Source organism: Rothia nasisuis, from assembly GCF_928381405.1.
GTDB classification, from domain to species: Bacteria; Actinomycetota; Actinomycetes; order Actinomycetales; family Micrococcaceae; genus Rothia; species Rothia nasisuis.
The window spans coordinates 1-57,671 of sequence record NZ_CAKMSB010000007.1 but is presented as its reverse complement, the minus strand read 5'-3'; the positions used below and the strand labels follow the sequence as shown (position 1 = coordinate 57,671).

The window sequence follows — 57,671 nt, the reverse complement described above, 5'->3', positions numbered from 1 at the left end:
CTCCATGCTGGCCCTGCCTCTTGGCGACTATTCCACACGCTCGCAGGCTGATGCCGACCTAGCCGTCAACGTGCCAGAGACGGGCACCCGGGCCTTCCTGTTACAGAACCTGAGTCTGTCAAAGACGGGGAACAGCTGGGAACCCAACCTGGCTATGCTACGGGCCCACCTGCCCGAAATTATGGGCTGGCCCGGTGCAGAGGGGAGCTTTGACGAACCTGTGCTCTGGGTGGCAGGTGGCAAATCACCCTACATTACCGAGGCCGATATCGAGCCTATGCGACGGCTCTTCCCACGTATGCGCCGTGTGGTGATGAAGGGCGCTGGCCATTGGGTTCATGCAGAGAAGCCGGACGAGACGGTGTATCTGCTCAGGGGGTTTTTGAGCGCTGACTAGTTCGCCTTGCCTGCTCGGTCATCTAGGGAGAAGCCACATGAACCTCGGTGTGAACCCGGCTGGTTCATGAGCCTGCCAGGTGAAACCACCGGTGAGGCTCAGTTAGGGTCTGTACCTGAGAGCGCCCCGGTGTGGAGGTCGATTCTGGGGAGAACAGGACGACCGGGCAAGAGACACGTAGGATGGAAGATATGACCGACTTTGTTTTGCCTCGCCACGATGCCCGCACCTTGATTATCATGCGTCACGCTGAGGCTGACTGGGGCCTAGACGATTTCAACCGCCCCTTGACCCGCCGCGGGCACGAGCAGGCGCAACGAGCTGGCAGCTGGCTTCTGCAGCAGGGCTTTGTGCCAGAAATGGTGGTGTGTTCATCGGCGCTACGCACCAGGCAGACCACTACCTGGGTCTCAGAGGCACTGGGTGAAAAAGCTCCCACTGCCAGCCTCGATGAACGACTGTACAACGCCCCTTCTTCGCAACTGTTGACCACCATCAACCGCACCCCGGCGAGTGTGCAGTCCTTCATGGTTGTCGCGCATCTGCCCGGTGTGCAGGACGCCGCCCTGCGACTCGCCAGCCCTACTTCAGATTATGAGGCACTCATGGACGCCTCATATGGTTACGCTCCTTCATCACTGGCCGTCTTCGAGGTGCCCGAAGACTGGGAGAGGCTGGTGGAAGGCGAGGCGCGCCTCACCCATTTCGCAACCTTCTAGGAACCATTCTCGTCAGAGACCTACGTCCTTAGCTTTTCTGTCCCCACTTTTTCTGGCTACGGGGGAGCGGCCCTGGTGACGTCGGCAGCTGGCAAAAAGACATCCCCTGAACATGAAAAGCCCCATGGAAACTGGCTTCTGCTCGGTTCCACGGGGCTTTCGGTGCTGGCGGAGACGGGGGGATTTGAACCCCCGGTCGAGTTTAACCCCGACCCTTCATTAGCAGTGAAGTCCATTCGGCCGCTCTGGCACGTCTCCATCGCTGGTGGAGCTGGCTCGTCAACCTGGCCTAGCAACACAGCTCCACTAATACTAGCGGCAAATAAAGCGCTGGTCAAAAGACGATGACGGCAGCTGGGGTAGATGACCGGTCCCTGACACACGGGTGCTTAACATTCAGAGGTGAGGGGAGTATATTTCTCACCATCACTTAATGTATAAGGAAGCTTATGGTTTCGTACATCTCTGATCGTTGGGATCAGATTGCTTTTGCTAGCTGGCAGCACTTCTCCCTGGTGGTGCAGTGCCTACTCTTAGCAACCATTCTCGCAGTCGCTCTAGCTGCCCTTTGCTACCATAGGCCCGCTCTGGCCGGTATGGCGAACGGCGTTTCAGCGGCCGGTCTCACGATTCCTTCCTTCGCGCTCATCGGTTTAATGATTGCTCCCTTTGGTTTTGGGGTGGCCCCCGCGATGATTGTGGTGACGTTTTACTGTCTGCTACCGATTCTTCGTAACGCCCTGGTGGGGCTGTCGAATGTTGACCCATCACTGGTAGAAGCGGCGAGAGGCATCGGTATGTCTCGAGTAGCGACCTTCTTCAAAGTGGAGCTACCGCTGGCGTGGCCGGTGATTTTAGCGGGAATGCGCGTATCGGCTCAAATGACCATGGGCGTTGCGGCAGTGAGCGCTTATGTACTGGGCCCCGGTTTGGGCGGGTTTATTTTCTCCGGTCTCTCCCGCCTTGGTGGGGCGAACTCTTTTGAAGCAGTAGTCACGGGCGTGGTTGCTGTCATTGTTATTGCTCTTATTCTTGACGGCCTGTTGGTTCTTCTGGGCCGTCTGACGACTTCGCGAGGTATCCGTGTCTCCTCACACTAAAGACTCTTCACCATCGAATATCACCGGTGCGACCATTCTTCTGGAGAATGTCACCAAAACCTATGGCGGTAAAAAGCCCGCAGTAGACCAGCTCACGCTTGAGATTCCTGCGGGGCAGACCGTCATGTTCGTTGGCCCCTCCGGCTGCGGTAAAACGACCACCCTCAAGATGATTAACCGGCTGATTGAGCCTACCTCTGGGCGCATCGTCATTAACGGTGAAGATGTGACTTCGATGAACAGTGACAAGCTCCGCCGTGGGATCGGCTACGTGATTCAGGCAGGCGGCCTCCTGCCGCACCTGACGGTGGGAGCAAATATTGGGCTGGTACCTAAGATGCTGAAGTGGGATAAGCAGCGCATCGCTGAGCGTACTGACGAGCTCCTCGACCTGGTATCGCTTGACCCCACAATTTACCGTGATCGCTACCCCAAAGAGCTCTCGGGTGGTCAGCAACAGCGAGTGGGCGTGGCACGAGCCCTGGCGGCAGACCCCTCTATTTTGCTGATGGATGAGCCTTTTGGCGCAGTTGACCCCATCACCCGCCAGCGTCTGCAAGAAGAGCTGTTGCACATTCAAAGTGAGTTGCATAAGACGATTGTGTTCGTTACTCACGATTTTGACGAGGCCGTTAAGCTGGGCGACTGGATTGTCATTTTCAATGTAGGCGGTCATATAGAGCAGTACGGTACACCGGAGCAGATACTGGCCCGCCCCGCGAGCAAGTTTGTAGAGGACTTTATCGGCTCGGGGGCCGGGCTCAAGCAGCTAGGCCTGGCGCGTGTGCGTGATACCACGATGAGCCGTGTCCCTGCTTTCCGTGAGGGGGACGATGCCAAGGACGCCGCGCTGCGGGTCAGTGAGGACGGGCACAGGTATGCGGTGGTGGTGGACGCCAACGACCGCCCCCTTGATTTAGTGAGTGTGCAGGCTCTTCAGAAGATGAGCACCGTGACCACTCGGCCTCACCAGATTCTCCACACTGTTGGCGAGTCTTCAACGCTTGACGATGCCCTCGATACCATGCTTGTGGCGGGATCTTCGGTCGCAGTGGTGACCGGACCGCGCGGCCGCTACCGGGGTCTACTGCACGCACAGACCATCATTTCGTCCATCGATGAGGCGTCTTCCTCCGATGTGGCTGAAGTGGATCTGCCGGTAGGGCACAATACGGGGCAAATCCCCATTGCCACGCGCACCGAAGACGGAATTGTGACCTACCGGGTGGCAGAGGGCGGATCCTCATCGGGAGATTCCGCCGTTCCCAGTGCAGAAGCTCTCGAGTCAGAAGCTTCTGCGGTAGGGCGTGAACAGGCATGAGTGAGATGACGAAAGCGGCGCCGAGCTCCCGAACACGTGAGGGAACAGCCCCCGAAACAGCCTCTCTGACCGCAGCGAGCGGGTGGCGTAGCCTGGCGATACAGCCTCTCTGTCTGCTCCTGGTCGTGGGTGCCATGGTGGTGTGGCTGATGACTGCTGAGCTCACAGAAACCGAGAAAATAACCCTTGAGCCGGCTAACCTGATGGTTCTCGCCGGCCAGCACCTGTACCTCACGTTTGTGTCAGCTTTTTTCGTGCTGATTACCGCTATTCCTTTAGGTATCTTGCTGACCCGTAGGCCTTTTCACCGGTTTACGGGTGCGGTCATGGGCCTAGCGAATATAGGGCAGGCGGCCCCTATCGTGGGTTTAATCGTTCTTTTCGCCTTCTGGTTGGGGTTCGGGCCACGCGCGGCTCTGGTGACCCTGGTGATTTACGGGTTTCTGCCGGTACTCAAAAACACCATGGTGGGTCTAGAAGCGGTGGACTCTCGGCTTATCGAGGCTGCTCGGGGCATGGGTATGAGCGCCTGGGCTGTGCTCTGGAAGGTGGAGCTACCGCTTGCGGTGCCTATCTTGCTCGCTGGTGTGCGCACCGCCCTGGTGCTCCTCGTAGGTTCAGCCACCCTGGCAACTTTCATCAACGGTGGTGGGCTTGGCCTGCTGATTACTACGGGCGTGAACCTGGCCTTGGACCGGGTGCTAATTTTCGGTGCGGTATTGGTCGCGGTGTTCGCGCTAGCGGTTGACTGGGTAGCGCGTGTGGTGGAGTTCTATGCAACTCCGAAAGGTCTGTAAGCATCATGAAAAAATTAGTGAATCCTCTAGTGTTGATGGCGGTGGCCCTACTGCTGTTGACGGGGTGCGGTTTGAGACCGTCAACCTCTGCGGTGCAACCGGCTGAACCGGGGCTGATTCAACCCATCGAAGGAGCAGAAGGCCACCGGCTGACTATTGGCTCGAAGAACTTCACAGAGCAGATTATCTTGGGCAAGATGGCGGTGCTGACCGCCGAGGCGGCAGGGTTTGACGCTGTGGATATGACGAATATTCCCGGTTCGCAGCCGGCACGCAAGGTGCTGGTTTCTGGTGAAGTTGATATGGAGTGGGAGTACACCGGCACTGCCTGGCTGACCTACCTGGGGCAAGAGGAAAGTATCGCTGACTCTGAGCGTATGTGGCAGTCTGTGGCTGAAGCTGACCGAGCCAACGGGCTCGTGTGGGGCCAGCCTAGCCCGCTGAACAATACCTACGGTATGGCGGTGCGAAGGGAGTTTGCTGAGGCGCACAATCTCACAACCATCTCAGATATCGCCTCCCTGCCGGTGGAAGACAGAACCTTGTGTATCGAGGCGGAGTTCAACTCCCGCTCCGACGGGCTGAACGGTATGCTCGAAAAATACGAGCTCCCCCGCGGCAGCGGTGTTCCTGAGCAGAATGTGCAGATTATGGATACCGGCGCAATCTATGCTGCGACCGATAACGGCACCTGCAACTTCGGTGAAATTTTTACCACTGACGGCCGTATCAATTCCCTTGACCTGGTGGTGCTTGAAGACGATCGTCAGTATTTTCCCGCCTATAACGGTGCTCCTGTTTTTTACGCTCAGACTTTGGAACAATTTCCTGAGCTTGAGGACCGTTTTAACCTGGTAGCGCAGCGCCTGAACGATGATGTGATGAGAGATCTTAACTATCGTGTGGACGTTCAGGGTGAAGACCCCGGCGCGGTGGCTCGCGACTGGATGCTTCAAGAAGGCCTCATCACTGAATAAGGCTTCCACCGCCGTAGGTGGAGGGCCGTGAGCACTCCACCTACGAGAATGTCAGATGGTTTTTAGGGTGGGCAAGCGTAAATAAGGTGGCGCATTCCCCATGATATCTGAGGTCGGGCACGAAAAAACTCGTCTGCGTGAGCAGACGAGTTTTGTTCTTGCGGATGGTGTGGGATTTGAACCCACGAGACGGGGTTGCCGCCTACTGGTTTTCAAGACCAGCTCCTTCGGCCGCTCGGACAACCATCCAAACATGTGCAAGGCACTTCTAACCATGGTACATAAAGCGGTTAATAAAACAAAATGGTGGCCCCTGTGCCCTTGCTCTCGTTAGGCTGGGCTGTAGGTGCTGTGCAAGGACGCCGGTGCCTGCCTCTGCCCGCTGGCAGGGGGAGAGTGAGTTAGGAGCTAGAGGATGCGCGCAATTCTTGAAGAGAAGCACGGCGGCCCGGAGGTTTTGGTGGTGACGGAGCAGCCCGCCCCTGTGCCGGGCCCGGGTCAGGTTCTTCTCACAACGGCGGCGGCAGGTATCAACCGCGCGGACGTTTCTCAACGGCAGGGTAACTACCCGCCGCCTCCGGGCGCTAGTGCCATTTATGGGCTGGAGGCCTCTGGGGTTGTTGAAGCCCTGGGGGAGGGGGTGGACGATGCCTTCTTGAACCAGGAGCGGGTAGCCCTGCTGGCCGGCGGAGGTTACGCCGAGTACGTGGCGGTTGACGTGGCCCATACCCTCCCTGTGCCTGAGGGGGTGAGTCTTGAGGACGCCGCCGGTCTGATTGAGGTGGCCGCAACCGTCTACTCCAACCTTGTGCTCACTCTGGGCATGGGCGTCACCCCGGAGGAAAACGACGGGAAAACCCTGCTGGTACACGGCGGTACCGGTGGCATCGGTACGCACGCTATTGAGCTGGCGCGTGCCTTGGGAGTGCAGGTTTTTGCCACCGCGGGCTCTTATGAGAAGTGCGACTATGTGCGTGAGCTGGGTGCTGAAGCCATCAATTACCGTACTCAGAACTTCCGCGAAGCCGTGCGCGAAGCCACGGGCGGCCGTGGGGTCGACTATCTTCTGGATGTGGTTGGCGGAGCCTATCTCGAAGACAACATTAAGACCCTGGCCCTTGAGGGCTCGATGGCTGTAATCGGGGTGCAGGGCGGCCCCAAGGGGCAACTGAATTTAGGGTATATGCTGCCGCGCCGACTGAGCGTCCATGCCACAAGCTTACGCACTCGCTCCGCCGCTGATAAGGCCCGTATTGTGGACGCTGTGGGGCAGCTGGTGTGGCCCCTCTATGAGAGCGGGGAGCTGACTGTTCACACCAGCGCAGTCTACCCGCTGGAGCAGGCAGCATCTGCGCATACCCACCTAGAAGCCGGTGAGCACCGGGGTAAAATCCTGCTTGCCGTCTCAGCGTGAGGGCCCGCCCCTTGCAGTCGCTCTGACAGAAACCGTACGTCACAAGAGCAAGTGTATGTGACACGCGCTGCCACCAAGAGTAGAGTGTGAGAGCACGCACACCGCTTTCCGCGGTGGCCCACACACATCACACTGGAGTCTCACCATGACTGAACGAAGCTCCTCTACCGTGGAGCAAGACCGCCCGCAGCCCTACGTCGACCCGGGCGTACTCGAGGCCGAACACCGTACCTGGAAGCCCAAGACCATCGCCATGTGGGTAGCCATTGCCCTGCTGGGCGCAGTCTCCTGGGCCATGTTGGCTATCTTCCGCGGTGAAACCGTCAACGCTATCTGGTTCGTCTTCGCGGCCGTCTCTAGCTACCTGATCGCCTACCGCTTCTACGCCCGCTTTGTTGAGGCCAAGCTGGCCCAGCCCGACGACCGCCGGGCTACCCCGGCTGAGTACGACGCCGACGGCAAGGACTACGCCGCCACCGACCGCCGCGTGCTCTACGGCCACCACTTCGCCGCCATTGCCGGCGCTGGCCCCCTGGTTGGCCCCGTCCTAGCAGCCCAGATGGGCTTTCTGCCCGGCACCATCTGGATTATCGTGGGCGTCATCTTTGCCGGTGCCGTACAGGACTACCTGGTGCTCTTCTTCTCTATGCGTCGAGGCGGACGTTCCCTGGGCCAGATGGCCAAGGAGGAGCTGGGAACCGTGGGCGGTTATGCCGCCATTCTGGCAACCCTGGCTATCATGATCATCATCACCGCCATCCTGGCCCTGGTCGTGGTCAATGCCCTGGGCGAATCTCCCTGGGGCGTCTTCTCCGTCGGCATGACCATCCCCATCGCCCTCTTCATGGGTATCTACCTGCGCTACCTGCGCCCCGGCAAGGTGGGTGAAGTGTCACTGATTGGTTTTGTGCTACTCATGGCAGCCATCGTGGGCGGTGGCTACGTTGCCAGCACTGAGTGGGGCATGCAGTACCTGCTCCTGGACCGCGTCACCCTGGCCTGGTGCGTCATCATCTACGGCTTTATCGCCGCTGTACTGCCCGTCTGGCTACTGCTGGCGCCCCGCGACTACCTTTCCACATTCATGAAGGTGGGTACCATCGTCCTGCTCGCCGTCGGCATCATCGTGGTACGCCCCGAAATCACCGTACCTGCTGTTAGCGAATTTGCGGGCCGCTCCGACGGCCCCGTCTGGTCCGGCTCCCTCTTCCCCTTCCTCTTCGTCACCATCGCCTGCGGTGCCCTCTCTGGCTTTCACGCCCTCATCGCTTCGGGCACCACCCCCAAGATGGTCGAGAAGGAACGCCAGACCCGCTTTATCGGCTACGGCGGCATGCTCATGGAATCCTTCGTGGCTATCATGGCCCTGGTCGCAGCTGTCACCATTGACCGCGGCATCTACTTCGCCATGAACTCCGCCGCTGGCGCAACCGGCGGTACCGTCGAATCCGCAGCCGTCTTCGTCAATTCCCTGGGCCTGACCGGCGTAAATGTGACCCCCGAACTGCTCCAGGGAACTGCGGACGCCGTGGGTGAACACTCCATCGTTTCCCGCACCGGTGGCGCCCCCACCCTGGCCGTAGGTATGGCTCTCATTCTCAACCAGATGCTGCCCTGGTTCGAACTCACCAGCTTCTGGTACCACTTCGCTATCATGTTCGAGGCCCTCTTTATTCTGACCGCCGTAGACGCAGGCACCCGCGTTGCCCGTTTCATGCTCTCAGATACCCTGGGCAACTTCTTCCCCAAGTTCCGAGACCACAACTGGCGTTTAGGCGCCTGGCTGACCACCGCCGTCATGGTGGCGGGCTGGGGCTCTATCCTGATTCTGGGGGTTACCGACCCGCTGGGAGGCATCAATACTTTCTACCCGCTCTTCGGTATCGCCAACCAGCTCCTGGCTGCTGTTGCGCTGGCTGTCTGCCTAGCTATCGCCGCCAATAAGGGCCGCTTCAAGTACCTTTGGATCATCGCCCTGCCCCTGGCCTTCGACCTAGTGGTGACCGTTGTCGGTTCCTGGCAGAAAATCTTCTCGTCTAACCCCGCTGTGGGCTACTGGGCCAACCACTTCAGGTATAAAGAAGCCCTTGCTGCCGGTGAGACCTCCCTAGGGGCGGCTAAGGACGTTGCCGCCATGGAAGCGGTTGTACGCAACACCTTCGTGCAGGGTTCGCTTTCTATTCTCTTCGTGGTGCTGACCCTGGTGGTCGTTATGACCGCCCTCCTTGAGGTCATCAAGGCTAAGAACGGGCACGCGAAGGAAAGCAAGGAAAACCCCTACGTTGAGTCAAAGCTTTACGCTCCGGCCGGTATGATTGCCACCCCGGCCGAACGAGAGCTCGAAGCCCAGTGGCAGGAGTTCTACCGCAGGCACCCCGACCAGATTAGCGGCTCTGCCGGGAACAGCGGCCACTAGGAGGAGCCTGTGCAAGCAATCCGTGATTTCTTGGCCCGCGCCCGCTGGTTCGCCAGCGGGGTGCTGGGAGCAGATAAATACCAGAAATACCTGGCCCACCACCGTGCCAGCGGCTGCACCCATGCCCCCATGAGCGAGCGCGAGTTTTGGAAGGACTACACCGACGGGCTCGATGCGAACCCCGGCGCTAGGTGCTGCTAGGAGCAGGGAGAGAGGCTGAGCGCGAGTGGCAGACTTGCCGTAGCGCTTAAACGAAGTCTTGATAAAGCGAGGTGCGGGGGCACATCGAAGCCGACTGGCTGGGGCTGGCCTGAATCGCCTGTGGGCGAAGTGAACCGGCGAGAAGGCTAGCTGGCGAAGTGCGCCCCCGCACCTCACTCTTTCCGTCACCTTGCAGCAAATGTTAGGGTAACCTAAGTATCAGTGAGAGACGAAAGGAGCACCCCGTGGGCATCAAAGACTTCCTGCAAGGCCGCAGAGACGACGCCGAACTCGGTAAGGGCCTCTGGCGCCGTGCCCACGACCGCTTCGTCCGCGGGCTTGACCGCTTCCACCAAATCCTCGAACGCGTCCCCGCCGGACCCACCCTCGAAGAACTCGTCCCACTAGCCAATGACCTGGCCGACCTACTCCCGCGCGTCCGTGCCATTGCCACCGAAGCTCAAAAACTGGCACCCAGCGAAAGTACCGACATCCCCGCCTCACCCACCGGCGCCTACTCCAACCTGCACCGCTCCCTCTCTAAAGCAGGCAACGCCCTGGCGCTGTGTGCTGAAGCGCTTGCCATGACCCGCTGTGCAGGTGACTGTGCCGCTACCTGTGCCCGCACCGAAACCATCGCACGGCGTGTGACTACCGTACAAGCACACATCGCGGAGGCTGAGGCCCATCTCAAGGCCGCTAGAGAAGAGACCCAGAACGTGGCGCTCTAACGCAACCCGCATCTGTTCACCCGACTCGCTGTCGCCAATATCGCGTCAAAAAATCCCTGTGCATGACGGGGGCAAGGCGGTAAAGTGGTGGGGTACCCGTTCGCACTCTTTTTAGGGCACGTTCACCTGCTATACACACTCACATCGGGGGAGAATCACCAATGAATCGCTATGCCCACATTGACGCGATGCGCGCCTTTGCGGTGCTACTGGTGGTTTTTTCCCACGCTGGGCTGGACTTTGTACCCGGCGGCTCGGGCGTTACCATCTTCTTCGCGATTTCCGGTTTCATCATCACCTACCTGCTCCTGCGGGAACGCGACAAAACCGGTGGTTTTGATGTAGCCGGTTTCTACATTCGCCGTCTGCTCAAAATCGGGCCGCCGTTGCTCCTAGCAATTGTGGTCCCCACGCTCATCTATCGGGTTGCGGGCGGCGAAGTCGACACCTTAGATTTTCTAGGTCAGATTTTCTTCTTCTTCAACCTGCGTTACCTGGACTCACAGATTACGGTGCTTCCGGGCACGCACGTGATGTGGTCACTGTCGATTGAGGAACAGTTTTATCTGGTTTTCGCTCTCATCTGGCTGGTCATGGTTCGCTGGCGCTCCTGCCACCGAGCCCTCACAGTGCTGGGCGTGGCCGTCATTCTCTACTCGTCTATTACCCGCTTCGTACTCCACGATGCTGGGGCGAGCATCGACCGCATCTATTTTGGTACCGATACCCGTATGGAAGCCATCGCTATCGGTATGCTGACAGCTCTCTGGTACCACACCTACGCTCAGGACGAGATGCTGGTGGGCCGCCAGGTTTCAGGCAGGCACTACCGCTCCGGAGCGAGGCTCAACAATGGGCGTACCATCCCGGTGTTCGGGCGGAATGTGGTGCTGATTGCGGCGGTCGGCGTGTACCTGTTCACTCTCGTTCTGCGTGATGAGACCTTCCGCGACACCCTGCGCTATTCGTTGCAGGCCTGGTCTGCATCGGCCCTCATGCTCTGGGGGTTGGCTGCCGCCCGCCAGCCGCTGGGAGCCTACGTACACCGGGTCTTAGCCTGGCAGCCCCTACAGCTGATTGGCCTGTCAAGCTACAGCATCTACCTGGTGCACGATGTGCTCTTCAAAGCTATAGAACCCTACCTACACGGCTGGACGACCCTGGCTCAGGTAGCCCTGCTAGCCCCGCTGGGCGTGGGCGTGGGTGTACTCATGTACCTGAGTGTAGAGGTGCCCGTGATGCGCTTCAAAGACCGTCATTTCGGTGCCAAATGGAAGAAGCATGCAGCCAAAAAAGCCCCCGGGCACAGGGCCACCAGGGCTCCTAGGGGCACTAGGGCCACTAGGAGTTAGAGTAGCCTTTCAGCGCGGGCGGCAGCAATGGCGGCAGTACGGTTATCTACACCCAGCTTGGCGTAAATATGCACCAGATGCGTCTTCACGGTCGCCTGCGAAATGAAGAGCTTCTCGGCCAGTTCCTTATTGGTGGCACCGGTGGCCAGCAACTTTAACAGTTCCATCTCGCGCGCCGACAGGCTGACCGCCGGCCGCTGCATACGTTCCATCAGCGCAGCTGTAATCTCGGGGGCAAGGGTCCGCTGCCCCCGCGCAGTCGCCAACACCGCAGCCTGCACCTGTTCGGGCGGTGCGTCCTTGAGCAGATAACCCAAAGCACCGGCCTCGATCGCCGCAACAATGTCGCTTTGGGTATCAAAAGTGGTCAAAATCAGTACCGGTGGGCCGCCCGCCTCCCTCAGCTGCCGGGTCGCCTCAACCCCACCCACCGGCCGCATCTGAATATCCATCACCACCACATCCAGAGGCTCGGCGCGCGCAGCAAAGTCAGCTGCCAAGGCAACTGCTTCGGAGCCGTCCGAGGCCTCAGCAACCACCTGAACCCCCTCAAATGAAGCGAACATAGCTCGCAGGCCCGCGAGTACTACGGGGTGGTCATCAACGAGCAGGGCACGAACAGTCATTCAGATACCTCTCTTGGTAAGCGGGCCGTGACCACGGTGCCGTCAGGGCCAGACTCAAACTCTAGACTACCGCCCACCTCGCCCACTCGCGCGGCTAGGGAGGGCAGCCCAAAACCGGTTCCGCCCCCGGCCAGCAGGGGATCGGGCACTGCACCCGGTGCGGCCAGTGGGTGCATGATAAAGCCACGCCCGTTATCGAACACATCGAGAGTGACCTCGTCAGGCCAGAGCGTCAGGGTCAGCGCAGCCCGGGCTGCTCCGGAGTGAGCGGCCACATTCGCGAGCGCCCCCTGGGCTACCCGTAGCAGAGTGGCGGCAATAGGCTCTGGCAGGGCGTTGGCCTCGGCCTCACTGCCCTCAAGAATGAATGAGCAGGCCAGATTGGCTCCGGCTGCCTGTGAGGCCCTCTCGGTAGAGCCCGCGAGCGCACCCAGCGCACCTACCAGGGAGGTAGCTAGGGCGGGGGAGGAGAGGTCCCTGATGAAGCGGCGGGCCTCAGCTAGATTGGTAGCCGCCGACTCCTGGATGACTCGCACCTGTTCGGCTGCGGTGCCCGTTTTGCCCGCCCGCAAGGAGTCCGACGCTGCGCGAGAAACCAGCACAATGGACGAAAGCCCCTGGGCCAGCGTGTCGTGAATTTCTCGGGCTAGGCGCTCGCGTTCGGCAATTTTACCGGCTGAGTACTGCTGTTGCGCCAGTTCAGCCTGAACTGCCCGTAGTTGTTCGGCCAGGTGGAACTGGTTGGTGGCGTCCTCGCGAAGCGCCCGGTAGGTAAAGGAGATAACGGTGGCCAGGAGTGCCCCCAGGGTAGGGCCGATGATGAAACCGGGGGCCAGGCCCTGAGCACGCAGGTGCTCCATGCCAAAGCCTGCCGGGCCTAGCAGTGGCAGGGCAATTGCCGCGGCACACAGCACCCCGGTGATCAGAACGCCAGCGACCGGCTGGAGCAGGTGCAGGTAGAGGAACATGATGGGGAAAACGACCCAGGTGAAGGCGGAGTCTAGGCACATGAGCCCCAGCCACAGGGCGGTGATGGTAGCTAACCACAGGTGTGCAGGGGTAAAGGGGGTAGCCCGCTGGTAGGTGGCCTCCGTGCCCGGGCGGTAGAAGAGGCGGCCGAAGCTGTGGGGGAGCCCTCGGCGGTTCTCGTAGACAGTGCCCCACAGGTACACAGCGCCCAGGGTAATCACCAGCACCCCGATGACGGTGTGCTTCATCTGGTAGGCACTATCGATGAGAGCTAGCACCGCACCGAAGCCCAGTAAGAAGGCGAACATGACGTGGAGGCTTACCCGCAGGGTCTTGAGCACCAGTAGCGTCTGGCGCGAGGTTGCGGCCGGTGGCTTCACAGTCATCATAAAAACTCACTTTACCGGTTGAAGCCAAGGAGGCCAGGGGTGCCTGTGCCAGGCCGCCGCTTACAATGCGCGGGAGGGGCCTCATATCAACCACATGGTTGAGTGCAGGTTCAACCCTTACCCCGATGTGCGCCCCCGCGGTGGCAGCTTGAATGGATATATCCGTTCGTTCAAGAGAAAAGGCTTTCACGATGTTTGTTGGGTGGCGTGACATCCTCTTTGCTAAGGGCCGCTTTACCCTCATGGGGGTGACTGTTGCCCTGATAACCCTGCTCTTGGTGATGTTGACCGGCCTGACCGGTGGGCTGGGCAGCCAGAACACCGAGGCCCTGGAGAAGATGGGGGCTGACCGGTTCGTGTTTTTTCCGGCTAGCTCTGGAGGGCAGGCCTCCTTTGCGGATTCGGCCGTGACCGCCGCCCATGCTAACGAGTGGTCAGCCACCGGTGCGACCGCCGTCCCTATTGGTTTTACAACCGGCAAGATCGAGGGGGAGGGCGCCTCAAACCTGACCCTGATTGCAGCCCCTGCTGGTAGCGACCTGCTACAACGAACCGCCGCGCTTGTGCAGGGGGCCGCCCCCGCCGACGGGCAGGTTGCCCTGCCTGAAGCTGTTGCCAAGGAGCTCGGTGCTGAGATTGGCGACACCGTCACCTTCTCAGGTGCTGACCTGACCGTTTCGGGGGTCACCGCTGATACCTTCTATTCCCACACCAACTCAGGGTGGACGACGACCGCCACCTGGCAGGCTATCACCCACCAGCGTGAGGTAGAGGGCGCGGCCGCCGCCGTCGGCACCGTCTTGGCTGTTACCGGCGGCTCAGATTACGCCGCTACCGCTGATGCGACCGGCGCTCAGGCTCTCACTACCCGCGAGGCCTTTGCGGCCCTCCCTGCCTATAGGTCTGAGAACGGCTCACTGGTCACCATGCAGGGCTTCCTCTACGGTATTTCAGCTCTGGTGATTGTCTCCTTCTTGACCGTCTGGACCATCCAGCGCACCCGTGACATCGCCGTGATGCGTGCCCTGGGTGCCTCCCACCGTTTTTTGACCCTGGACGCTCTGGCTCAGGCAGCCGTAATTCTGGCAGCGGGTGCGGGGCTGGGTGCCCTGGTGGGTGCAGGCCTGGGTGCCCTTGCGGTGAACGCTGTGCCCTTTCAGCTGAGCGCTCTTACCGTTGCTGGCCCCGCCGCCGGCATCTGGGCACTGGGTATGGCAGGGGCCCTGATTGCCCTGCGCCGTGTTGCCAGGGTTGACCCCATGATTGCTCTGGGCGGCAACTAGCCCGCGCCTGTTTTCAGTGCGCTGCCCCCGTAACTCTTCAGTAAGGAGCCTCAAGCCGTGATCGACCTACTCACCTGCCCCCTGGCCGAATCAGGAACGCCAGGCACAAACGTCCTAGAACTGCGTAACATCACCCTGGACTACCCCGACGGCGTTGATGCAGGCGGAAACCCAGTGACCATGCGCGCCCTGGATTCTGTGAACTTAACTCTGGGCCGTAGTGAGTTTGTGGCTCTGACCGGGGCCTCGGGTTCTGGCAAGTCTTCCCTGCTCTCTGTGGCCGCGGGCCTGATTGCTCCCAGCGCAGGTGAGCGCCTCATCAACGGCACTGACACCACCAACTACAGGGAGAGCCAGCTGGCAGCCCTGCGCCGCACCACGGTGGGTATCATCTTCCAGCAGCCCAACCTGATTGCGTCCCTGACAGCAGCCGAGCAGCTGGAACTGGTGGCCCGCATTGCGGGTGCACGCGGGGAGGCGCTGAACGCAGCCCGTCGCCGCGGCGACGATCTGCTTGATCTCGTGGGGCTGGGGGCGGCATCCGGGCGTCGCATGCATCAGCTTTCTGGCGGTCAGCGCCAGCGCGTCAACGTTGCCCGCGCTCTCATGGGTAGCCCCTCCCTGTTGCTGGCCGATGAGCCCACCAGCGCCCTTGATACCGAACGCTCCGCCGCTATCATTGAGCTACTGGCCCAGGTTACCGCTGAGTTCAATACCGCCACCCTGATGATTACCCACGATGAGAGGCACGCCGAGGCCGCTCCGCGAACCCTCTACATGGTGGACGGGCGGCTGGTTGGCACCCTGAGGCAGGGGTAGACTGGTAGAGGCCCAACACACCTGAATAAGGATGCCCCGTGATCAACTTTCACCGCAATGAACGCGCTGCCTCACTGCCCGCCCGTCTCTCTCGGTCCTGGCTGCTGGTCTCGGCGGCTTCTAGCGAAGAAACTATCGCCGCAGCCCTCGAATCAGAGGCAGATTCGATCATTATCGATATTGAGGACGGCACCCCCGAAGAACAGAAGGACGCAGCCCGCGAGCGCATTGTTGAGATGCTCAACGGCGGCGCCTCAGCCTGGGTTCGTATCAACGGTATCGAGACCGAGCACTGGGCTAAAGACCTTGAGGCGCTCAACCAGGCTGGCGGTCTTAAGGGGGTCATGCTGGCTATGACTGAGCACCCCGATCACGTGACTCGCACCGCCATGATGCTCCCGGCAGGTACCCCTGTCATCGCCCTCATTGAGACGGCGCTCGGCATGGTCAACGTGGTGCGTATCGCTAAGGCTCCCGGTACCTTCCGCCTGGCCTTCGGTGTGGGCGATTACCGCCGTGACACCGGTGTTTCTGATGACCGTATTGCCCTGGCTTTCGCCCGCTCCCAGCTGGTGCTGGCCTCGCGGGTGGGCGGCCTAGCTGGACCTATTGACGGCCCGTCGGTGGGTAAATACGGTGGAGATTTGCTCCAGGACTGCGCTATCACTACCAGCCACGGTATGACCGGCAAGCTCACTCTCGACCCTGCCCAGGCTGAAACCATTAACGTGGGCCTGGCTCCCTCTGCTGATGAAATTAAGTGGGCTCGGGAGCTGTTGCAGAAGTCAGAGGGTGACGATGTTCCCCAGGATGGCTCCTACCTGCCCCGTCTGGCCCGCGCCCGTAAGGTTTCGTCCCTGGCCAAGACCTACGGGCTGTGGCGTAGCTAGTTGTCTGGGGCAGAACCGGCTAGGACGGTGAGGTAGAAGGTGCCTGCCTGCTAGGGGTGCCTTGAGCACCTCGGCTTGGGTACACCGTGTGCACACGGTTTCAATGGAGCCCCCAGTCGGATTTGAACCGACGACCTTTTCTTTACGAGGGAAATGCTCTACCCCTGAGCTATGGAGGCCTGCTCGAACCCCGTGAGGGAGCCGAACGAAAGAAAACTCTACCAGAAACGCTAGGGCTACGACCAGTGGTTGAGACCAGTGGCTGGGCGGCAGTACCCAAGGGCTCTGCGCCCTCGGCCAAAAGGACGGTACTCACCGCCCTAGACCGTGTGCCCTGTGCCACTAGAATAGACCGCATGACCACTTCATCACAGCGCTCCGGGCTCCACCCCCGCCCGGTGTTCAGTCAGCTCCCCGCCTACGCCGCCGGTAAACCCCCGACACCAATCCCGGGGCTGACCCAATATAAGCTCTCCTCCAACGAGAACCCCTGCGGGCCGGTGCCCGCTGTTGCCCGAATTCTGGACGAGTTCAACACCGTACACCGCTACCCCGACCCGCTCTCCACCGCTCTGCGCGAAGCCCTGGGTGAACACCTGGGGGTTGACCCGGCAGACATCGTCACCGGTGCCGGTAGCCTGGGTGCACTCACCCAGCTCCTTGCCACCTTCGCGGGCACTCACGCGGACGGCGTGCAAGACGAGGTTATCTACGCCTGGCGCTCCTTCGAGGCCTACCCCATCTGCGTCGGCCTGGCAGGCGCTAAAAGCGTGCAGATTCCCAACCGCCCCGACGGCTCCCACGACCTAGAGGCCATGGCCGCCGCCGTCACCGACCGCACCCGCATAATCCTCATCTGCACCCCCAACAACCCAACCGGGCCCGCCGTCACCGAAAGGCAGGTGCGGGACTTCCTCGCCAAAGTACCGCAGGACGTCCTAGTCATCATTGACGAGGCCTACTTTGAGTTCTGCGCGGCCTCCACCGCAGTTGACGGGGTCGAACCGCCCGTCAACGGCCTGCACATTTACCCCGACTATCCCAACGTGGCTCTTCTGCGTACCTTCTCCAAGGCACAGGGGCTGGCCGGTCTACGCGTGGGCTATTCGGTCACGCACCCGGGCGTCACCGCCCACCTGCGTGTCGGCGCTACCCCCTTCGCCGTCAGCGCCCTGGCAGAGCAGGCGGCTATCGCCTCTATCCAGCACAGCGATGAGGTTATGAATCGCGTCCGCCACCTGGTCTCAGAGCGCGAGCGCGTGGTCGCGGGCCTGACCGACCTGGGCTACTGGGTGCCCGAGACCCGTGCTAACTTTGTCTGGCTGCCCCTGGGGGAACATTCCACCGCCCTGGCGCAGCTGGCCGAAGCCAACGCACTCTCTGTGCGCGCCTTCCCCGGTGAGGGCGTGCGCGTGAGTATCGGCGAAGACGAAGCCAACACCCGTTTCTTGGCGCTCGCCGAGAGGTTTGAGTACAGGACGCAGCAACCCTAGGCAGACGCACGTAACGGATGTAGAGGCCCCTGCTCCTGTCTGCCCGTTACTTGCCTACCCGCTACCTGCCCTATGCGCCAGCCCGGAGGCTCAGTGACGAGTCTTCGGGCGAACAACCCGGGCTCGCATCGAACCTGTGCCCGAGGAGTTGGAGTGGGGGCCTTTGGGGGAGAGACCCCGGTGTATTTGCAATTTATCCCACAAAATTCTAAAAATGCCCCTGCCTGCCCACTGCACAGGCGTAGGGTTAAGCAGAGGTACAGAAACAGCTAGACCGGAGATTCACATGTCGCAAACACACAGCCCCGATAGCAACCGGGGCGTGCCGGAGCGTATTCAGCTCATGAACGAAAAGGGGGAACTGACCCCGCACGCCGATTTCTCCACCTTCGCCAACGAGCTCACCGGCGAAGACCTCAAAGACATGTACCGCACCATGGCTGTAACGCGCCGTTTCGACGATGAAATGACGGCCCTGCAACGCCAGGGCCAACTGGCGCTCTGGGTTCCTTCAAGGGGGCAGGAGGCTGCGCAGGTAGCGTCCGCTCGCGCTCTGGCACCGAATGACTACATCTTCCCCTCCTACCGTGATCACGGCGTGCTATTACAGCGTGGGGTGCAGGCGGCGGAAATAACCCCGCTTTTTCGTGGCTCGGGCACTCTAGGGTGGGATGCCAAGAAGCACAACGTGCATTCCTATACTCTGGTCTTAGCGGCCCAAGTAATCCACGCAACAGGCTACGCCATGGGTCTGAATCTCGATGCTGAGATTGAGGCTGAAACCGGGCAGGCAACCGAGCCGACAAAGGACGCCGATAGGCCAGCCGTGGTTACCTACTTCGGTGACGGTTCCACCACCGAGGGCGACGTGCACGAGTCCATGGTGTTTGCGGCCAGCTACAACGCACCCGTGCTCTTCTTCGTGCAGAACAACCACTGGGCTATTTCGGTTCCCTTCAGCGTGCAGTCCCGTGTGCCAGTGGCAACTCGCGCTGCCGGATACGGTTTTGAGGGGCTACGCGTGGATGGCAACGACGTGCTCGCTGTCTACGCCGCTACCCGCTATGCCATGACCAGAATCCGGGCGGGGGAGGGGCCCGTGCTGATTGAGGCCGAAACCTACCGCCTAGGCCCGCACACTACCGCCGATGACCCCACCAAGTACCGGCCTCAAGACCACAGCGATATCTATCATCCGCTGGATCCCATGATTCGCCTCGAAGCCTATCTGCGTGACTCCGGTGTAGCAAATGAGGCCTTCTTCGAGTCTGTTACCGCAGAGGCCAAAGCCACCGCGCAAACGGTGCGCGACGCCGTCCTTGCCGGTGAACCCGAAGATTTTGAAACCTACCTTGACCGCGCCTACGCGGCCCCCCACCAGCAGGTAGAAGATGACCGTGCCTTCTACCGCACCTACACTGACGGCTTTGAGGAGGAGTAACTAACCCATGACTACCGAAACTCTGACTCTGGCCAAGGCGATTACCCGCGCCCTGCACGATGAGATGGCTAGCGACCGCACAGTACTGGCCCTGGGCGAAGACATCGGTAAGCTCGGCGGTGTCTACCGCGTTACCGAGGGCCTGCAGAAGACTTTTGGCCCCACCCGCGTCATGGATACTCCGCTGGGTGAGGCCGGTATCATCGGCACCTCTATTGGCCTGGCTCTGCGCGGCTACCGGCCCGTGCCCGAAATCCAGTTCGACGGTTTTGTGTTCCCCGGCTTTAACCAGATCACCAGCCAGCTAGCCAAGATGCACAGCCGAACCCAGGGCCAGTACCGGGTGCCGGTGACGGTGCGCATTCCCTACGGCGGCATGATCGGGTCGGTCGAACACCACTCCGAATCACCCGAGGCCCTTTTCACTCATACCCCCGGCCTGCGCGTGGTCAGCCCCTCCAACCCGCACGACGCCTACTGGATGCTACGGGCGGCCATTGCCCACCCTGACCCCGTCATCTACTTTGAGCCTAAGCGCCGCTACTGGATGAAGGGCGAGGTCAACTTTGACGAGACTGACTTCGACCCCTTCACAGCCCAGCTGGTACGCGAGGGCGATGATTTGACCATCGCTACCTATGGCCCCCTCGTCCCTGTGGCCCTGGCCGCCGCCCAAGCAGCTGAAGAAGACGGCAATTCTGTTGAGGTCATTGACCTGCGCTCTCTTTCGCCCCTTGACCTGCCGACCGTTGAAGCGTCAATTCAGAAAACCGGCCGCCTGGTGGTTGCTCATGAGGCGCCCACCTTCGGCGGCATAGGATCAGATGTTGCGGCGGCCATCACCGAACGGTGCTTCTACCACCTTGAGGCCCCCGTGGTGCGCGTGGGCGGCTATCACATGCCCTACCCGGTCTCTGGCGTGGAAGAGGACTATGTGCCCGGTATTGACCGCCTGCTAGAAGCTATCGACCGTTCCTTGGCTTACTAAAACCCGTGAAAGGCAGCAAGATGTCACAGATTTTTAACCTGCCCGACGTGGGCGAAGGCCTCACTGAGGCCGAAATTCTCAGCTGGAAGGTGGCCGAAGGGGCCACGGTTGAGGTCAATGATGTGCTCGTTGAAATAGAGACCGCCAAGTCAGTGGTTGAGCTACCTTCGCCCTTTGAGGGCACGGTTGAAAAGCTTCTGGTGGGCGAGGGGGAGACCGTTGAGGTGGGCACACCTATCATCGCTATCGCAACCGCTGGTGAGAGCGCAGAGCAGGAGGCCCCGGCCGCCGCTGACGGGCAGAAGGGCAGCTCGGGTGCTGGCCAGCATACCCGTGAGGGGAGTACGGCGCTCGTCGGTTCGGGCCCTAAGGCTGACCCCGTGAAGCGCAGGCCCCGCAAGCGGAGCCAGGGCGGGGCGTCCGCGCCCGGTACTCCACCTCTACCGGCTAACCATGCAGCCGCTAGCCCTGACGGGTCTGCCAGCCCTGCCCCGGCACAGGGCACAGCGGCGGTCGACCCCCGCAAGGCCCTCATCACGGGTTTGTTGCCAGCCCGGGCAGGCAAACTTCTGGGGGGCGGGGCTAGCGCTCTGCGCCGCCTGGGCTCCCAGGATCTACCTGCCGCAGCTGGCGCTAGCGGTGAGGTGCCTCGCCGCCAGGCCCTAGCTAAGCCTCCGGTGCGTAAGGCCGCCCAAGAGATGGGTATTGATTTGGCGCAGGTGACACCTACCGGTGATCAGGGGCAGGTTACCAAACGCGACCTGCTCAAGTATGCAGCACACCTCTCCCTCAGTGAACGGGCTGAAGTTACTGATACCGCTGACCCCACCAGTTTTTGGATTCCAGCCGGGGCCGGTGGCGACCGCATTGAACGTATCAAGGTCAAGGGTGTGCGTAAGGCGACCGCTAAGGCTATGGTCGAATCGGCTTTTAAAGCCCCGCACGTTTCTATCTTTGTAGACGTGGACGCCACTCGCACCATGGAGTTCGTCAAGCGGCTTAAGAAGTCACCTCAGTTCGAGGGCATTAAGGTGACTCCGCTTCTGATTCTGGCTAAGGCCGTTATCTGGGCCACTGCTCGCACACCGCAGGTCAACGCTACCTGGACCGACTCGGAGATTCAGCTTAAGCACTTTATGAATCTGGGTATCGCCGCAGCTACCCCACGGGGGCTCATGGTTCCTAACATCAAGGAGGCCCAGACCATGAATCTGCGTGAGCTGGCTGTTGCCCTCAACGAGCTGAGCGCCCGTGCCCGCGAGGGTAAAACCCAGCCGACTGAGATGCAGCAGGGAACTCTGACTATCACCAACATCGGGTCCCTGGGGATTGACACGGGTACGCCCATCATCAACCCTGGCGAAGCGGCCATTATTGCGTTTGGCACCATCAAGCAGAAGCCCTGGGTGGTTGACGGTGAGGTTATTCCCCGCTGGGTCACAACCCTGGGCGGCTCCTTTGACCACCGTGTGCTGGACGGGGACCTCTCGGCTAAGTTCCTGGCAGACGTGGCTTCTATTCTTGAGGAGCCAGCCCTGCTCCTGGATATGTAGTTCGGTCTGGCAGACAGTGAGGCTTATTCAAAAGTGCCTTCACCTCGGCTTCCCAGGCTCGCGCTCGATGGAGCCCAGCGGCTTCGCTGTGAGCCTGGGGAACCCCTTATGAATAAGCTTCAGTAAAAGCCCCAATCGGCAATACTCGAAGCGTAAGTAACCGGCCCCTTAAAATAAGCGAGCGTGCGTCAAATCGCCGAGCGTGCACCCACCTGCCGCACGCTCGGCGATTTGACGCACGCTCACCGAGAAAGCAGTCATAGGAATGCCCCGTTTGGCTTACTCCCACACCCCTCATCCGCTCACGGCTGACACATACGCAATGACAGAACACAAATGCCCCGGTTCAATTGAGCCGGGGCTTACGTGGAGCGGTTGACGAGATGTGAACTCGCGACATCCACCTTGGCAAGGTGATGAACAATGATTTTCGCGTAGCGAATCAGAAATCGTGGGTGGTGACGCGCCCGGGGTGGGACACACTTTTCTGCCTATAACCTAAGCCTCACAATCCCTGACCCATGGCTCTAGTCCGCCCTGGCAACACTGAGGCCATACGAGACTGAGGCCCGGCCACTCACAGAGTGGCCGGGCCTCAGCGTGTAACCTTACTGGTTGACCTGGGCTCAAAAAACGATGAATCAGAACCCGTGGTGTCAGTGCGAACGAAAGTGAGGCCCCCACCCGTTAAGGTGGGAGCCTCACAACGCCAAGGTGCGGAACCTGGAGCAAAATTTCCGAATTGTCTCCCCCAAGAAATCCGAATCACTAGGCTATGGGCCAAGCGGGTTCAAGTTCCGTAGGTTACCTTATGCACTTGAAAGACTTCTTTTGTTCTTCTGGGTCAGTCCCCCAACGTCACCAGAAAGCCAAGTCCCCCGACTCAGCCTTCAAGAAGCTCTCAAGCTATTTAAAATAGTAGTTAGATTCCCTCGCTTTGTATGTCCTCATATGGGGCCACGCTTGGGTTAACGTCCTCGCAGGTGCCCCGAGGTCTTCCCCTTAAACCGCCTACAAACACAGGCTAGGAAAAACGAACTACCCCTGCTAGAAGGGCTATATCCGCTCCACAGCACCGGTCTGTGAGATCTCAATGGCACTGGGTTCCGCGTCCTCAGAATTACCGTCATGAACCAGCATCACAGCGGTCAGATCGTCAGCGGGGAAGGCTCGCACAGTGATGGTGCCGCCCGAAGCCTTATCGAACAAATCCACGGCGCATTGGGTGAGTGTAACCGCTACACGGGCAGGTAAGGCTGAGCCGCGCTCGTCCAAAATATCGACCTTAACACCGCGCTGGCGGGCCCGCCAGGCCGCATCCAGTATCTCTCTGTTCACTATGTAGCGGCCACGGATCGTATCGCGTAGCTGGGCCTCAGTGAAGCGGAACTCGTCCATCTCGCTACGGGTCACCGGTGACTCGTTGTAAGCGATGCGGTAGAGCATGTCCTCGGTGAGGGTGCGTACCTCTTGTACACGCTGAGTGGCAATAGCCCCCATACCTGTCTCTTCAGCGCTACCAGCGTCCGCGATAATACGCATACCGCGCGCCTGCCGGGTTTTCGCCACAGCCTGCTCGATCTGTTTCGGCACCACCATGCTCACAATCATGACAAGGAAGGGTACCGCGAACTCTGTTGATAGCACCAAACGGGTGTCGAAGTAGTTAGTGTGCCAGCTCAGCACCAACACGGTAAAACCGGCAAAAAAGAGCCAGGCAAAAACGGTATGGCGGCGCAACATCAGACCGGCCGCGAGCAAGGTGTAGGCCATGAGCGGCCAAGACAGGTTCGAGAAAACAACGGAATGACTGATAGCGCTCAGGGTGGTCTCTACCGAGTTGAGGGCCAATACCAGGATAATCGGCATCATGACGTCAGGCAGAGCCAGACGTTTAGTGGGCAGGTAGACCGGCAGGGCCGCCAGCGCGTAAAAGGTGAGCACAATCGCCCAGTGCGGTGCACGGGGGGTGGTGTAGTGGCTGTACCAGAAAATGAAAGACCCCGTAATCAGTAGGGTGACGGTGGTCAGAATCAGGGTGAGCAGCCGGGAACGGTAGTACTTAACCAGCATTAGGTTCCTCGTGGGGCCACTGAACCACGACCGTGGTTCCCCTCTCTGGCATCGAAGTGATGGTTACCATGCCCCCGGCCTCCTTCATGGAGCGAATCATAGAGACGCGCACACCCAAGCGCCGGCGGTCGATGTCGCTGACAGAGAAGCCCTGGCCGCGGTCTGAGATGGTACAGAAAATATAGGGGCGCACCTCGTCGGAGCGAGTAGACCTAAAGGGCCTACGCATCTCGGTGCGAATCGAGATTTGTGTGGTGCGGGTGCCCGAGTGACGGGCCGAGTTAGAAACGGCCTCTGTGACGGCGTGGGTGAAGGCCCTCGCCGCAGTGTAGGGGAGGGTGGAGTCAGGGCTGGCCTGCGGGTACTTATCGATGGAATCAGAGACAAAGCGGAGGCGCTGATTCCAGGGCTCTATGCCCTCGGCAACCTGCTCTGTGAGTGCCTGAAAGGTGATGGGGCGCTGGGGCTGGATCTTGAGTCCCTCTTCTTCGAGGACGCTGATTGCGCGGCGGGCCAGTAAACGGGTGCGTTGGGGGAGCTCTCCTGGGTTGCGACTGGCATCGAGCAGAGCAGCCATGACATTGTCATGGACAAGTTTGTCGAACTCCTGGAGCTCCTTTGCATAGTCCTGGGAACGGCTGAGTAAGAGCTGGGCTGAGAGGGTCTCATAGTAGGTTTTATCTGACTCACGTACAGCGTTGAGGGCGAAGCGGGCAAGACCCGCCAGCAGGGCGCAACAGAAGGCCAGATAGGCTACGCGAAAAAGGAGCTCCGTGGGGTTAAGATCCACACCGGTGATTAAGTGGGCAGACACAGAGCTGGCAGTCAGTAAGGCCGGAAAAATAAAAAAGTGCAGAATGCTATCGCGTGGGGACTCTTCAAAAACCGGCACGAGCATAGCGTAGATGCCAAAGAGCCAGGACCAAGGTATGGCAGAGTGCTGGGCACCTGCGCTGAAGGGCCAGAGGATGTAGGAGCCGTAGGCAATGACCAGCATAAAGCTGACCACCTTGGATGAGACCTCTTTGCGCACCCCGTTAAACATCAGTAGGGCGGCATGGGCCACCAGCAGGGGAACGAGGGTCAGGTACCAGCCGGAATCACCGCCAGGAGTCTCTGAAATGTTGGCTAACGCCTGAAAGAGCAGGCCTACTGCAAGGAGAGCGTAGATAATCTCAAGGTTGCAGTAGAGCCCAAATGAGCTGGGGCCCATGAGCCGCTGCTGCCCAGTAGTGAGGGCAAGCGACTTGAAAGAGAAGGAGCGGATGCGGTCGGCGCGGGAGGGTTGGAGCGCATTGGCAAGGTCTCGTGAGGCGCCGCCGAAGGTGGTAGACAGAGTGTGAATCCTTTGGGGCGGTGGGGGAAGTACTAGATGTTGCGGTCTGCGGTGGAGGTATCTTCCATAGAGTCAACCAGGCCGTCTTCGATAGCGCGGATGCGTAAATCAATTTTGGTGGGAGCCGGGCGCCCAACACGGGCATACTTTTCACGGATACGGTCAATATTGGTTTTCACCGCTGACTGCTTGATGCCCATACGGCGCGCCACCTGTACCTGGGCGAAGCCAGAGGCGTAGAGGCGCAAGGTCTCCTGCTCACGGGGTGAGAGGTTGGCGCGCGAGAACTCGTGGTCACCGTCAATTGCTGCGGCTAGTTCTTTAGTGACCACAGCTTTACCTTCTGCGATGTTCTTAGCTTCAGCCAGGGCATGTTCGAGGGGCTCTGACTTGCGCACCAGGCCCAGAGCGCCTGCCCTCAGGGCTTCACGAATCAGCGCCGGGTTCTCGCCGACGCTGAAAATCAGCACCTTAATGCCTGCCCGCTGCAGAATATCGACGTTTTCTGAAGGGCGAGACTTGTCTTGCAGTGAGAGGTCAAGGAGTACAACGTCGCAATCACGCTTGAGCTTGCCTAGGTCAGCAGATGACGGGTCTGTCAGGCTACGGCCGAGCGCCACAAGCAAATCTGCTGCGGTGGGTGCCGCTGCGACCAGTTCGATTTCGCTGGCTCCGGCTGCGACTGCGCGCATGCCTTCGCGTACAACTTCGTGGTCATCAACGATTCCTACACGTACTACGGTCATAATCTTTAACTTACCTCGTGTGCCGGTGCCACCGCTGTGGGTGGCTACTGAGCTGGTTGCTCCACCTGATGTTTGCGTGCGGAGCAGATTACATTTTTTCTTATGAAAATATTTTACAGGCAAAGAGGGCGGTTCGTGGGCTGCAACGGAGTTTTACCGGGCCCGCACTAGAGCGCCCGGCGGTCAGCGTCCGGCACCAGCGTATGAAATGGGCCCCAGACGTTTGTGGTAACGGGTGCCTGCACTGGCACCTAGGAGGGCGCCGAGCAGGGCGAGGACGCCCGTAGCTAAGGTGGTGAGGGTGCCGAAAACCGGGTCGGGGCCGACCAGGGGCTGCAGGGCGAAACCGGGTCTGAGCGGAACGTCCGCCGATGAGGTGGCCCAGGTAAGCAGGGTTGCCAGAAGTGCGCCAAAGGCACTCACCGCAACCACTCCTAAAGCCTGTTTGCCGGGTGCCAGAGCGGTCATGCGTGTGGCGGTGTAGCCTGCCAGAGCATAGCCCAGCAGAAGAGCCAGGGCGGTGGTGATAGTCCAGGGCAGGGCTGCCAGCTGGGTTGATGTAGCCGTTACAGCTAGTACAGCTTCGGTGGGGCCCGGGTAGACGGCCGCTCCCATCGAGGTCAAGATGAAGCGGGTGGTTGCCAGCGTCCCGGCAATCACAGCGGCTGCCACCAGCGCACCGCTCAAAGCCGGCAGGAACTGTACCCGTGCCTGGCTTGCGCGCACGTTGAGAGGGGGGTCAGGGAACAATGCTGCCGGGTTTATCTGTGCGGGCGCTGCCTGCGGGGCAGGAGGAACTGCTGGCAGGGGAGCAGCCGGGGTTGTTGGCCCTGCTGAACCGGGGAACCCGGACGGAGCCTGCCCGTAGCGCGTGGCCGAAAGGTCAGCGCCGCTGTGTGTAGCCACCCGTGATTGCTGGGTAGCCGGATCGGCAGCTGACCACTGCTCTGCGCGCGGATTGAGTACACGAGTGGGATCGGAGTCTTCAAAGACGGCGTCCCAGTCCTCAAAATCCTGGTGGTCTGAACGGTTCTGACCGTTACGGCCAGGGTTAGAGTCGGTCATCGATTCCCCTCAACTCAAGCTTCATAGAACTACAAGCCTAACCCAGACCCGCGCCCTACCCCAGCCCCAGAGCCTGGGCACTGTACTGGTGGGCGGAATCAGTGGGGCGCTCGTCCGCGCTGACGTACTTGATGACGCGAGCCGGGTTGCCCACCGCAACCGCGTTGGCGGGGATGCTCCCAGTGACTACAGCACCGGCTCCAATCACGGCGTTCTCGCCCACCGTCACGCCGGGGCAGAGAATAGCGCCGCCGCCAATCCACACGTTATCGCCCACAGTAATAGGGAGACCGCCTTCCCACAGGTCAGCGCGGTCCACCGGGTTCAACGGGTGCGTGGGCGTGAGGAACTGGACGTGAGGGCCAACCAATACCCCGTCGCCAAAGCGGATGGGGGCAACGTCCAAAAAAACGCACCCAAAATTGAAGAAGCAGCCTGCCCCAATGTGGGTATTGACCCCGTAATCGAAATCAACCGACGGGCGAATCACAGAGCCCTCACCCAGGGAGCCCACCATGCGCGCCAGCACCTGGGAAAAGCGCGGGTCACGGGCCCGATACAGACGCGTGTATTCCTCAACGAGAGCGACCACCCGGTAGTGGGTATCAGCGCACTCGGCATCTGGCCTGTAAGCGTAGCCTGCCGTCATCTGATCAAACACGCTCTTGCCAGCGCGTAGCTGCTCCCAGCTGGTCATAGCTACATACCCCCGTAAAGAAGCTGCATGAGACCGATGACGCCTAAACCAAACCCAATCACAATCAGGCCAGCAATAATCAGGCGCTTATTGATTTCGCGCATGAGGGCGCGGAATTCCTCGGGAGTAATATCGTTATTTCTACGTCGAGCCATACCTATCAGTATGTCAGCAACGAGCCCGCTGTGGCACAATCATGTGTATGTCTTCAGCTGAAAATTCACAGATTTCCGCGGACTTCCCGCTGGCCCACCGCCCCTGGACCAAGAACTACAGGCCTGAGAGCGCGGTCGATCTTGACCTTCCAGAGACATCGCTGTCTCACCTCATGGCAGAAGCCGTGCGTACAGCCCCGCATAAGGTTGCCCTCGAATTTTTTGGCGCCACCACCACCTACGGTGAGCTGGGCGACCAGATTCTGCGCGTTGCCGAGGGCCTCCGCAAGGCGGGTATTCAGCACGGCGACCGTGTAGCCATTGTGCTCCCCAACTGCCCCCAGCACATCGTTGCCTTCTACGCCATTTTGCGCCTGGGGGGCATTGTGGTGGAGCACAACCCGCTCTACACTTCAGCTGAACTGCGTCACATGTTCGAAGATCACCGGGCTAAGGCTGCCATCGTGTGGGACAAGATTGCAGATAATGTGACCTCCCTGCCCGCCGATATTCGCCCTAAAGATATTTATGCGGTCAACATGATTGAGGAAATGCCCTTGATGATGCGCGCGGCCCTCAAACTGCCCATCGGCCGTCTCAAGGCTTCCCGTGAAAAGCTCGAAGGCACCGCCCGAGGCACAACCCCCTGGCGTTCCTTTATGAAAAATGAGCCCCTGGCCGCCAACCACCACCGCCCTACCGCCCACGATTTGGCTCTGCTCCAGTACACCTCGGGCACCACTGGCCTTCCCAAGGGCGTCATGCTCACTCACCGCAACCTCGAATCCAACGGCCGTATGGGCGAAGAGTGGATTAAGCCCGGTGATGACGAAGTCATCTATGCCGTGCTGCCCCTCTTTCACGCCTACGGCATGACCCTGGGGCAGACCATTTCAGCTGTCTGCAAGGCCCGCCTGGTGCTCTTCCCCACGGTCGATATGGACCTGATTTTCAGAGCCCTGAAGAAAACCACCCCTACCCTGATTCCTGCGGTCCCCCCGGTCTACCGCCGCATTCTTGCTGAAGCGAAACAGCGCGGGGTCTCGCTACGGGGCATCCGCTATGCCGTCTCTGGCGCTATGCACCTCCCCGTTGAACTCGTTGCGGAATGGGAAGAAGCTACCGGCGGCATGCTGGTTGAAGGCTACGGCCTCTCTGAATGCTCGCCGCTGGTCTCCTGTAACCCGCTTAACACCACCCGCCGTGCGGGAGCCATTGGCGTCCCTTTCCCCTCCACCGACATCCGCATCGTTGACCCCGAGACACTCGAAGACGTACCCAACGGGGACGAGGGCGAGCTCCTGGTGCGTGGGCCCCAGGTCATGCGCGGCTACTGGAAACGTAGCGAAGACACATGCAAAACCCTGCTTGAGGGCAGCTGGCTCCGTACCGGCGACATCGTGCGCCTCGACGCAGACTACTTCATCGAAATCGTCGACCGTATCAAAGAAGTCATTATTACAGGCGGGTTCAACGTTTCACCCACAGAAGTTGAGAACGTGCTCAAGCAGCACGACTCTGTTGATGACTGCGCTGTGGTTGGTTTGCCGGATGGCTCCGGTGGCGAGAAAGTCACCGCCGCCATTATTCCCGCAGCCGGGCATGCCATCGACCCCAGCGAGCTCAAACAGCACTGCTACGAACGTCTGACCCGCTACAAGGTGCCCAAGAATTACTATGAGGTTGACGAGCTACCCCGCTCCATGCTGGGTAAGACCCTGCGCCGCAAGGTGCGCGAAAATCTAGAAGCCAAGTACAGCTAGGCTTCGTCACAAGGGTTGGTGAAGCAGGCTCACCGTGAAGCCGCTGGGCTTCATCGAGTGTGAGCCTGCGGAGCCTTGTGAATAGGTCTCAGCCCTTAAAGGGTTAGTCTCGTAGTACGCCCTGGAGGGAGCCATCTGGCCCCAGCAGGGCGTAGCTGTGTGCGGGTTCTGCTAGGCCAAGGGCAGTGGCGGGGACGCTGGTAGCAGCCCGGGCCGCCTCTGCGAGGGGCACCCCGAATGCAACAGCCTGCTTAAGGGCCCGTGCCAGAGTGAGCGTGCTCCCGGCAATTGTCTCGGTGCCCTTGATTCGGGCAACAGAGTTCTGCACCTCTACCGCTAGGGAACCCAGCCGGTAGGGGCCGTCCGCACACCCAGCTGCCGCCATAGCGTCAGTTACCAGGGCTACCCGCCTGGGGGCCAGTGCGAAGGCAGCCCGTACCATGGGGCCGTGTACGTGCACCCCGTCGCAAATGAGCTCGAGGGTTACGTGTGGGCTATCAGCGGCGGCGGCTACCGGGCCGGGCTGGCGGTGGTGCAGGGGGCGCATGGCGTTGAAAGCGTGAGTCAAGAGTGAAGCGCCCTCGTCAAAGGCAGCCTTGGCCTGCTCGTAGGTGGCGTCCGTATGCCCTACCGCTACTGTGATACCCAGCTCTACGCAACGCTGTAGGGTGGCAAGACCAGGGTCGGTCTCAGGGGCGAGAGTAATCTGGAGAAGCCTGCCTTCGGAGGCCTCCCAAAGGAGCTCAACAGCGTCTGGGGTGGGGGGTTTCAGGGTCTCGAGGGCGTGAGCCCCCTTATGGGCCGGGGATATAAAGGGCCCCTCAGCGTGAAAACCTACAAGAGTGGCCTGCCCCGGCTCCTGCTGGTCCAGCAGGGGGAGCAGGCTGGTCATCGTGGCCTGCATCTGCCCGAGGGGGTTAGATACCAGAGAGGCCACCAGGGCAGAGGTGCCGGCCTGCCCGTGCACTCGCAGGGCGGTAGCTACATCGGGGGCGTCCTCAAAAGCGGTACCGCCCCCACCGTGGCAGTGGATGTCGGTCAGCCCCGGGGCCAGCACCCAGCCGCTGGCATCGCGTACCTGCGCGGACGAGAACTGCGGGCCGCTGACGTGCTCCTTCCAACTCTCGCCCTCACCCATAGCCAGCAGACGCTCGCCCGCCGTCAGAACCCAGATGGTGGGGTGAGCATGTGGGGTGAGATGGGTGAGGGAATGAAAAAGAATGGTGTGCGACATAGGGTCCCTTATCAATACGTCATATTGTTGTGCTGGCGGGTATTTAAACATATATTTTTTGTACTATATTCTTATGGAAATAATTATATGTGATTCAAAGGATCAAGCGGGAGCTTATGCTGCTTCGCTTATTGCTATGGTGACCGAGCGAAACAATCAGCGGGGTCTTTCAACCGTGTGGGGTGTGGCTACCGGCTCATCGCCTGAGAGCACCTATGAGCACCTTGCGGCCCGTGTGCAGGCTGGGCTCAATGTGGGTGCTGTGAGTGCCTTTGCTCTCGATGAGTACGTGGGCCTTGACCCTGCCCACCCCGAGTCTTACCACAGTGTTATCAATGACCAGGTGGTGCAGAAGGTGGGACTGAGTGCTGAGCGGGTGCATGTGCTCAACGGTATGGCCGAAGACATCCCCGCCGAATGTGCCGCCTACGAGGCAGATATGAAGGCTGAAGGTGGGGTTGACGTGCAAATACTCGGTATAGGTGCCAATGGGCATATAGGCTTTAATGAGCCCGGCTCATCTTTAGCTTCGCGCACCCGTATTAAGACACTGGCCCCTAAGACGGTAGCGGATAACGCTCGTTTCTTTGACGGCGATACCTCGAAGGTGCCGGTCCACTGCCTGACCCAGGGTATCGGCACCATCATGGAGGCCCGCAAGATTGTGCTGGTTGCCGACGGCGAGAAGAAGGCAGCGGCTATAGCCGGTATGGCTGAGGGGCCGGTGACCGCCTCCTGCCCCGGTTCCATCTTGCAGATGCACCCCGATGTCACGGTGGTTATCGATGAGGCGGCTGCCTCCCAGCTTAAAAATGCAGAATATTACCGTTTTGCCCAAAGCAATATTCCCTTCTTTCAGAAGCCAGAAAATATTGGGGCATGAAAATATATAAAACTGGGGTGGGGGTATATTTATAACTCCCACCCCAGTTTTATCTTTGGTTATTTTTAGTATCTGGGTGGGGCAGGGCCGCTATGAACCTTTGAGGCTTATTCATAAGGGTAGAGGTGCCCCGGGCTCACGCTCGGTGGCTGGCGAGCTTGCCAGCCAGAAGCGAACCGGGCGAGAGGGGCGGCAGCGAGTGCGAGCCTGCGAAGCCTTTCTGTTATTGAGTCATTGCCTCTTTAAACCAGCCCGTAATAGAAATGGGGTGGGTGATGGCGGTACCAACGACGACGGCGTGGGCTCCGGCGTCGAGGGCGGCCCGGGCCTGGGTGGGGGTGTGCACACGTCCTTCTGCAATGAGGGGGCGGCCAAGGTTACGGGCGGCGATAGCTTCGAGAAGTTCGAGGTCGGGGCCGTCGGTTCTGGGGCGGGTGCCGGTGTAACCGGCCAGGGTGGTTCCGATGAAGTCGGCTCCGGCATCGGCAGCTGCAAGAGCTGATTCAAGAGAGTCGCAGTCGGCCATGACCAGGGCATTGCTAGAGGCGTGAATTCCCTCAATGACCTGGGCAAGAGTGAGCCCGTCGGGGCGGTTGCGCAGGGTACCGTCGAGGGCGACGATGTGGGCTCCTGCCTGGGCAACGGCGAGGGCGTGGTGCAGGGTAGGGGTGATGAAGATGCCGTCGTGGCCGTCCTTCCAAAGCCCGATGACGGGTACCTCCACGGCGGTGCGGGTGAACTGGATGTCTGCCAGGCCTTGCACACGTACGGCGGCGGCTCCGCCCAGGACGGCGGAGGCGGCGACCTGGCCGGTGGTGCGGGGGTCGCGCATGGGTTCGCCGGGGTAGGCCTGGGCTGAAACAATGAGCTGGCCTGCGAGAAGTTCGGTGAGCTGGTCGGGAGTGAACACGGTGTTTTCCTAGCGGGTGGCGAAGTCGGGAATGAGGGTGGCGGCCCCGAGCAGGGGAGCATCGGAGCCGAGGGCTGCGCGGACGATGGTGGTTTCGGCGGCCTGGCCCAGGGCTGAGCTGAGGTAGGCTGCTGCCATGTCGTCCCACCAGCGCTTGCCGAGGTTGACTACGCCGCCGGAGACCACAATCAGGTGGGGGTCGAGGATGGTGGCCAGGTCACCCAGGGCGATACCGGCGGCGCGGGCTCCGAGGGCGATGGAGTCGCAGGCGATGGGGTCACCTGTCTCGGCCAGATGCTCGAGATCAAAGAGGTTGGCTGCGGGGCTTTCGCCGCCGAGGCGGTGGTAGCTGGCGACGATGCCGGTGCCGGAGGCAACGGCTTCTACATGGCCCGCTCCGCCGCAGGTGCAGGTGATGCCGACGGCCCAGGGGGAGGAGAAATGGCCGACGTGCCCGGCCAGGGAATGGGCCCCTCGCATCTGGGTGCCACCGCTGATGTAGGAGCCGCCAACGCCGGTGCCGAAGGCGACCATGAGGCTGGTTTCGGCGGTGGAGGTGGCACCCTGCCAGGCTTCGCCCAGGGCGTGGGCATGGACGTCGTTGACGGCGTAAGCCGGTAGGCCGGTGCGGTCGGTGACGATGGCTGCCAGCGGGGTGCCACTCCAGTCGCGGATGAGGTTGGCCGCGGTAATGACCTGCCCTTCTTTACCAATGACACCCGCTGATCCGATGCCGATGCCGACCGGCTGGTAGCCCCGGCTGCGGGCCAGGTCGGCTAGGTCGGCGAGGGCGGACGCGGTGTGCTCGGCGAGTGTGGTTCCTCCGGCCTGGGCCTGGGTTGGGATTTTGTCGCGGTGCAGGACGTCGCCGGTGGAGGAGACGATACCGAGGGCTGTTTTGGTGCCGCCGAGATCTGCGGTGAGTGCTACGGGCTGGTGGGTCATGAAAGCGTCCCTTTCTCAGGCGGAGGGGCTAGATGAGCCCGACTGATTGGACGATAGCGCGGATGCGCTGGGTTTCGGTGTCGCCGAGGGTTTCCATGGGCTGGGACATGGTGTTGGAGTCGAGAACTCCCATGACCTGCAGGGCGGTTTTGAAGGCGCCCAGGCCTGCTGCGCCGCCGGAGACGCTGGGGGTTTCGACAAAGACGATGTCGAAGAGCTTGGCCAGGCGATCCTGTTCGGTGCGGGCTGCTTCCCAGTCGCCTGCGCGGGCTGCCTCGTAGAGGCGCTTGTAGCCTGCGGGATCAACGTTGCCGAGACCGGGGACCAGGCCTGCAGCGCCTGAGAGCATGGCCCCGTCGCAGACAACTTCGTGGCCGGTGAAGGCGGCGAAGCCTTTGAGGTCGCGGGTGGCAAGGGTGAGCTGGCGGAAGGAGACGTCGTCGCCGGATGAGTCCTTAACACCGGCAATGACGCCCTCGCGGGCTAGCTTGGTGAGCAGGGGCAGGGGGAGCTTCTGCTTGGTGCGTACCGGCACGTCGTAGGCGAAGACGGGGACGTCGACGGCATCGGCGATGGCGCGGAAGTGGCGTTCTTCTTCGAAGGCATTGTCGATGGCGTAGAACTGGCTGGTGACCACGATGGCGTCACCGCCGATGGCCAGCAGGCGCTTGGCTTCGTCGATGACGCGGGCGGTGGTCATGTCGTTGACACCGACAAGCAGGGGGACCCGCCCCTGGATTGTTTCGATGCAGGTGCTCAGCACGGTTTCGCGTTCTTGGTTGGTCAGGTAGAGCACCTCGGATGAGGAGCCCAGGGCGAAGATGCCGTCTACTCCGCCGTCGATGAGGTGGTCGAGCAGGCGGCGCAGGGAGGGGATATCGAGGGCACCGTCCGCGGTGCGGGGGGTGAGCAGGGGCGGGATAATGCCGGAGAAAGCGGGAGCGGTCATGGGGTGTTCTCCTTGGTGGGATTGGGGCGGCGCGGTACTCGGCGGTGAGCTGCGCCGCCCGGGCGGTTACTTTAGACGTGGAGCAGGGTGGGTGCTGCTCCCAGCAGAGTTCGGGTGTAGTCCTGGCTGGGAGTGTCGAAGACCTGTTCGGCGCTGCCTTCTTCAACGATCTTTCCCCTATTCATCACGCAGATACGGTCGGAGACGTAGCGGACGGTTTGAATGTCGTGGGAGATGAAGACCATGCCGAGGAAGAGCTCTTCCTTAAGGTCTGAGAGCAGGTTGAGCACCTGGGCTCGCACTGACACATCGAGGGCGCTGGTGGGCTCGTCGGCCACAATCACCTTGGGTTCTAGGGCCAGGGCGCGGGCAATAGCGACGCGCTGGCGCTGGCCGCCAGAGATCTGGGAGGGCAGGGCGTCGGCTGCTGAGGCGGGCAGGCCCACCAGGTGCAGGAGCTCACGGACGCGCCGGTCGCGCCCGGCCTTATCGCCGATGCCGTGCACATCCAGAGGGTCCTTGAGGATGTCTTGCACGGTCATACGCGGGTTGAGGGCGGTGGAGGGGTCCTGGAAGACGATGGAGACGTCCGAACCGAATTCCTTACGCAGGGCCGCATTGCGCTTGAGGGCGCTCTTGCCCTTGAAGAGCACGTCGCCCCCGGTGGGCTTTTGCAGCCCGACGATGATGGAGGCCAGAGTGGACTTGCCGCAGCCCGATTCGCCGACCAGGCCGATGGTTTCACCGCGGCGGACGGCCAGGTTTACCCCGTCCACAGCTTTGACGATGTTGGGTTTGAAGATACCGCCGGTGCGGGCCCGGTAGTGGACCTGTACGTCTTTGAGCTCGATGATGGGTTCGCTGACGCGGTGGACGGCGGCGCGGCCGGTGGTGTTGAGCAGGTTTTCTGCTGCGGGGGTCACAGGCTGGGTGTTCATGCTGTCTCCTGTGAGGTAGTGGCGGGGGCCAGGTGGGAGGCCCAGTGGTGGTCGGTATCGCCGGTGACAGGGGTGAAGACCAGCTTCTGCTCGGGGTCAGCGCCTGGGCGCTGGGAGCGGGGGGCGAAGCGGTCGCCGGTGGCGAAGTCGGAGGGGGAGGGCACGGTGCCGGGAATCTGGTAGAGACGCTCGGAGCCGGATTCGATGGAGAGCACGGAGCCGAGCAGGCCCCGGGTGTACTCGTGCATGGGGTTGCTCAGTAGCTGGCTGGTGGCACCTGCTTCTACGATCTGACCGGCGTACATGACCGAGATACGGTGGGCCACCTGGGCTACCAGGGCCAGGTCGTGCGATACGAAGATCATGGCGAAGCCCAGCTGCTCGCGTAGCTCGTTGAGGAGCTTGATGACCTCGGCCTGCACGGTGACGTCAAGGGCTGTGGTGGGCTCATCGGCAATGACCAGCTTGGGGGAGCGGGAGAGAGCCATAGCGATGAGGACGCGCTGACGCTGACCGCCGGAGAGCTCGTGGGGGTAGGAGGCCAGGGTGCGCTCGGGGTCGAGCTTGACCAGGCGCAGGAGCTCTTCGGGGCTCTTGCGGCCGCCGCGGCGGGTCAGCTGCTTCATCTGGTCCTTGATGAGCATGGAGGGGTTCAGGGAGCTCAGGGCGTCCTGGTAGACCATGGAAATCACGGAGCCACGCAGCTTCTGGAATTCGGCTTCGGAGGCCCCGACCAGTTCCTGGCCTTCAAAGAGCACGGAGCCGGTGATCTTGGCCTTCCTGTCGAGCAGGCCGATAATGGCCAGGGAGGTAATGGACTTACCCGAACCTGACTCACCCACCAGGCCCATGGTCTGGCCCTCGGTGACGGTGAAGGAGACGCGATCTACTACCGGGGTATCGCCGAAGCGTTCGGGGAAGTAGATGGAGAGGTCCTTGACTTCCAGGATGACGCGGGCGGATGCGTCTGCCTGTAGGCGGTCGGTGCGGCGGGCTTCTGCGCTCTTGAGTTCGGCCAGGACTCCTGCCAGGTTGGCGGCAACCACAGCGTCCCTCTCGGCTGCCGGGCGGGAGCCAGCGTGCCTGACGGGCTCACCCCAGGGGGCGGCGCCCTGCCCCTCTTCCTCGGGGGAGGTAGCTGCGATGGACTTGTCGTCGGCGGTGGAGGGTGCTGCGGTGAGGGCACCGGCGGTGGTGCCAGCAACCACGGAGGTGTCGTCAATCTTGACCTTGCGGCGTAGCTTGGGGTTGACCATGGCGTCGGTCATGCCCTCAGAGAGCACATTGAGGGCCAGGACGGTCAGCAGGATGATGGCACCTGCGAAGGTGGTGGCCCACCAGCCGCCTGCCAGCACCAGGGCACGGCCGTCGGCAATGACGTTACCCCAGGAAGGATCTGGCGGGCGCACACCGGCTGAGAGAAAGCTCAGGGAGGCTTCGAGAATGATGGCGTCGGCAACCATGACGGTGGCGAAGACCAGCACGGGGGCGATGGTATTGCGCACGACGTGCTTGAGCAGGATGTAGAAGCGGGGGGATCCCATAACTCGCTCGGCACGGACGTAGTCCTCGTCCCAGGCGGCCAGCACCTGGGCGCGGACCACGCGGGCTAGCTGCGGGGTGTAGACCACGGCAATGGTGAAGATGATGGTGCCCACCGAGTTGCCCAGGGAGGCCAGCAGCACAGCGGCCAGGGCGATACCGGGGAAGGCCATGAGCACGTCCATGACGCGCATAATCAGCTCGGAGACGAACTTGGAGCTGGTGGCTGCCAGGGCACCCAGAATACCGCCCATGATGAGAGCCAGGGCGACAGCGCCCAGACCGACCTGTAGGGAGGCGCGGGCACCGTACATCAGACGGGAGAGGATGTCGCGGCCCTGACGGTCGGTGCCGAAGAGGTAGTCGGAGTTGGGGGCACCGATGGGGGCACCGGTGGAGGCCAGCGGGTCGTGGGGTGCCAGCCAGGGGGCGAAGACCGCGACCAGGGCGATAAAGAGGAGGAAGCTGAGGGCGATTTTAGAGCCGGTGGGGAGCGCCCTGAATCGGATGCCGGGCGCTGAGAGGCGTTCTGCTAGTCCGCTACGCATGGTTAGACGCTCCTGATACGGGGGTTGATGAGTAGGTAGAGCAGGTCAACGATGATGTTGACGAGCACGAAGGTGACGGCGATGGTGAGCACGACGCCCTGAACCAGGTTGATGTCGTTACCGGTGATACCGATGAAGATGAGGTTGCCCATGCCGTTGAGGGAGAAGATCATTTCGATGACTACGGCACCGCCGAGCAGGTAGCCGATACGCAGGCCGAGCACAGTGACCGGGGTGATGAGGGCGTTGCGGAGTACGTTCTTGGTGATGACCTCGCGGCGGGGTACGCCGTTGCCGATGGCGGTGCGCACGTAGTCTTTGTCGAGTTCTTCAACCATGGAGGTGCGGACGGTGCGGGTCAGTGAGGCGCTGACCGGAACGGCGAGGGCTACGGCGGGCAGGAACATGTGGGAGAGCCAGGTGCCGAAGCCGCTGCCGGGAGGGGCGGAGCCTCCGGTGGGGAACCAGCCCAGGCCTAGAGCAAAGTACTGGATCATCAGAATACCCAGCCAGAAGGAGGGGGTGGCGATGGAGGCCATGGAGAGCACACGGATGATCTGGTCGGGCCAGCGGTCGCGGTAGAGAGCCGCGATCACGCCCAGTATCAGGGAGGCTACCGCAGCAATCAGTACGCCCAGGAAGGTCAGTTGCAAGGTGGTGGGAAAGGCAACCTTGATTTGGTCGATGACGGGCTGGGCCGGAGGGGTGGTCATGCCCAGGTCGAAGCGGATAAGCCGGGAGAGGAAGGCAAAGTACTGGACGATGAGCGGGTCGTTGAGGCCCCGTGATTCTCGGTAGGCTTCTTTGGCTTCTTCTGAGGCGCCTTCACCCAGGGCGATGGTTGCTGGGTCGCCGGGGGTGAATTGCAGGATGACGAAGACCAAGATGGTGACGCCCAGAATCATGATGGGCAGGGCGATGAGGCGCCTGCCGAGCAGTCTGAGAAAGTTTGACACGGGTCTGGCTCCCTGAAGTTTTAGGACGGGGCCGGGGCGGCTGAGGGGTGAGGGGCTGCCCCGGTGGGGTGAGAGGTCTTGTGTGGGCCCGGCACCTGCTTGTTTGGGTGAGGCAGGTGCCGGGCGGGGTGTGAAAAGGGGGTGCGATGTGTGGAAATAGGTTTACCTTTTCACGGGTTACCGGCTTATCCAGCTGGGGAGGCTGGGCCGGTGAGACCACCTAGGCCTGGGTGGTGCCTACCTTCTGGAAGGACAGGCCGGTGGTGGGAATGGGGGCGAAGTCGGTGAGGGTATCAGCCGACCAGGCGGTGGGCAGTTTGCGGTGGAAGAGGGGGTAGAGGGGAACATTCTCTGCCACGATGTCGAAGATGCCCTTCCAATCGGGGCTGTCTGATGCGACGGCTTCGGCCATAGCATCCTGCAGCTGGGTGTACTCGGCGGTGTCTGACCAGCGGAAGCGCTTCTCGGGCCAGGTGGCACCTCGGTACCACCAGGAGAGCAGCAGGTCGGGGTCGTTGCCGAAGACGGAGGGGTCACCGGGGGCCAGAACGACGTCGAAGTCGCCGGTATCAACGTAGTCAGAGTAGAGGGAGGAACTCTGGGAGTCCTGCAGAGTAACCTCGATGCCGGCGTCCTTGAGGGATTCCTGAACCAGCTGGGAGCACTGCTTGACCCAGTCGTGGTCGGTGGTGCGCAGGGTGATGGAGAGGTTCTCGACGCCGGCGTCCTTGAGCAGTTGCTGGGCCTTGGCCTTGTCGTAGGTGTAGACGGTGGAGGCCTCGGTGTAGTCAGGGTGCTCCTTGTGCAGGAAGGAGGTGGCTGCGGTGGCGTTGCCAAGCAGACCGGTGGAGATGACCTTCTCGATATCGATGGCGTAGAAGAGGGCCTGGCGAACTTCCTTCTTGTCGAAGGGGGCCTTGGCACAGTTGAACATCATGAAGAGCAGGCCGAAGGACTGCACCGACTCGACGGTCACGCCGTTGGTGTTCTCCAGAACGGGAACGCTGTCGTAGGGCACGGACTCGATGGCCTGTACACGCTGGGAGCTCATGGCGGTAACGCGGGCTGAGGACTCCACCAGAATCAGCCACTTCATGCTCTTGGCCAGGGCGGGGCGGGGGCCGTTGTAGTCGTCGAAGCGTTCAAAGGCGATGTGGTCACCCTTGGTCGCAGAGACGAACTTGTAGGGGCCGGAGCCGATAGGGTGGGCACCGAAAGCCTCAATGTCGTCGCTGGCTGAGGCAGGCATGACGTTGACCAGGGCGATACGGTCAGCGAAGAGGGGGAAGGGCTGGTTGAGCTTGAACTCTACAGTGGCATCGTCTACAGCGGTGACGGTGTCGATGAAGTAGAGGAACTGGCTGAAGAGTGATTCTTCTGAGGTGTAGAGCTCGAAGGTGGAGACAACGTCTGCGGCGGTGACCGCTGCACCGTCGTGGAACTTAGCGCCCTCACGCAGAGAAACACGGTAGGTGGTCTCGTCCACAACTTCGGGGTCGCCGGTGGCCAGCGCGTTGTAGCGCTCGCGGGTGGCGGGATCGAGGCCGTAGAGGCCCTCGAAGATGTGCATATTGGCGGCGAAAGGGGCAGCGCCTGATGCCTGCGAGGGGTCGAAGGTGGTGGAGACGTCGTAGGCGATTGCGGCGTTGATGGTGCCGTCCTTGTTGGCATTGGCGCTACCGCCATTCGCAGATGAGCTGGTGCCAGTTGACGAGTTACCGCAGGCTGCGATGGAGGCGGCGAATGCAGTGGCTGCGCTGATGCCGCCGGCAATCTTGAAGAAGCCTCGGCGTGAGGTGTCAAATTCCTTGACGCGGGTGAGCTGTGACATCGATGTCTCACTCCTTTAGGGGCTACGCTCCGGGAAGGAGCGGGAGGTTGTCTAACTAAACTGGAGGTAGGACGTCCTACCTATATCCTGTATAGTAGTGACGGACGTCTAAATTGGTCAAGTAGAAGATGTAAGAATCAGTAGTATGAACCACCACGACTCATTCACCAGCCCCCGGGTAGAGCCGCCCGTACCCGCTTTTCTACACCGGGCGTCCACCCTCAGCGCGGCCCAAAAGCGCCAGCTACAACTACAAAACGACATCATCAACCTCATCTTTCAACGGCAACTGGGCCAAGGAGACCCCCTACCCACCGAGCAGGAGCTTATTGACGAACTAGGAGTCGGCCGTAACTCGGTACGCGAAGCACTCAAAGTTCTTGAAGCCCTTGGCATTGTTGAGGTTCGCCACGGCTTTGGCACCTTTGTGGGCGGTAACGCCCTGACCTCCATGGTGCGGGCCCTCGGCTTTCGCGGGCAACTGGCCCTCTACCACGGCGGTCAGGAAGCCCTAGAGCTTGTTGAGGTGCGAGAAGCTCTTGAGGTTGGTTTGTTACGCTCGGTCATCCCCGTCATGACAGAGGAACAGCTCGCTCGCGTCAAAGAAGCCTATGAGGCCATGGAGGCGAGTGTGAACCAGGGATCCTGGCTGGCAGAGCACGACCAGCGCTTTCACGCCGCCATTTTCGAGCCCCTAGGTAACGAGCTACTTTCCCGCCTGCTCGATGTCTTTTGGCAGGTATATGACGCCATTGCAGGGGTGCTCGATACCGTTGCCCCCCTCGATGAGGGGCAGACCTGCACCCTGCTTGAGGCCCACCGCAAGCTCTATGAAGCAATCAGAGACAGAGACGCGGAGGCCGCCACTCACCTGATGCGCGAACACTTTGTGGGTATTCGGGAGCGACTCACCTCCTGGCAAGCCAACTGGATTGCGGAAAATAAGGGATAAAGCCACTCGTCCTTGTGTGACGTTTTATGACACCGTAACTTTTTGTTGCAGTCATACACGTGACATTTGACCCAAAAAGAATCCGCAGAAGAGCTTAGTGCCACCGCAGTGTTCTAATAGAAGAGGCGCCTAGCCTGGCCGCCCGAAACCACATTCAGCACTCCAGCGCTAGATACGGTGCCGCTGACTCGTGGCCGCACACACTATTGACACCCAACAGAAAGATTCATAGCCGTGAAGAAATTTGTTGCCACTCTGGCTCTCGTACCCCTCGCATTCGGTCTTGCAGCCTGCGGCTCATCCTCCGACTCAGCTTCCACCTCTGGATCAGATAACGAAACCGTCAGAATCGGTGTGGTTAGTACCGACCCCGTCAACGATAAGCTCGTTGAGGTTGCAGCTGCCGAAGGCATCACCATTGAGCTGGTTGAATTCACCGACTACGCCCAGCCCAACCCCGCTCTGAGCTCCGGCGAAATCGACCTCAACTGGTTCCAGCACATCGCCTACCTCTCCAACTACAACGTAGAAGCAAACGACGACCTGCAGATCGTAGGCCCCACCGTTATCTACCCCATGGCGCTGTTCTCCAACAAGCACGACTCCATCTCAGCCCTACCAGACGGCGCTGAAATCGCCATCCCCAACGACACCGTCAACGAGGCCCGCGCCCTGCTTCTGCTCGAAGCTAACGGCCTGGTTTCCTTCACCTCAGATACCGCAAGCCTCACCGTCGATGACATCAACACCGATGCCTCCAAGGTCACGGTGACACCTGTTGACGCCGCCCAGACCGTGCTCGCCCTAGAATCTGTAGACGGCTCAGTCGTCAACAACGACTTCCTCAAGGACGCAGGCCTGAACCCCAAGGACGCCCTGGCGCAGGACGACCCTGCCAACGAGTCAGCCCGCCCCTACGTCAACCTCTTCGTAGCTAAGGCAGACCAGGCAGATAACGAGACCTACAAGAAGATTGTTGAGCTCTTCCACACCGAAGAAGTCCAGGCAGTTGTTCAGGAAGATACCCAGGGCACCGCGGTGGAGGTCACCACCGATGTGGCTGACCTGCGCTCCACCCTGGCTGACCTCGAAGAGCAGAAGCGCAACTCCCAATAACTACAAGAACTCTCACTCTTGAGTTAGCTCACGCAACCCACCCAGCGGCAGCCAACCTGGGGTAGGCTAGACACTTCGGCCCCGCTCGGCGCCGATTCCCAGCCCCACCCGGCTGCCGCTGTGTGTGCATCTGCCCACCCGCGTCCTGCCACAACCCAGCCACTACCCCCAAAGAAGACACCATGACCGAACAGCGAGTACAGCCAGCCCACGCCGGGGCTGAGCCTATGGTCGTGCTGACCAAGGTAACCAAAGAATTCAAGGTCGGCAAAAAAACCGTCACCGCAGTCAGCGGCGTAGACCTCACCGTCACCAAGGGAGAGATTTTCGCTATCATCGGCTACTCCGGTGCAGGCAAATCAACCCTCGTGAGACTCATCAACGGCCTCGAAGCTATCACCAGCGGGTCACTCACCGTTGACGGGTTCGAGATTGCCGACAAACGGGAATCGCAGCTACGCCACGTGCGCACCAACATCGGCATGATTTTTCAGCAATTCAATCTGATGAATTCGCGCACCGTAGCCGGTAACGTTGAGTTCCCCCTCATCGTTGCTGGGTGGGACAAGGCGAAACGGGCGGCCCGCGTCTCTGAACTCCTTGACTTCGTAGGCTTGGCTGACAAGGCCAAGAACTACCCCGATCAGCTCTCCGGAGGGCAGAAGCAGCGCGTGGGTATCGCCCGCGCACTTGCGACCTCCCCCTCCCTGCTACTGGCTGACGAATCCACCAGCGCCCTGGATCCCGAGACCACCGCCGAGGTGCTCGACCTCCTCAAAAAGGTCAACGCAGAGCTGGGCATCACCGTCATTGTGATTACCCACGAGATGGACGTGGTCTCTACCATTGCCGACCGTGTAGCCGTCATGGAAAACGGCCGAGTTGTCGAATCAGGCAACGTCTACGACGTCTTCTCGAACCCACAAACCGAGGTGGCCCGCCGGTTTGTGGGAACCACCGTCAAATCCCTGCCTGTGGGCGACGAGGCCGCCGAACTGAAAAGCCGCCACAAGGGCTACCTCATCAATATTGAAATCACTGAAGGTAACACCGGCATCGGCAAGATTCTGTCTTACCTGGGTTCCCGTAAGGTCTCCTTCAACATTGTCCAGGGCGGCCTTGAAACCCTGCAGGGCAAAAGCTACGGCAACCTGACCCTGGAACTTCTAGGCGATGTGACCAGTCTGGACGCTGTGGTCTCCGAACTCAAGACCGTCACTCGTGTACAGGAGGTGCGCTAGCTCGTGGACGCAACCTTTATCAACAGCAAACTGATTCCGGCCTTGGGAGACACCCTGTACATGGTGTCGATTACCATGCTCATCGCGGGGGCCCTAGGCCTGGTCTTTGGTCTGCTGCTCTACACCACCCGCCAGGGCAACATTCTGGCCAACCGCTTCATCAACATCCTGTTGAACGTTGTGGTGAACGTGGTCCGGCCCATCCCTTTTATCATCCTGCTCGCAGCCCTGGGGCCGCTGACTCAGGCTGTGGTGGGCACTCGTCTGGGCGTTAACGCCGCTATCTTCGCCATGGTTTTTGGCGCGACTTTTGCTATTGCTCGTATCGTTGAGCAGAACATGGTCTCCATTGACCCCGGTGTGATTGAAGCGGCTCGCGCTATGGGCGCTTCCAAGATGCGTATTCTTTTTACCGTCATGATTCCGGAAGCCCTAGGGCCGCTGATTCTGGGCTACACCTTCTTGGTTATAGGCGTGGTTGATATGTCGGCCATGGCTGGCTACATCGGCGGTGGCGGTCTGGGTAAGGTCGCCCTGGTTGATGGCTACCAGCGCTTCAATGAGGTCATCACCTGGTCTGTTGTTGCTGTGATTATCATACTGGTACAGCTGATTCAGCTGGTCGGTAATCTCCTGGCCCGCAAGGTCATGCGCCGATAAGGCGGTACAGGGTGGGCTGGCAGGCACGCTTGCGTCTGCGACCCTCTCATTCCTCGCCTGGGGGCTCGTCATGATTCACGCCAGCCCCGAGCCAGCAGACGCCGCGCATGCCAGCCAGCCTCTCTTTCTGCTAGATACCCCAGTTTTGGTGCAGATACCCCGGGTAAAAACGGGGGTACTTGCACAAAATTAAAGGGCCGGTTCCTTAGGGAACCGGCCCTTTTGCATATTTTATGTTTTATTTCTTGCCGCTGATCCAGGAGGAGTCGTAGAAGTCGCCCGGGTCTTTGTTACCAGACCGCTCTATATCCCTTTCGTAGAGACGCTCAGCGAAGTCGGTGGGGCGCACCAGGCGGTTGTCGTCCTCGTCGTCGTTGTCGCTGAAGCGGGCGAGAAAGAAAATCCCGTAGAGCAGGGCCGCGAAGAGCAGAAAGAAGAAGGCCAGCTCCGCCCACATAATCACATAGTTACGGCGTAAGTCGTGCGGTGCGTCCGCGTAAATGTGCGGAATCACCAGAAAGGACGCCACCCCCAGCAACACCGCAACGAGGGTCAGTGAGTGGGGTAGCCAGAACCAGCGAGAGAGAGGTTTCTTTACCTGAGCGGTAGGTCGTTCGTGCGCGGCCTGGCCTGCCTTGGCAGGTGGTTGCTCAGCTGGGGTAGGAGCCGGGGTTGCACCTGGTGGCAGGAACTCCCGGTAGTAGGCGCGCTCATCCTCGCTCAAATCCTCGAGACGCCGCCCGTAGCGGGAGGGCTTCTTGCTGTTGGGGGTATCTGCCATGACTCATCCTTAGGTGGCCGGGCACTCGCGGTCGGGAAGGTGCCCCACCCAGGCATCCAATTGGGCCAGGAGGGCAGGGTCAGTAAAGGAGTTGAACCGGCCAATTCCTGCGGTGAGCAGGGGAGCGGGTGTGGCAGCGTCCGGCTCGCTCTGGTACACCAGGCAGCGGGTGCCTGCCCCGGTGGCAGCAGCCAGGCCAACCACGGAGTCTTCCACAGTCAGTGCCTGCTCGGGGGTAAAGCCCAGGCGACGCACGGCCTCACGGTAGATGTCGGGGGCCGGCTTGCCGTTGCGCACATCGTGGGAGGAGACCCAGGTGCTCAGGTAGGGGGTGTAGCCAAAGTGGGTCAGTTTCTTGGTGAGAAGAGCGCTACCGGAGTTGGATGCCACCGCCACGGGGATTTTGGCAGAGAGCAACTTGACGACGGCCAGGGCACCCTCGATGGCGGTGACGCCCCGGTCGATAATGTCGAACTCGGCGGTAGCGATGGTGGTGTAGACGCTGTCGCGGAAGGCTTCGGGAGAGCCATCGAAATCAGCGGCTAACGGGGTGAGATCTGCCAGGCGGGTGGCCAGGTCGTCTGCAGAGATACCCACGAGGGAGGCTTCGAGCTCAGGTGTCAGAGGAACACGGTAATGTTTGAACATTTCGGCCTGAATCTCACACCAGAGGGTTTCTGAGTCGAGAAGGACGCCGTCGCAGTCAAAGACGGCGCAGGCCGGGGTAAAGCCGGCGGGAGCTGAGTGGAGGTCAAACATGGTTCCATGCTCTCATACTTTGTGCTCGGTGCTCAGTGAAGTGAGCACCAGGCTTTGAAACTGCGGGCATTATTCACGCTCCCGGGCTTACCCTTGGCCTGGGCTGGCAAGGTCAGGCTGAAGGTTGCACCGCCTGAATGAGGTGTACTGTTCCGTTCGAAACCGCATACCCGCGCCCCTGCGTGAGTTCCACCGGTGACTTCCTTGGGATTTTCGCACCCAGCAGATCCCCGTCCATATCCACATTGGGCTGAAGCAAAACACCGCACTTAGCCTTGCGCAGGTTCTTCGTCCAGTGGCTATAGAGCGTCCGCAGCTCGTCTGCCCTCCCGGCCGCAATGACGCAGAGGCCCGGCGGCGGGCTATCAATGAGACTACCGAGGGATTTATCGCCGTCTGCAAACCCATCGGCGTCGTCAATCAACAGAATGTTTATACCTGTTGCCATGCGGAGTTGAGCCGTCAGGGTGGGTATTTCGTCTTCGCCGACGGCTAGATGATTAATGCCCGCTGATGCCAGCGGTGACCTGCGTGTGCAGATAGCCCAGATTTCTGGAGCTGTTTGCCCAGCAGGTACCGACGCCTGATCAAAGAGAGCCTTGATGGAAAGTAGCAGGGTTGACTTACCGGAACGGGCCGCACCGGCTATCAAGACATGTTCACCCTGATACACCTCTAAGAAAACGGGCCGCAAATCCTGCTCACCGAGGCCTACAGGAATACGCCAGGGCTCGTGCATCAAATCTGCATGCGCCCCCAGCTCAGAGACACTGATTGAAGCGGGAAGCTGGCCAATGACTTCAGCCTTGCTACCAGAGTCAGGCCAGAGCTCTTGCACTTTCAGAACCGCCTCATTGAGGCGGGTATCTGCAGTGGCTATATGCATCTGTAGTAATTCCTCGCTGTTGACGCACCGGCCGGGAATAGGAGCGGGAATATCCTTACCTTTAACCCCCTGGCCCGAATAGTCGTAGTTGTCGGCTAAACGGAAGAGCCACTTCTGCGTGGTCACCTCGTCTATGGCGATAGGCACCGCTTTGATACGGGGGGTTGCCACTGCAAAGTGCATGCCCAGCGAGACTCCCTCTGAATACGCTCGATATAGCATGTTCAGCAGTATCTGGCCGTCGTAGTCGTCAAACTCATCGCGGAGGCTCGCCAGCCCGTCAATCAGAACTATCATGGGCTTTTCAGCTTCTGTGCTAGCGTGGCGACGTTCCAGCTCAGTTTGCAGGAACCTCATGAAACGTACCCGCTGTTCCCTGGCTCGGCCACCGTGACCAACGTAAGCAACAGTGTGGGGTAGCATCTGCAAATCTTTCAGCCCGCCAGAGCCCAAATCAAGTACAAGAATATCGAGTGCGGACGGCGCACAGTCACGTGCCGCAGTGAGCGCAAGAGAGGCCAGAGTGGTGGTCGTGCCACTACCGGGAATACCGATGAGGAGTAGGTTGCCTTGAGAAAGGCTCCACCCGGCCGGTATCTGCCTCTGCAGATGGGGCTGATCAGCAAGGGCAACATTGAGCTGCTGTTCGTGAAAGGAGCCCACGGGTTGCTGCACCTTCCCAAGACCCGTTGTGATGGGCTCTGAGAAACCCTCTAGCGCCACTCTTTCCCCTAGAGCCTCGGGCCATACCTGGCGCGGTTCCTTGATGCCCAGCTCGTCATGGGCGTCGCAAATTGCGTCAATGAGCAAATCCAGATCGTTCTCATCTGAAACGATTTTGGGCCGATCCGTCAGAGGCTTGAGCGGAACACCAAAGATACTCGACTCGCGCAGTTCTAGCTGAGCGGCTCCCTCAAGCGGAGTCTGGCCGGTCACAAGCGCGGTCTGAACAGCGGAGATATCTTCTTGCCCGAGTTTAACATAGGCACGCCCCATCTGGGTGCGCTCAATTGCTGAAGCGTCAGGAACCCCGATAACGTTCGCTGAGTCCTCTTTACTCTGCACTCGCAGAGCCACCCGCAGGTTGGTGTTAGCGAGAATGTCGTCGTTAACCACGCCTGCCGGGCGCTGGGTCGCGAGTATCATGTGCACTCCCAGGGTTCGGCCTACCGCAGCTACGTTAACGAGTGACTGAAGAACATCGGGAAAGTCCTTGGCGAGCATAGCAAACTCATCAATGACCAGCAGGATGCGGGGCATCGGCTCGGGTGGGTTGGTCGCCATATAATCTTTGATGTTATCAACGCCCTCACCGGCTTCAGAGAACAGAACCTGCCGGCGGTGCATCTCGGCGTCGAGCGCGCGTAGCGCACGGTCTGCCAGCTGTTCATCGAGGTTACTGATGGTGCCGATGGTATGGGGCAAACGCTCACAAGCCTTAAAGGCTGCACCACCCTTAAAGTCGATCAGAATGAAATTAAGGTCCTCGGGTGAGTTTCGGGCAGCTAGACCGGCCACGAAGGTGCGCAAAAATTCGCTCTTGCCTGAGCCCGTTGTACCGCCAACAAGGCCATGGGGGCCATCGCGCACGATATCTAGCACTACCTGCCCGTCATCACCAATACCGATAGGTGCAGAGACGCCTGTTTGCTCCCGCCACAGTTTCTGTACTTTGTCAGACGTCGCCGGTGCCAGATCGAACAGTTCTGGGGCACGGACGAGGCGGGGGAGGGCCGCACCCGGGATAACGAGTTCGGGGTCGTCAAAATGGGCAAGCCTCCGCGCAGCTAGCTCAGCCTCTTCAAGGTCAAGGCCCGCAATGACGATATCTTCGGTGAGTGCGCGCTCTTCGGGCTCAAAGAGATCTGCTTCGGCATCGGCACGCACACGCACAATACTGGTACACGAAGCCGGTAGCTGCTCCTCAGAGCTGGCGATGACGATGCCTGAGACAGTCCGGTCTGGTTTCTGGGCACCTAGCCCCAGCCGTTGGCGCGGGGCCTCCCGCCCGTATCCGAGAAGGTCACGGGCGGGTGCGTCACGGCCCTCGGTCAGCACTTCAGAATCGAGAATCAGCACCAGGGCCGGAGTGATGAAATGATCGATGTTCTGCTGTAGTCCCCGCAGCATCTCGGTGCTTGACTGCCGCCCGGCTGCCATCCAGCGTCCGCCCTGCGCGTTACCTGCCTGCCGGGTATGCGGAAGCCAAGAAGCCCAAGCCCAGTCATATTCTTTGCCTTCGTCACAAAAAAAGCTGAGGGTCACGTCTGCAGGGCCAACATGGGTAGCCAGCTGTAGGGCCAGGCTGCGGGCCAGGGCAAGACTTCCCTCTCGTTGGCCGACGATTCCCACCACACCGCCGCTGTTGAGGTTAGCCATCAGCGGTGCACCCTTGAGCTGAAATGAGTTGTAGACTTCTTTGACCTCGTCTTCGAGATCGGGGTGGGCGCGTGAGTCAAGTTCAGGGCGCCAGTCTTTGTTGCCCGTCCCCACACGGGTCAGCAGAAAGTCAGCCGCGTCTGCCCGGCGCTGCCACAACTGGGTGGTGGGCACTGCGCTACGGCGAATGATTGAAGCGTTATCGGGTGTGAGCTCCTGGCGGCGGGCACGCTCGGTATCTGCGGTAGCTTCAAGCGTCTTTTTAAAATCTTCTAGCGCCCCGGCAAAGCGTTCTTCTTCGGCCGCTAACTGTTTCTTGTAGCGGTGCTTCCCTTCAAACCAGGTACCCACCATCACGAGGGGGCTCAGCAGAGCAAAGACAGCGAACCTCATACTACCTAGCATGATGACCATGGCGGTGGCCATCAGAATAGGGGCAATTACAATCGCAATGTTAAAGCGGGAGTTCTCTGTAACGGTCTCGCGCCTGGGTGGGGTGACGCGCTCCGGTAGCTCCGGAAGGGCAGGGCGCGGTGGGCGGTTAAAGGGGGCTGTTCTGGCCGGTGTTAGATTGTGTAGGGCCCCGGGGGCTGGGGCGGAGAACTCGTGTAGCTGGGGCTGGAAGAACAGAGTGACGCCACCGGCCTGTACCTCTGAGGGCTGGGTAAGAGTGACCGGTTCATCGGATTGCACCCTGTTGCCATTAACGTAGGTGCCGTTGGTGGAGCCTTTGTCTTCAATCAAAAGTTCTTCGTCGTCAGTGAGAGAGGCCGTGAAATGCTCCCACGAGGCGCTCTCTGTGGAGAGAGTCAGATCAGCATGATCCGAACGACCAAAGACCATGGGCCGGGTACGGGTCACAGCTTTGATTGTGCCGGTATGAGTTCCCCCGCTGACGCTGACAACCCAGCCTGACAAGGTAGCCGCTTCGACCAGGGGAGCCCTCGAAATACGGGAGCCTTCTAGAAGCGGCGCCTGCTCCAGGGCATCGTGAGGTGAAACGCTCAGCGAGTCGATAAAAAGCTGATCTGACTCGCCTAAAACGGGGCCCCCCACAGCCTCAATAAGTTCACCGAGCGTGGTGTTTCCTCTCCAACTGTCAATTTCCACTGATCGGTGAAGAGAGTCGATGCTGATAAGAACACGCATGTGGGGGGCCTTTGAGGTTGGTGCTATCAGTGTTAGCAGGTAGACGGGGTACTTAGTGGCCTTTGAATAAGCCTCTCCCTAGAATTCTAATCACCGTTGTTGAACCAGATGATGTGTTGGTAGTCAGGTGCAGAAGGGTTACGGATTTCTACATCACCCACTGTGGGAGATAGCATGATGGGCGATGCGGCCACCGCATAGGTCGAGGAAAAATCGAGGTTAGGGCCAGTCACTCCGTCTGACGCAGATAAATCAAGGGTGGCCAGGGACTCCCTGACGTCCTCCGGAGCAGCTGAGCTCGCTCTCTCGGTTGCGCGGACGAGCGCGACCACCGCGTCATGACTTCTAGAATCAGCGGCGTGGGCAACGTCGCTGAACTTTTGGTCACCGAGAGCGTTTGTGGCAGTGGGGGTCTCATTGAGAATCCTGACCATCTGCAGAAAAGCCGACATAGAGCGCCCCTGACCGTCCGCTTGCAGAGCTACAGCGTCGCTGGTATTGAAACCCATGCTGAGGGCGTTAATAACCGTTGAGTCGTTATCCTGCATAAAAGCTTCGCTGAAGGTAGGGCTTGTCGCCTCGTAGCCCAGCACAATTTTCGCCCTGGTGCCCGACTCTTGCAAAGCTTTGACAAGGCGTGCCTGCATGTAGGAAGATGCATTGATGACCACAGTGGCCGAGTCTCCCTGCTCTGCTGTGGCGTCAGTGACTTCGCGGGCAAGCTGGCCTAAATCGGTTGAGGCGTTCACTGTGAGGGTCTCTTCAGCGGGTACAGCCACGCCTGAGAAATCTTCCTGGTCAATCCTCACCACCCGAGTAGAGCTCGCGTTGTGCTGTTCCAGCACTTCGCGCATGGCGTCGTTGAGGGGCCTCAGCGACCAGGCACCGTAGCCACTTTCTTCGTAGGGCATGATAACCGGAATCCCGTGTTCCTGAGCAGCCTGTAAAGCCTGCTGCGTATGCTCTCCGCGTGAAGCAAACACAATTCCAGATACGTTCTGACCTGCCAGAGACTCGACCGCGCGGACGGCACCTTCAGCCGTCCCCCGGTCGTCCTCGGTGACAAGGGTGATATTCGCACCAGAACGATTAAAACGCTCAACAGCGACCTTGGCCCCAGACGCTGCCTGGTTCCATTCCGAGCCTTCAGCGTTCTCGTTGCCTACAGTAACGATAAGACCTATGGAGGTATTACGGGCCGTCTCTGATGCATTGAGTTCAACGGGCACGGTGACCGCTACCGCGTCGTCCTTAACCTGCGAATTGTGTTTAATCAGCGCCGTTGTAACCAGAGCAAGAACGAGCAGGAGCAGAGCGAGGGGAATACCAATGTTGGTGATTTTTTCTTTCACGCTCTTTATTCCTCAGCTCCGATGGTGAAGGTGTAGATAGTTTTGACGGTGGAACCCGAGGGGGCAGAGAGCTTGAAGGCAGGCATGGATGAGAGCTTCTGAAGTGAGGCGCTGTACTGAGCCTGCTTCAAGCGGATGGCACCCATATCTTCTTCCCTCATCACAGCGTATTTTTCTGCGTTCTGAGTGGCGAGAGAAAGCTGATAGTCGGCGTTGCCCGCATTGCCAGCATTATTCTGGAGTGAACCGAGGAGGCCTGAACCGGTGACAGAAGTGTCACCGATATCGAGCATAATCTTCTCAAGTTCGCCGGTGAGAATAGTTGATGCGCTCGTAACATCCTGTGTTGCTGTGTCGTGGCTAGCCTGGATGCGTTCAAGCGCTGACTGCGTGCGTGCGCTCGCCTGCTCGGCCTGACGCTGGGCAGCTTCATTGAGCTGGGCACCCTGCTCCTGAACCAGGGCGTCGGCCCCGTAAGACAGGGTATCGGCTGCACCGGTGAGGTTGCTGACCTGCTGCGCAAAAAGATCGGTGATAGCCTGCTCGCTGGAGGAACGCTGATTACTGATATTGCGTACCTGGGTGTCGAGGATGCTGTTGATTTCATCCGCGTTTTCTGCGGGGAGGGTGTCGATAATCTTTTGGAGGGCCTCGTCCAGGGCAACCTGCTGTGCTTCTAGGGCGTTAAGGCTGGTATTGAGGGATTCAAAGGAGGTGGTGAGCTCCGGCAGGGCCTCTTTAACCGCTTCTACTTCGCCACTTGCGGCCGTCGCTGAAGGAGCTGGGAGACTGGGACGCGGGGAACCCGTGGCAGAAGCGGAGGGAGTAGCCTCCTCAGCTTGTTCTTGTTCCTGGCCCAGAATCTCTCGCATATCGCTTGTCTTAGTCAAAACGTCGCTGTTAGCGGCTTTGAGGTCAGCGATTTTTTGAGCGGTCTCAGAGTCCTGAGAAGCGGTATCGCTTGCGTTCAACACCTCGTTCCAGAGGGCAACCTGATTGTTGAGGCGCTGATCCATAGGAGCTGAATAGCCCTCAGGGGCGGCTACAACGTTTGCTCCGCCACCGATCCGGTTAACTGCTGTGGGTGAGGGGCTTGAAGAGGGAGAGGCGGTGGCTGCGTCAGGGGCTTCAGCCGCTACGGGGCAGGGGGTGTCGGTAAGGTAGCTACGGAGCCTGTCAGCCTCGCTGGCAGAAATTTTACCTGACTGAGGATTGGTGCCGTCTGCTAGGGCACACAGCTGATCAGCGAGTTCTTGATTTTGCTGGAGCATTGACCCGGAGCCGTTCACCTCAGCGATAGCCTTTTTTGCTGTGGCGTGAATGTCGTTGAACAGGCTCTCTAATGCGGCCAGGTTTTCTTGTGAAGACTGAACGTTCTGATCAATATCGTCGAGATTTTGAGCGATAGCTTCAGTGGGTAGGGGCTGAGGCCTTGCGCTTGTAGAGGGGGCGGGAGAGGCAGTCGGCGTTGCCGAAGGTGTTGTCGAGGAGGGTGAGGGCTCAGCTGGATTGGTTGCAGGGAGCGCCTCAACGTGCTTTTGCAGGGTTTCTAGCGCGGCGTTTGCTGCTTCGTAATCGCTTTTAACCTGAGAGAGAGTTCCGGGTGCAAGGTCTTCAAGCTGCTTCTGGGTCTCCTGGGTATACATCACCAGATTGGAATCCAAGATAGCTTTGGAGGCGAAGATAGAGCAGGAGGACGACCCCGCAGTGTCTCCCTGGCAGGTTTCTGCTGTGGGGTTATCGGGGCCAAGCATGGTGTTGATGACGGTGAGAACTTGGTCACGGCAGTCGATATTTGCCTCGCTGTAGGCACTGAAAACGCTGGAAAGCTGAACCATATTGGAGTACACGGTTGAGCCGTTGGCAGGCTGGGCGACGTTGAAGTTACAGGTTTGGGAGTCGATGACGGGGGCAGGCACTTCTTCCCCCTGGCGCCCGAGGAAGTTCTCTAGGGAATCAACTGTTTGCTGCATTTGGGCGATGAGCTCTTCTTGCGACCCCTGGGCGCTTTCGTCAAGGTTGGTACGTAAGTTGGCTAGCTTTTCTTGCAGGTCTTGGAGCTGGCCGGTGAGTTGCCCTGAGCTCTGCTGGAGCTCTTGGATGGTGGAGGACTTGAGCGACTCTGAGGTCGAATTGAGGTTTTGCCGCACGTCTGCGACGGTAGATGCCGCATCTGCCAGCGCCTCATTGGCTTCGGTGACCACGTCAACGGTCTGTTGCATGAGCTGCATCGTGGAATTCTGGTCGTTGCTGAAGGATGAGGTGACAGCCCCTGAAGCGGTGAGGTCGTTGGATAGCCCCGGGTGCACCGCAATAGCAAATTCAGGTACAGCGAGGTCCTCTGCCTTAAGGTTGACTGTAAAGGTGGCGGTGGAGCTGTTCCCGGGCCCTGCCAGGATCTTGCCCCATTGCAGAACGGAGTCACCATCGCTATTGGTGCTGACTATTCCGTTGGTTGAGCCGCCCCCTACGGTTGCTTCAGAAATAATGTTCTGAGGCTTAATGCCGGTCAGTGTTGTGGATGCGGCAACAGAGAGGGGGGCACCGACCAGGACGCTTTTACTCTTCTGGGTGCCTGCGACGTCGTAGGTGAGGGTCTGTGGCTGAACCGTGAGATTTTCTACGGTGATGTCAATACTCACATCTCCGCTGTAGCCTTCGAGATCCCTTAAATCGTTACCTGATGAGGAGTCTGTGGTGTAGCGGGTGGTGACGCGCACTGGGAGCTCGTTGACTGCGTCACGCAGAGAGTAGGTGTTCTCTTCGCTGGATGATGCACCGCTAGCTGAGTCGAAGGAGACCACAGTGGAGCTGATCTTTGATACTTCTGCTGATGACGTGAGGTCGACGCTGACATTTTGTAGGACGTTGGACGCCTCAACCGAGTTTGTGTCTTGAGCGGTGCAGGCAGAGAAAACAAGGGCCGCACTTAGAAAGAGCGCTGATACAGCCTTATGCGGAGCGAAGACTCGCCGACGTGAGGGGGCAACGGTGCGTAGGGGCATAATAATCTCGCCTCAGGTGTAGTATGTGGAACTAAGACTAAATACTAGCTCAGAGTGGGGCTTATTCAAAGGTTCTCACCGTTGCCGCGCGCAGTAATGACGCACCTGCCCTCCTTCTCTGATTAAACCTTTTCACAAGGCCATTCACGGGGCTTTGATGGATCGGGAACCGCGTTCATATCTGCCTCTTTACACCTCTGTCGCGCCTTTTCTGGTGGGGCTGTGAAATAAGTTTTTACCTACGCCTGAGCTACGGTTTGCGCTGTTGTGGAACTCTATAAACCTAAAAACCTCCACTAGAATGTTGGGAGAATTTTCTATTGTGGGCGAGGAGCAAACATGGCTGAAGCTGCGGCGGGAATGCCGTTAGGCGCGTCGTATGTTTTGGTTGACCTAGCGGGGAAGGGCGCCTCAGGTCAGGTCTGGACTTTAGAGCACTCAAAAAAATCTGAGCCTCTAGTCGCCAAGATTCTTCACCCTCATCTGGCGCAAGATTCCGCCATTGTTGAGCATTTTGTTCGTGAGCGTTCTGTGCTGATGGGGTTGCAACATAACCACATTGTGCGAATCCATGACCTGGTGGTTGAAGGCAGCACCCTGGCTCTGGTGATGGACTATTTCGGAGGCGGCTCACTCCGCAATATTTTGAATCAGCAGGGCACCTTGCAACCGTCACTGGCTTTGAGATTGACAGCGGTCATTCTCGAAACCCTTGCCTACGCACACGGGCAAAACGTTATTCACCGAGATATTAAGCCAGATAATATTCTTTTTACTGAGAAAACATCTGCACCCGATGAGGCAATGCTCAGGGTGACCGATTTTGGTATTTCTTCTATCATTACTGCCGATCATGCCAGGACCACGGGCATTGTTGGAACACCTCACTACCTGCCGCCTGAGCTGGTAAAAAACGGTACGAGCGGCCCGGCAGGAGATGTGTACTCTGCGGGCATCTTGCTGTACGAGTTGCTGGCTGGGCGTACTCCCTTCGCAGGAGAGGGTACTGACTTCACGATTGCCTATCGGCACGTCACGTCAGAGGTTCCTCTGCTTGATCTCCCTCAGCCGATGATGGATGGCGTTTTGGCCCTGTTGGATAAAAACCCGGAGCGACGCCCTCACCCACTGGACGCCGCTGCCCGTTTGCGGTCTCTTGCTGACCGTTACGGTTCACTGGGCGCTTTACCGCTGGCTCAGGAGCCTGAGCATTTTACTGAATCCGCACGGGCGCAGACTGTGGTTCGCGGTCTCAATGTTGAGACGGCAGATGCGGAACCTCAGGTGATGGAGGACCCAGCACCTGCTCTGGGCCAGTCTGTAGGGGCCACCGTTCTGAAGCCACGCAAAGCACTCGGCGACGAAGATTGGGGCGAGAGTGCCGCAGACCGCGGTGAAGAGTCCTCAGATAAAAAGAAGTCTAAGGCTTTATGGTTGGGCATTTTGGGTTTTGTGTTACTGCTCGGCACTGGCTGGGCTATCTACTGGGCGGTGACTTCTAGCTCCGCACCCAAGGATCCGTTCACTGTGGCGGGTAAGCAGGAGGCTCCTTTGCCCACGGGTCTGTCCGTTCGCCGTGAGGCTACCTATGACCCCAGGTCATCGACCATTGATCTGACGGTTACTTACAGTGCCCAGAAGGCCCCGCTCTCCGGTGATTTGTTGGAGGTAATCCCGGCAACGTCAGAAGGTTCCACCTGCCCTAATGCGACCTGGGAGCGGGTTGATGCTGAGCGTAACCAGCCTTCGGTGACCGACATGAATGTTGAGTGCGGTTGGAGGTTACAGGGAGTGGAGGTTAAGTCTAACCAGGAGTTCGCGGTGACCACTACTATTGCGGCAGAAGTGGCCGACGAGCAGCAACTAGAGAAATGGCTCGATCAGGTATCGTCGCAGACCCAGGAGGCTGTGATGTCTGAGGATTACAGCAGCGTGGCCTACCCTGCCCAGCGGCTGACGGATATTGCGGTGAAGGTGCCCGAGCGTACGGTGAGCCAAACCGCCGTGCCGATTACGCTTCTTCCGGTATGGCCAAGTGGTGAGGACGCCTTGAATCCCCTGTTTTCTTCTGAGAGTACAGGTAGGCCCTCGGGGATGCTTCAGGCTGTAGCGGGTGATGAGAACCCCGTGAGGTTTTCGGACGGCTGCGCGGGCCACCTAATGGTTGACTCAAGTGGGTTGAAGGTGACGGCGCTGTCTGTATCAGACCGATGCACGGTGAATGCCCAGGTGGGTAATTTTACCGATTTGAGAAGCGAGAACTTCGTCATCACTACCAGAGATTAGGGCTGGTTGCACCCACTGCGAGGCTTGTTCAAAAGTCCCGTGATCACCGCTCCCCGGGCTGGGCTCGATGGAATCCAACGGCTTCGTTGCGAACCAGGGTTGCCTGAGTATTTTTGAATAAGCTTCTGTGACTGGCTATGCCCGGTGGTATTTGCGGCGTGAATCTCACTGGGTAGAAACATGAAGCCATCTTTAAAATAGCTGAAATTTTTAAGTGACCACAGAAAAAAATCACTGTTTACACTAGTCACAACAATTATTTGATTTCTCTAGAAAGTGTTGCGTGATTGCTGGATAAAATGGGTACATTTGCCTCCTGACAAGCACGGGTGATGTTCAGTATCCTCTTGTGTAGGGCCAAGGTGGCTCTCTGCATGAGTGGAGCGCCCGTGTGTGCTTGCCCTGCACCTCTAAATATTGTTTCTCGAAAGGTTCAATTCTATGTCACGCGTACTTTCCACCGAGGAAGCCAAATCAGCTATCTCCCGCATCCAGGAAATCATCAACGGCGGCCTAACCGAACAAATCTCCGCCCTTGACAGCCAAGGCCAGCTACTCTCAGACCCCAACAACTGGGACGGCCCCCTAGCCCAGCAGTTCCGTGGCTCAACCTGGCCCGAAACCAAGACCGCCCTCGATAAGGCCAAGACCGAACTGG

General features: G+C 59.8%; 47 protein-coding genes and 3 tRNA genes (1 of these 50 running past the window's edge). 26 read left to right on the top strand and 24 right to left on the bottom strand.

Going from position 1 to position 57,671, the window contains the following annotated elements; all coding sequences use genetic code 11:
• Nucleotides 1–397, top strand: partial view of an alpha/beta fold hydrolase gene (locus L6966_RS07290; RefSeq protein ID WP_083092116.1) — the 3' portion only. 383 nt of this gene lie to the left of the window's left edge; only the last 397 of its 780 coding nucleotides appear in the window; its start codon lies off the left edge, out of view; its stop codon occupies nucleotides 395–397.
• Nucleotides 398–588: 191 nt separating this feature from the next.
• Nucleotides 589–1,116 carry a SixA phosphatase family protein gene (locus tag L6966_RS07285; protein ID WP_237224304.1) on the top strand — a complete coding sequence of 176 codons (528 nt, stop codon included), beginning with the start codon at nucleotides 589–591 and terminating at the stop codon, nucleotides 1,114–1,116.
• Between the two features lie 166 nt (nucleotides 1,117–1,282).
• On the opposite strand, the gene L6966_RS07280 is transcribed toward L6966_RS07285, so the two are convergent.
• A tRNA-Ser gene (locus tag L6966_RS07280) sits at nucleotides 1,283–1,374 on the bottom strand.
• A gap of 191 nt (nucleotides 1,375–1,565) precedes the next feature.
• Between L6966_RS07280 and L6966_RS07275 the strand changes: the two genes are divergently transcribed.
• From L6966_RS07275 to L6966_RS07260, 4 genes are read left to right on the top strand one after another with little or no spacing between them, the layout of a single operon-like run.
• Complete coding sequence (locus L6966_RS07275; protein WP_237224305.1) at nucleotides 1,566–2,216, top strand: ABC transporter permease; 651 nt, start codon at nucleotides 1,566–1,568, stop codon at nucleotides 2,214–2,216.
• Nucleotides 2,200–3,537 carry an ABC transporter ATP-binding protein gene (locus tag L6966_RS07270; RefSeq protein WP_272878596.1) on the top strand — a complete coding sequence of 446 codons (1,338 nt, stop codon included), beginning with the start codon at nucleotides 2,200–2,202 and terminating at the stop codon, nucleotides 3,535–3,537. Before L6966_RS07275 ends, L6966_RS07270 begins: the two co-directional genes overlap by 17 nt.
• 5 nt (nucleotides 3,538–3,542) lie before the next feature.
• Nucleotides 3,543–4,334 (top strand): ABC transporter permease, encoded by a 792-nt coding sequence (locus tag L6966_RS07265; protein WP_083092247.1) that lies wholly within the window; start codon nucleotides 3,543–3,545, stop codon nucleotides 4,332–4,334.
• Nucleotides 4,335–4,339: 5 nt separating this feature from the next.
• Nucleotides 4,340–5,311, top strand: a complete 972-nt coding sequence (locus L6966_RS07260) for a glycine betaine ABC transporter substrate-binding protein (protein ID WP_083092114.1) — start codon at nucleotides 4,340–4,342, stop codon at nucleotides 5,309–5,311.
• 161 nt (nucleotides 5,312–5,472) lie between these two features.
• On the opposite strand, the gene L6966_RS07255 is transcribed toward L6966_RS07260, so the two are convergent.
• A tRNA-Ser gene (locus L6966_RS07255) sits at nucleotides 5,473–5,560 on the bottom strand.
• Between the two features lie 166 nt (nucleotides 5,561–5,726).
• On the opposite strand from L6966_RS07255, the gene L6966_RS07250 reads away from it, so the two are divergent.
• The 5 genes from L6966_RS07250 to L6966_RS07230 all read left to right on the top strand — a co-directional run bounded on the left by L6966_RS07250 (nucleotide 5,727) and on the right by L6966_RS07230 (nucleotide 11,425).
• Nucleotides 5,727–6,725 (top strand): NAD(P)H-quinone oxidoreductase, encoded by a 999-nt coding sequence (locus L6966_RS07250; RefSeq protein ID WP_237233138.1) that lies wholly within the window; start codon nucleotides 5,727–5,729, stop codon nucleotides 6,723–6,725.
• A 145-nt stretch (nucleotides 6,726–6,870) separates the two neighbouring features.
• A complete protein-coding gene (locus L6966_RS07245) occupies nucleotides 6,871–9,141 on the top strand; it encodes a carbon starvation CstA family protein (RefSeq protein WP_237233137.1) in 2,271 nt (756 codons plus the stop codon).
• Between the two features lie 9 nt (nucleotides 9,142–9,150).
• Nucleotides 9,151–9,342: a YbdD/YjiX family protein gene (locus L6966_RS07240; protein ID WP_237233136.1), complete on the top strand. Its 192-nt coding sequence runs from the start codon at nucleotides 9,151–9,153 to the stop codon at nucleotides 9,340–9,342.
• Between the two features lie 245 nt (nucleotides 9,343–9,587).
• Complete coding sequence (locus L6966_RS07235; RefSeq protein ID WP_083092110.1) at nucleotides 9,588–10,073, top strand: dehydrogenase; 486 nt, start codon at nucleotides 9,588–9,590, stop codon at nucleotides 10,071–10,073.
• Between the two features lie 161 nt (nucleotides 10,074–10,234).
• Nucleotides 10,235–11,425 (top strand): acyltransferase family protein, encoded by a 1,191-nt coding sequence (locus tag L6966_RS07230; RefSeq protein WP_237233135.1) that lies wholly within the window; start codon nucleotides 10,235–10,237, stop codon nucleotides 11,423–11,425.
• Here the strand turns inward: L6966_RS07230 and L6966_RS07225 are convergent.
• Both L6966_RS07225 and L6966_RS07220 read right to left on the bottom strand, forming a co-directional pair.
• Nucleotides 11,422–12,051: a response regulator gene (locus L6966_RS07225; protein ID WP_237224310.1), complete on the bottom strand. Its 630-nt coding sequence runs from the start codon at nucleotides 12,049–12,051 to the stop codon at nucleotides 11,422–11,424. The two genes, L6966_RS07230 and L6966_RS07225, sit on opposite strands and share 4 nt — an antisense overlap.
• On the bottom strand, nucleotides 12,048–13,409 hold the full coding sequence (locus tag L6966_RS07220) for a sensor histidine kinase (protein WP_237224311.1): 1,362 nt from the start codon (nucleotides 13,407–13,409) through the stop codon (nucleotides 12,048–12,050). The genes L6966_RS07225 and L6966_RS07220 overlap by 4 nt, the downstream gene beginning before the upstream one ends.
• A 191-nt stretch (nucleotides 13,410–13,600) precedes the next feature.
• Here L6966_RS07220 and L6966_RS07215 point away from each other — a divergent pair, with 191 nt between their 5' ends.
• The 3 genes from L6966_RS07215 to L6966_RS07205 are packed head-to-tail and all read left to right on the top strand — an operon-like array spanning nucleotide 13,601 to nucleotide 16,401.
• Nucleotides 13,601–14,692 carry an ABC transporter permease gene (locus L6966_RS07215; RefSeq protein WP_237233134.1) on the top strand — a complete coding sequence of 364 codons (1,092 nt, stop codon included), beginning with the start codon at nucleotides 13,601–13,603 and terminating at the stop codon, nucleotides 14,690–14,692.
• A gap of 57 nt (nucleotides 14,693–14,749) precedes the next feature.
• Entirely contained in the window at nucleotides 14,750–15,511 is a 762-nt protein-coding gene (locus tag L6966_RS07210) for an ABC transporter ATP-binding protein (protein WP_237224313.1), read from the top strand.
• A 38-nt stretch (nucleotides 15,512–15,549) separates the two neighbouring features.
• Nucleotides 15,550–16,401: an HpcH/HpaI aldolase/citrate lyase family protein gene (locus L6966_RS07205; protein ID WP_237224314.1), complete on the top strand. Its 852-nt coding sequence runs from the start codon at nucleotides 15,550–15,552 to the stop codon at nucleotides 16,399–16,401.
• Nucleotides 16,402–16,505: 104 nt separating this feature from the next.
• Here the strand turns inward: L6966_RS07205 and L6966_RS07200 are convergent.
• Nucleotides 16,506–16,580, bottom strand: a tRNA-Thr gene (locus L6966_RS07200).
• Nucleotides 16,581–16,757: 177 nt separating this feature from the next.
• Here L6966_RS07200 and L6966_RS07195 point away from each other — a divergent pair.
• The 4 genes from L6966_RS07195 (at nucleotide 16,758) to L6966_RS07180 (ending at nucleotide 21,876) form a co-directional block, all read left to right on the top strand.
• Nucleotides 16,758–17,894 (top strand): histidinol-phosphate transaminase, encoded by a 1,137-nt coding sequence (locus tag L6966_RS07195; RefSeq protein ID WP_237224315.1) that lies wholly within the window; start codon nucleotides 16,758–16,760, stop codon nucleotides 17,892–17,894.
• 286 nt (nucleotides 17,895–18,180) lie between these two features.
• On the top strand, nucleotides 18,181–19,335 hold the full coding sequence (locus L6966_RS07190) for a thiamine pyrophosphate-dependent enzyme (protein WP_237224316.1): 1,155 nt from the start codon (nucleotides 18,181–18,183) through the stop codon (nucleotides 19,333–19,335).
• Between the two features lie 7 nt (nucleotides 19,336–19,342).
• Nucleotides 19,343–20,323 (top strand): alpha-ketoacid dehydrogenase subunit beta, encoded by a 981-nt coding sequence (locus L6966_RS07185; protein WP_237224317.1) that lies wholly within the window; start codon nucleotides 19,343–19,345, stop codon nucleotides 20,321–20,323.
• 20 nt (nucleotides 20,324–20,343) lie between these two features.
• The gene (locus L6966_RS07180) at nucleotides 20,344–21,876 is read left to right on the top strand and encodes a dihydrolipoamide acetyltransferase family protein (protein ID WP_237233133.1); all 1,533 of its coding nucleotides are present in this window, start codon (nucleotides 20,344–20,346) and stop codon (nucleotides 21,874–21,876) included.
• A gap of 1,056 nt (nucleotides 21,877–22,932) precedes the next feature.
• On the opposite strand, the gene L6966_RS07175 is transcribed toward L6966_RS07180, so the two are convergent.
• From L6966_RS07175 to L6966_RS07150, 6 genes are all read right to left on the bottom strand, one after another.
• Nucleotides 22,933–23,949 carry a hypothetical protein gene (locus tag L6966_RS07175; protein ID WP_237233132.1) on the bottom strand — a complete coding sequence of 339 codons (1,017 nt, stop codon included), beginning with the start codon at nucleotides 23,947–23,949 and terminating at the stop codon, nucleotides 22,933–22,935.
• Entirely contained in the window at nucleotides 23,939–25,162 is a 1,224-nt protein-coding gene (locus L6966_RS07170; RefSeq protein WP_083092099.1) for a sensor histidine kinase, read from the bottom strand. The genes L6966_RS07175 and L6966_RS07170 overlap by 11 nt, the downstream gene beginning before the upstream one ends.
• A gap of 155 nt (nucleotides 25,163–25,317) precedes the next feature.
• Nucleotides 25,318–26,031 carry a response regulator transcription factor gene (locus L6966_RS07165; RefSeq protein WP_083092098.1) on the bottom strand — a complete coding sequence of 238 codons (714 nt, stop codon included), beginning with the start codon at nucleotides 26,029–26,031 and terminating at the stop codon, nucleotides 25,318–25,320.
• A gap of 183 nt (nucleotides 26,032–26,214) precedes the next feature.
• Entirely contained in the window at nucleotides 26,215–27,096 is an 882-nt protein-coding gene (locus L6966_RS07160) for a hypothetical protein (RefSeq protein WP_237233131.1), read from the bottom strand.
• A gap of 55 nt (nucleotides 27,097–27,151) precedes the next feature.
• Nucleotides 27,152–27,793, bottom strand: a complete 642-nt coding sequence (locus L6966_RS07155) for a sugar O-acetyltransferase (RefSeq protein ID WP_083092096.1) — start codon at nucleotides 27,791–27,793, stop codon at nucleotides 27,152–27,154.
• Between the two features lie 2 nt (nucleotides 27,794–27,795).
• Nucleotides 27,796–27,948 carry a hypothetical protein gene (locus tag L6966_RS07150; RefSeq protein ID WP_180377866.1) on the bottom strand — a complete coding sequence of 51 codons (153 nt, stop codon included), beginning with the start codon at nucleotides 27,946–27,948 and terminating at the stop codon, nucleotides 27,796–27,798.
• A gap of 47 nt (nucleotides 27,949–27,995) precedes the next feature.
• Between L6966_RS07150 and L6966_RS07145 the strand changes: the two genes are divergently transcribed.
• On the top strand, nucleotides 27,996–29,711 hold the full coding sequence (locus tag L6966_RS07145; protein ID WP_237233130.1) for a long-chain-fatty-acid--CoA ligase: 1,716 nt from the start codon (nucleotides 27,996–27,998) through the stop codon (nucleotides 29,709–29,711).
• 103 nt (nucleotides 29,712–29,814) lie between these two features.
• On the opposite strand, the gene L6966_RS07140 is transcribed toward L6966_RS07145, so the two are convergent.
• On the bottom strand, nucleotides 29,815–30,945 hold the full coding sequence (locus L6966_RS07140; RefSeq protein WP_237224322.1) for an N-acetylglucosamine-6-phosphate deacetylase: 1,131 nt from the start codon (nucleotides 30,943–30,945) through the stop codon (nucleotides 29,815–29,817).
• Nucleotides 30,946–31,018: 73 nt separating this feature from the next.
• Here L6966_RS07140 and nagB point away from each other — a divergent pair, with 73 nt between their 5' ends.
• Complete coding sequence (gene nagB / locus L6966_RS07135) at nucleotides 31,019–31,828, top strand: glucosamine-6-phosphate deaminase (protein ID WP_237224323.1); 810 nt, start codon at nucleotides 31,019–31,021, stop codon at nucleotides 31,826–31,828.
• A gap of 223 nt (nucleotides 31,829–32,051) precedes the next feature.
• Here nagB and L6966_RS07130 read toward each other — a convergent pair whose 3' ends face one another.
• The 7 genes from L6966_RS07130 to L6966_RS07100 all read right to left on the bottom strand — a co-directional run bounded on the left by L6966_RS07130 (nucleotide 32,052) and on the right by L6966_RS07100 (nucleotide 40,447).
• Nucleotides 32,052–32,738 (bottom strand): N-acetylmannosamine-6-phosphate 2-epimerase, encoded by a 687-nt coding sequence (locus L6966_RS07130; RefSeq protein ID WP_083092092.1) that lies wholly within the window; start codon nucleotides 32,736–32,738, stop codon nucleotides 32,052–32,054.
• A gap of 9 nt (nucleotides 32,739–32,747) precedes the next feature.
• Nucleotides 32,748–33,683: an ROK family protein gene (locus L6966_RS07125; RefSeq protein WP_083092091.1), complete on the bottom strand. Its 936-nt coding sequence runs from the start codon at nucleotides 33,681–33,683 to the stop codon at nucleotides 32,748–32,750.
• A 28-nt stretch (nucleotides 33,684–33,711) separates the two neighbouring features.
• The gene (locus L6966_RS07120) at nucleotides 33,712–34,632 is read right to left on the bottom strand and encodes a dihydrodipicolinate synthase family protein (RefSeq protein WP_237224324.1); all 921 of its coding nucleotides are present in this window, start codon (nucleotides 34,630–34,632) and stop codon (nucleotides 33,712–33,714) included.
• Nucleotides 34,633–34,703: 71 nt separating this feature from the next.
• A complete protein-coding gene (locus L6966_RS07115) occupies nucleotides 34,704–35,570 on the bottom strand; it encodes an ATP-binding cassette domain-containing protein (protein WP_083092089.1) in 867 nt (288 codons plus the stop codon).
• Nucleotides 35,567–37,660 carry a dipeptide/oligopeptide/nickel ABC transporter permease/ATP-binding protein gene (locus L6966_RS07110; protein WP_237224325.1) on the bottom strand — a complete coding sequence of 698 codons (2,094 nt, stop codon included), beginning with the start codon at nucleotides 37,658–37,660 and terminating at the stop codon, nucleotides 35,567–35,569. The genes L6966_RS07115 and L6966_RS07110 overlap by 4 nt, the downstream gene beginning before the upstream one ends.
• A gap of 2 nt (nucleotides 37,661–37,662) precedes the next feature.
• The gene (locus L6966_RS07105; RefSeq protein ID WP_237224326.1) at nucleotides 37,663–38,616 is read right to left on the bottom strand and encodes an ABC transporter permease; all 954 of its coding nucleotides are present in this window, start codon (nucleotides 38,614–38,616) and stop codon (nucleotides 37,663–37,665) included.
• Between the two features lie 220 nt (nucleotides 38,617–38,836).
• Entirely contained in the window at nucleotides 38,837–40,447 is a 1,611-nt protein-coding gene (locus L6966_RS07100; protein ID WP_083092087.1) for an ABC transporter substrate-binding protein, read from the bottom strand.
• 145 nt (nucleotides 40,448–40,592) lie between these two features.
• Between L6966_RS07100 and L6966_RS07095 the strand changes: the two genes are divergently transcribed.
• From L6966_RS07095 to L6966_RS07080, 4 genes are all read left to right on the top strand, one after another.
• Nucleotides 40,593–41,399 (top strand): FadR/GntR family transcriptional regulator, encoded by an 807-nt coding sequence (locus tag L6966_RS07095; protein WP_237233129.1) that lies wholly within the window; start codon nucleotides 40,593–40,595, stop codon nucleotides 41,397–41,399.
• Nucleotides 41,400–41,633: 234 nt separating this feature from the next.
• Nucleotides 41,634–42,515, top strand: coding sequence for a MetQ/NlpA family ABC transporter substrate-binding protein (locus L6966_RS07090; protein ID WP_237233128.1), 882 nt, complete (start codon nucleotides 41,634–41,636; stop codon nucleotides 42,513–42,515).
• Nucleotides 42,516–42,697: 182 nt separating this feature from the next.
• Nucleotides 42,698–43,756, top strand: a complete 1,059-nt coding sequence (locus tag L6966_RS07085) for a methionine ABC transporter ATP-binding protein (RefSeq protein WP_237233127.1) — start codon at nucleotides 42,698–42,700, stop codon at nucleotides 43,754–43,756.
• A 60-nt stretch (nucleotides 43,757–43,816) separates the two neighbouring features.
• The gene (locus L6966_RS07080) at nucleotides 43,817–44,416 is read left to right on the top strand and encodes a methionine ABC transporter permease (protein WP_083092238.1); all 600 of its coding nucleotides are present in this window, start codon (nucleotides 43,817–43,819) and stop codon (nucleotides 44,414–44,416) included.
• A 238-nt stretch (nucleotides 44,417–44,654) separates the two neighbouring features.
• Here L6966_RS07080 and L6966_RS07075 read toward each other — a convergent pair whose 3' ends face one another.
• The 5 genes from L6966_RS07075 to L6966_RS07055 form a co-directional block, all read right to left on the bottom strand.
• Nucleotides 44,655–45,197: a hypothetical protein gene (locus L6966_RS07075; protein WP_083092084.1), complete on the bottom strand. Its 543-nt coding sequence runs from the start codon at nucleotides 45,195–45,197 to the stop codon at nucleotides 44,655–44,657.
• 9 nt (nucleotides 45,198–45,206) lie between these two features.
• The gene (locus tag L6966_RS07070; RefSeq protein WP_237224329.1) at nucleotides 45,207–45,956 is read right to left on the bottom strand and encodes an HAD family hydrolase; all 750 of its coding nucleotides are present in this window, start codon (nucleotides 45,954–45,956) and stop codon (nucleotides 45,207–45,209) included.
• A 112-nt stretch (nucleotides 45,957–46,068) separates the two neighbouring features.
• Entirely contained in the window at nucleotides 46,069–50,370 is a 4,302-nt protein-coding gene (locus tag L6966_RS07065; protein ID WP_237233126.1) for an FtsK/SpoIIIE domain-containing protein, read from the bottom strand.
• 86 nt (nucleotides 50,371–50,456) lie between these two features.
• The gene (locus tag L6966_RS07060) at nucleotides 50,457–51,722 is read right to left on the bottom strand and encodes an ABC transporter substrate-binding protein (RefSeq protein WP_237224331.1); all 1,266 of its coding nucleotides are present in this window, start codon (nucleotides 51,720–51,722) and stop codon (nucleotides 50,457–50,459) included.
• A gap of 5 nt (nucleotides 51,723–51,727) precedes the next feature.
• Nucleotides 51,728–54,727 carry a DUF3450 domain-containing protein gene (locus L6966_RS07055; RefSeq protein ID WP_237224332.1) on the bottom strand — a complete coding sequence of 1,000 codons (3,000 nt, stop codon included), beginning with the start codon at nucleotides 54,725–54,727 and terminating at the stop codon, nucleotides 51,728–51,730.
• A 339-nt stretch (nucleotides 54,728–55,066) separates the two neighbouring features.
• Here L6966_RS07055 and L6966_RS07050 point away from each other — a divergent pair, with 339 nt between their 5' ends.
• Both L6966_RS07050 and L6966_RS07045 read left to right on the top strand, forming a co-directional pair.
• Nucleotides 55,067–57,013, top strand: a complete 1,947-nt coding sequence (locus tag L6966_RS07050; RefSeq protein WP_237224333.1) for a serine/threonine-protein kinase — start codon at nucleotides 55,067–55,069, stop codon at nucleotides 57,011–57,013.
• Nucleotides 57,014–57,454: 441 nt separating this feature from the next.
• Nucleotides 57,455–57,671, top strand: a 217-nt coding sequence (locus tag L6966_RS07045; protein ID WP_237232769.1) for a pyrophosphorylase, incomplete at its 3' end; no start/stop codon positions are given.

Excerpts from the sequence above, each read along its gene's own strand:
- L6966_RS07260 (WP_083092114.1), top strand. The coding sequence starts at position 4,340 with ATGAAAAAATTAGTGAATCCTCTAGTGTTGATGGCGGTGGCCCTACTG.
- L6966_RS07160 (WP_237233131.1), bottom strand. The coding sequence starts at position 27,096 with ATGACCGACTCTAACCCTGGCCGTAACGGTCAGAACCGTTCAGACCAC.
- L6966_RS07155 (WP_083092096.1), bottom strand. The coding sequence starts at position 27,793 with ATGACCAGCTGGGAGCAGCTACGCGCTGGCAAGAGCGTGTTTGATCAG.
- L6966_RS07245 (WP_237233137.1), top strand. The coding sequence starts at position 6,871 with ATGACTGAACGAAGCTCCTCTACCGTGGAGCAAGACCGCCCGCAGCCC.
- L6966_RS07195 (WP_237224315.1), top strand. The coding sequence starts at position 16,758 with ATGACCACTTCATCACAGCGCTCCGGGCTCCACCCCCGCCCGGTGTTC.
- L6966_RS07170 (WP_083092099.1), bottom strand. The coding sequence starts at position 25,162 with ATGGGCCCCAGCTCATTTGGGCTCTACTGCAACCTTGAGATTATCTAC.
- L6966_RS07285 (WP_237224304.1), top strand. The coding sequence starts at position 589 with ATGACCGACTTTGTTTTGCCTCGCCACGATGCCCGCACCTTGATTATC.
- L6966_RS07110 (WP_237224325.1), bottom strand. The coding sequence starts at position 37,660 with ATGCGTAGCGGACTAGCAGAACGCCTCTCAGCGCCCGGCATCCGATTC.
- L6966_RS07050 (WP_237224333.1), top strand. The coding sequence starts at position 55,067 with ATGGCTGAAGCTGCGGCGGGAATGCCGTTAGGCGCGTCGTATGTTTTG.
- L6966_RS07265 (WP_083092247.1), top strand. The coding sequence starts at position 3,543 with ATGACGAAAGCGGCGCCGAGCTCCCGAACACGTGAGGGAACAGCCCCC.
- L6966_RS07080 (WP_083092238.1), top strand. The coding sequence starts at position 43,817 with ATGGTGTCGATTACCATGCTCATCGCGGGGGCCCTAGGCCTGGTCTTT.
- nagB (WP_237224323.1), top strand. The coding sequence starts at position 31,019 with ATGGAAATAATTATATGTGATTCAAAGGATCAAGCGGGAGCTTATGCT.
- L6966_RS07215 (WP_237233134.1), top strand. The coding sequence starts at position 13,601 with ATGTTTGTTGGGTGGCGTGACATCCTCTTTGCTAAGGGCCGCTTTACC.
- L6966_RS07150 (WP_180377866.1), bottom strand. The coding sequence starts at position 27,948 with ATGGCTCGACGTAGAAATAACGATATTACTCCCGAGGAATTCCGCGCC.
- L6966_RS07275 (WP_237224305.1), top strand. The coding sequence starts at position 1,566 with ATGGTTTCGTACATCTCTGATCGTTGGGATCAGATTGCTTTTGCTAGC.
- L6966_RS07070 (WP_237224329.1), bottom strand. The coding sequence starts at position 45,956 with ATGTTTGACCTCCACTCAGCTCCCGCCGGCTTTACCCCGGCCTGCGCC.
- L6966_RS07230 (WP_237233135.1), top strand. The coding sequence starts at position 10,235 with ATGAATCGCTATGCCCACATTGACGCGATGCGCGCCTTTGCGGTGCTA.
- L6966_RS07125 (WP_083092091.1), bottom strand. The coding sequence starts at position 33,683 with ATGACCCACCAGCCCGTAGCACTCACCGCAGATCTCGGCGGCACCAAA.
- L6966_RS07175 (WP_237233132.1), bottom strand. The coding sequence starts at position 23,949 with ATGCTGGTTAAGTACTACCGTTCCCGGCTGCTCACCCTGATTCTGACC.
- L6966_RS07120 (WP_237224324.1), bottom strand. The coding sequence starts at position 34,632 with ATGACCGCTCCCGCTTTCTCCGGCATTATCCCGCCCCTGCTCACCCCC.
- L6966_RS07100 (WP_083092087.1), bottom strand. The coding sequence starts at position 40,447 with ATGTCACAGCTCACCCGCGTCAAGGAATTTGACACCTCACGCCGAGGC.
- L6966_RS07225 (WP_237224310.1), bottom strand. The coding sequence starts at position 12,051 with ATGACTGTTCGTGCCCTGCTCGTTGATGACCACCCCGTAGTACTCGCG.
- L6966_RS07220 (WP_237224311.1), bottom strand. The coding sequence starts at position 13,409 with ATGATGACTGTGAAGCCACCGGCCGCAACCTCGCGCCAGACGCTACTG.
- L6966_RS07115 (WP_083092089.1), bottom strand. The coding sequence starts at position 35,570 with ATGAACACCCAGCCTGTGACCCCCGCAGCAGAAAACCTGCTCAACACC.
- L6966_RS07140 (WP_237224322.1), bottom strand. The coding sequence starts at position 30,945 with ATGTCGCACACCATTCTTTTTCATTCCCTCACCCATCTCACCCCACAT.
- L6966_RS07180 (WP_237233133.1), top strand. The coding sequence starts at position 20,344 with ATGTCACAGATTTTTAACCTGCCCGACGTGGGCGAAGGCCTCACTGAG.
- L6966_RS07075 (WP_083092084.1), bottom strand. The coding sequence starts at position 45,197 with ATGGCAGATACCCCCAACAGCAAGAAGCCCTCCCGCTACGGGCGGCGT.
- L6966_RS07165 (WP_083092098.1), bottom strand. The coding sequence starts at position 26,031 with ATGACCGTAGTACGTGTAGGAATCGTTGATGACCACGAAGTTGTACGC.
- L6966_RS07250 (WP_237233138.1), top strand. The coding sequence starts at position 5,727 with ATGCGCGCAATTCTTGAAGAGAAGCACGGCGGCCCGGAGGTTTTGGTG.
- L6966_RS07065 (WP_237233126.1), bottom strand. The coding sequence starts at position 50,370 with ATGCGTGTTCTTATCAGCATCGACTCTCTTCACCGATCAGTGGAAATT.
- L6966_RS07095 (WP_237233129.1), top strand. The coding sequence starts at position 40,593 with ATGAACCACCACGACTCATTCACCAGCCCCCGGGTAGAGCCGCCCGTA.
- L6966_RS07190 (WP_237224316.1), top strand. The coding sequence starts at position 18,181 with ATGTCGCAAACACACAGCCCCGATAGCAACCGGGGCGTGCCGGAGCGT.
- L6966_RS07145 (WP_237233130.1), top strand. The coding sequence starts at position 27,996 with ATGTCTTCAGCTGAAAATTCACAGATTTCCGCGGACTTCCCGCTGGCC.
- L6966_RS07085 (WP_237233127.1), top strand. The coding sequence starts at position 42,698 with ATGACCGAACAGCGAGTACAGCCAGCCCACGCCGGGGCTGAGCCTATG.
- L6966_RS07055 (WP_237224332.1), bottom strand. The coding sequence starts at position 54,727 with ATGCCCCTACGCACCGTTGCCCCCTCACGTCGGCGAGTCTTCGCTCCG.
- L6966_RS07185 (WP_237224317.1), top strand. The coding sequence starts at position 19,343 with ATGACTACCGAAACTCTGACTCTGGCCAAGGCGATTACCCGCGCCCTG.